At 39.0% G+C, this 57,671-nt stretch carries 53 protein-coding genes, 1 tRNA gene, 1 other RNA gene and 1 pseudogene (2 of these 56 cut by a window edge); 34 read left to right on the top strand and 22 right to left on the bottom strand.

The features are described from left to right. On the top strand, positions 1 to 1,054 hold the 3' portion of the coding sequence (locus tag EHR01_RS01425) for a TauD/TfdA family dioxygenase (RefSeq protein ID WP_135692847.1). It extends 17 nt beyond the left edge of the window; only the last 1,054 of its 1,071 coding nucleotides appear in the window; its start codon lies beyond the left edge, outside the window; its stop codon occupies positions 1,052 to 1,054. Further along, positions 1,055 to 1,963: a bile acid:sodium symporter family protein gene (locus EHR01_RS01420; protein WP_135692846.1), complete on the top strand. Its 909-nt coding sequence runs from the start codon at positions 1,055 to 1,057 to the stop codon at positions 1,961 to 1,963. Here the strand turns inward: EHR01_RS01420 and EHR01_RS01415 are convergent. Further along, positions 1,960 to 3,627: an NADPH-dependent assimilatory sulfite reductase hemoprotein subunit gene (locus tag EHR01_RS01415; protein WP_135692845.1), complete on the bottom strand. Its 1,668-nt coding sequence runs from the start codon at positions 3,625 to 3,627 to the stop codon at positions 1,960 to 1,962. The genes EHR01_RS01420 and EHR01_RS01415 overlap by 4 nt on opposite strands. Positions 3,628 to 3,634: 7 nt before the next feature. Next, positions 3,635 to 5,401, bottom strand: coding sequence for a diflavin oxidoreductase (locus EHR01_RS01410; protein WP_135692844.1), 1,767 nt, complete (start codon positions 5,399 to 5,401; stop codon positions 3,635 to 3,637). A gap of 165 nt (positions 5,402 to 5,566) precedes the next feature. Between EHR01_RS01410 and cobA the strand changes: the two genes are divergently transcribed. Together cobA and EHR01_RS01400 are read left to right on the top strand one after the other, a co-directional pair. Continuing rightward, entirely contained in the window at positions 5,567 to 6,352 is a 786-nt protein-coding gene (gene cobA / locus EHR01_RS01405; RefSeq protein WP_135692843.1) for a uroporphyrinogen-III C-methyltransferase, read from the top strand. Continuing rightward, positions 6,349 to 6,942, top strand: coding sequence for a precorrin-2 dehydrogenase/sirohydrochlorin ferrochelatase family protein (locus EHR01_RS01400; RefSeq protein WP_135692842.1), 594 nt, complete (start codon positions 6,349 to 6,351; stop codon positions 6,940 to 6,942). The genes cobA and EHR01_RS01400 overlap by 4 nt, the downstream gene beginning before the upstream one ends. Here the strand turns inward: EHR01_RS01400 and EHR01_RS01395 are convergent. Further along, a complete protein-coding gene (locus EHR01_RS01395; RefSeq protein ID WP_208721721.1) occupies positions 6,939 to 7,544 on the bottom strand; it encodes an LBF_1134 family protein in 606 nt (201 codons plus the stop codon). The genes EHR01_RS01400 and EHR01_RS01395 overlap by 4 nt on opposite strands. Before the next feature lie 43 nt (positions 7,545 to 7,587). Here EHR01_RS01395 and EHR01_RS19425 point away from each other — a divergent pair. Next, positions 7,588 to 7,929: pseudogene (locus tag EHR01_RS19425) on the top strand (nuclease-related domain-containing protein); the annotation flags it as partial. Positions 7,930 to 9,128: 1,199 nt separating this feature from the next. Here the strand turns inward: EHR01_RS19425 and rnpB are convergent. Next, positions 9,129 to 9,478: RNase P RNA component class A (gene rnpB, locus EHR01_RS01385), an RNA gene on the bottom strand. A 105-nt stretch (positions 9,479 to 9,583) separates the two neighbouring features. Here rnpB and EHR01_RS01380 point away from each other — a divergent pair. Beyond that, positions 9,584 to 10,030, top strand: coding sequence for an LEPBI_I1174 family sigma 54-regulated protein (locus EHR01_RS01380; protein ID WP_135692841.1), 447 nt, complete (start codon positions 9,584 to 9,586; stop codon positions 10,028 to 10,030). Between the two features lie 129 nt (positions 10,031 to 10,159). Here EHR01_RS01380 and msrB read toward each other — a convergent pair whose 3' ends face one another. Next, positions 10,160 to 10,540 carry a peptide-methionine (R)-S-oxide reductase MsrB gene (gene msrB, locus EHR01_RS01375; protein ID WP_135692840.1) on the bottom strand — a complete coding sequence of 127 codons (381 nt, stop codon included), beginning with the start codon at positions 10,538 to 10,540 and terminating at the stop codon, positions 10,160 to 10,162. 106 nt (positions 10,541 to 10,646) lie between these two features. On the opposite strand from msrB, the gene EHR01_RS01370 reads away from it, so the two are divergent. Genes EHR01_RS01370 through EHR01_RS01340 form a run of 7 tightly spaced genes read left to right on the top strand, consistent with a single transcriptional unit; the run spans position 10,647 to position 18,862 of the window. Then, positions 10,647 to 11,519, top strand: a complete 873-nt coding sequence (locus EHR01_RS01370; RefSeq protein ID WP_135692838.1) for a Rossmann-fold NAD(P)-binding domain-containing protein — start codon at positions 10,647 to 10,649, stop codon at positions 11,517 to 11,519. Continuing rightward, on the top strand, positions 11,494 to 13,047 hold the full coding sequence (gene hemC / locus EHR01_RS01365; RefSeq protein ID WP_244309941.1) for a hydroxymethylbilane synthase: 1,554 nt from the start codon (positions 11,494 to 11,496) through the stop codon (positions 13,045 to 13,047). The genes EHR01_RS01370 and hemC overlap by 26 nt, the downstream gene beginning before the upstream one ends. Then, positions 13,044 to 13,997, top strand: coding sequence for a porphobilinogen synthase (hemB, locus tag EHR01_RS01360; protein ID WP_135692834.1), 954 nt, complete (start codon positions 13,044 to 13,046; stop codon positions 13,995 to 13,997). The genes hemC and hemB overlap by 4 nt, the downstream gene beginning before the upstream one ends. Beyond that, complete coding sequence (hemL, locus tag EHR01_RS01355; RefSeq protein ID WP_135692832.1) at positions 13,994 to 15,277, top strand: glutamate-1-semialdehyde 2,1-aminomutase; 1,284 nt, start codon at positions 13,994 to 13,996, stop codon at positions 15,275 to 15,277. The genes hemB and hemL overlap by 4 nt, the downstream gene beginning before the upstream one ends. Further along, positions 15,274 to 16,317, top strand: a complete 1,044-nt coding sequence (locus EHR01_RS01350) for a uroporphyrinogen decarboxylase family protein (RefSeq protein ID WP_135692830.1) — start codon at positions 15,274 to 15,276, stop codon at positions 16,315 to 16,317. The genes hemL and EHR01_RS01350 overlap by 4 nt, the downstream gene beginning before the upstream one ends. Further along, the gene (gene hemN / locus EHR01_RS01345) at positions 16,314 to 17,654 is read left to right on the top strand and encodes an oxygen-independent coproporphyrinogen III oxidase (RefSeq protein ID WP_135692828.1); all 1,341 of its coding nucleotides are present in this window, start codon (positions 16,314 to 16,316) and stop codon (positions 17,652 to 17,654) included. Before EHR01_RS01350 ends, hemN begins: the two co-directional genes overlap by 4 nt. Further along, positions 17,651 to 18,862 carry an FAD-dependent oxidoreductase gene (locus tag EHR01_RS01340; protein ID WP_135692826.1) on the top strand — a complete coding sequence of 404 codons (1,212 nt, stop codon included), beginning with the start codon at positions 17,651 to 17,653 and terminating at the stop codon, positions 18,860 to 18,862. Before hemN ends, EHR01_RS01340 begins: the two co-directional genes overlap by 4 nt. Here EHR01_RS01340 and hemH read toward each other — a convergent pair. The 5 genes from hemH to EHR01_RS01315 all read right to left on the bottom strand — a co-directional run bounded on the left by hemH (position 18,836) and on the right by EHR01_RS01315 (position 24,325). Beyond that, positions 18,836 to 19,921: a ferrochelatase gene (gene hemH / locus EHR01_RS01335; protein ID WP_135692824.1), complete on the bottom strand. Its 1,086-nt coding sequence runs from the start codon at positions 19,919 to 19,921 to the stop codon at positions 18,836 to 18,838. The two genes, EHR01_RS01340 and hemH, sit on opposite strands and share 27 nt — an antisense overlap. Continuing rightward, positions 19,911 to 21,806, bottom strand: coding sequence for a type I DNA topoisomerase (gene topA / locus EHR01_RS01330; RefSeq protein WP_244309990.1), 1,896 nt, complete (start codon positions 21,804 to 21,806; stop codon positions 19,911 to 19,913). The genes hemH and topA overlap by 11 nt, the downstream gene beginning before the upstream one ends. Before the next feature lie 57 nt (positions 21,807 to 21,863). After that, positions 21,864 to 22,778, bottom strand: coding sequence for a cysteine synthase A (gene cysK / locus EHR01_RS01325; RefSeq protein WP_004788535.1), 915 nt, complete (start codon positions 22,776 to 22,778; stop codon positions 21,864 to 21,866). A 65-nt stretch (positions 22,779 to 22,843) separates the two neighbouring features. Next, entirely contained in the window at positions 22,844 to 23,731 is an 888-nt protein-coding gene (locus EHR01_RS01320; RefSeq protein ID WP_135692820.1) for a HEAT repeat domain-containing protein, read from the bottom strand. A 45-nt stretch (positions 23,732 to 23,776) separates the two neighbouring features. Then, positions 23,777 to 24,325, bottom strand: coding sequence for a polyhydroxyalkanoate synthesis regulator DNA-binding domain-containing protein (locus EHR01_RS01315; protein ID WP_004789271.1), 549 nt, complete (start codon positions 24,323 to 24,325; stop codon positions 23,777 to 23,779). 58 nt (positions 24,326 to 24,383) lie between these two features. On the opposite strand from EHR01_RS01315, the gene EHR01_RS01310 reads away from it, so the two are divergent. After that, positions 24,384 to 25,247 (top strand): hypothetical protein, encoded by an 864-nt coding sequence (locus tag EHR01_RS01310; RefSeq protein WP_135692817.1) that lies wholly within the window; start codon positions 24,384 to 24,386, stop codon positions 25,245 to 25,247. 16 nt (positions 25,248 to 25,263) lie between these two features. Here the strand turns inward: EHR01_RS01310 and EHR01_RS01305 are convergent, their stop codons facing one another. From EHR01_RS01305 to EHR01_RS01285, 5 genes are read right to left on the bottom strand one after another with little or no spacing between them, the layout of a single operon-like run. Continuing rightward, positions 25,264 to 26,037 carry a hypothetical protein gene (locus EHR01_RS01305; protein ID WP_135692815.1) on the bottom strand — a complete coding sequence of 258 codons (774 nt, stop codon included), beginning with the start codon at positions 26,035 to 26,037 and terminating at the stop codon, positions 25,264 to 25,266. A 17-nt stretch (positions 26,038 to 26,054) separates the two neighbouring features. Beyond that, entirely contained in the window at positions 26,055 to 26,564 is a 510-nt protein-coding gene (locus EHR01_RS01300; RefSeq protein WP_135692813.1) for a TlpA family protein disulfide reductase, read from the bottom strand. A gap of 5 nt (positions 26,565 to 26,569) precedes the next feature. Beyond that, positions 26,570 to 27,469, bottom strand: coding sequence for a decaprenyl-phosphate phosphoribosyltransferase (locus tag EHR01_RS01295; protein WP_135692811.1), 900 nt, complete (start codon positions 27,467 to 27,469; stop codon positions 26,570 to 26,572). Next, a complete protein-coding gene (locus tag EHR01_RS01290) occupies positions 27,466 to 28,500 on the bottom strand; it encodes a hypothetical protein (RefSeq protein ID WP_135692809.1) in 1,035 nt (344 codons plus the stop codon). The genes EHR01_RS01295 and EHR01_RS01290 overlap by 4 nt, the downstream gene beginning before the upstream one ends. 45 nt (positions 28,501 to 28,545) lie before the next feature. Then, entirely contained in the window at positions 28,546 to 30,072 is a 1,527-nt protein-coding gene (locus EHR01_RS01285; protein WP_135693868.1) for a TrkH family potassium uptake protein, read from the bottom strand. 126 nt (positions 30,073 to 30,198) lie between these two features. Between EHR01_RS01285 and fusA the strand changes: the two genes are divergently transcribed. From fusA to prmC, 7 genes are all read left to right on the top strand, one after another. Beyond that, a complete protein-coding gene (gene fusA / locus EHR01_RS01280) occupies positions 30,199 to 32,316 on the top strand; it encodes an elongation factor G (protein WP_135692807.1) in 2,118 nt (705 codons plus the stop codon). 102 nt (positions 32,317 to 32,418) lie between these two features. Next, positions 32,419 to 33,060, top strand: coding sequence for an LIC_10271 family cell wall hydrolase (locus tag EHR01_RS01275; protein ID WP_135692805.1), 642 nt, complete (start codon positions 32,419 to 32,421; stop codon positions 33,058 to 33,060). Continuing rightward, positions 33,060 to 34,289, top strand: coding sequence for an amidohydrolase family protein (locus EHR01_RS01270; RefSeq protein ID WP_135692803.1), 1,230 nt, complete (start codon positions 33,060 to 33,062; stop codon positions 34,287 to 34,289). Before EHR01_RS01275 ends, EHR01_RS01270 begins: the two co-directional genes overlap by 1 nt. 25 nt (positions 34,290 to 34,314) lie before the next feature. Then, entirely contained in the window at positions 34,315 to 35,367 is a 1,053-nt protein-coding gene (locus EHR01_RS01265; protein WP_135693867.1) for a tetratricopeptide repeat protein, read from the top strand. Between the two features lie 11 nt (positions 35,368 to 35,378). Then, entirely contained in the window at positions 35,379 to 36,011 is a 633-nt protein-coding gene (locus EHR01_RS01260) for a Crp/Fnr family transcriptional regulator (RefSeq protein ID WP_035983956.1), read from the top strand. A 2-nt stretch (positions 36,012 to 36,013) separates the two neighbouring features. Then, a tRNA-Arg gene (locus EHR01_RS01255) sits at positions 36,014 to 36,086 on the top strand. 6 nt (positions 36,087 to 36,092) lie between these two features. Beyond that, the gene (gene prmC, locus EHR01_RS01250) at positions 36,093 to 36,977 is read left to right on the top strand and encodes a peptide chain release factor N(5)-glutamine methyltransferase (protein ID WP_135692801.1); all 885 of its coding nucleotides are present in this window, start codon (positions 36,093 to 36,095) and stop codon (positions 36,975 to 36,977) included. Here the strand turns inward: prmC and EHR01_RS01245 are convergent. After that, entirely contained in the window at positions 36,974 to 37,396 is a 423-nt protein-coding gene (locus tag EHR01_RS01245) for a MarR family winged helix-turn-helix transcriptional regulator (protein WP_135692799.1), read from the bottom strand. The genes prmC and EHR01_RS01245 overlap by 4 nt on opposite strands. A 169-nt stretch (positions 37,397 to 37,565) precedes the next feature. Here EHR01_RS01245 and EHR01_RS01240 point away from each other — a divergent pair, with 169 nt between their 5' ends. Then, the gene (locus tag EHR01_RS01240) at positions 37,566 to 38,423 is read left to right on the top strand and encodes an alpha/beta hydrolase (RefSeq protein WP_135692797.1); all 858 of its coding nucleotides are present in this window, start codon (positions 37,566 to 37,568) and stop codon (positions 38,421 to 38,423) included. 97 nt (positions 38,424 to 38,520) lie between these two features. On the opposite strand, the gene EHR01_RS01235 is transcribed toward EHR01_RS01240, so the two are convergent. Continuing rightward, a complete protein-coding gene (locus EHR01_RS01235; protein ID WP_135600831.1) occupies positions 38,521 to 39,504 on the bottom strand; it encodes a malate dehydrogenase in 984 nt (327 codons plus the stop codon). A gap of 31 nt (positions 39,505 to 39,535) precedes the next feature. Continuing rightward, complete coding sequence (locus EHR01_RS01230) at positions 39,536 to 40,585, bottom strand: DsbA family protein (protein ID WP_135692795.1); 1,050 nt, start codon at positions 40,583 to 40,585, stop codon at positions 39,536 to 39,538. A 163-nt stretch (positions 40,586 to 40,748) separates the two neighbouring features. Between EHR01_RS01230 and EHR01_RS01225 the strand changes: the two genes are divergently transcribed. Then, complete coding sequence (locus tag EHR01_RS01225; RefSeq protein ID WP_135692793.1) at positions 40,749 to 41,054, top strand: hypothetical protein; 306 nt, start codon at positions 40,749 to 40,751, stop codon at positions 41,052 to 41,054. Between the two features lie 2 nt (positions 41,055 to 41,056). Beyond that, positions 41,057 to 41,695 carry a hypothetical protein gene (locus tag EHR01_RS01220; protein WP_135692791.1) on the top strand — a complete coding sequence of 213 codons (639 nt, stop codon included), beginning with the start codon at positions 41,057 to 41,059 and terminating at the stop codon, positions 41,693 to 41,695. 2 nt (positions 41,696 to 41,697) lie between these two features. On the opposite strand, the gene thrB is transcribed toward EHR01_RS01220, so the two are convergent. The 3 genes from thrB to EHR01_RS01205 are packed head-to-tail and all read right to left on the bottom strand — an operon-like array spanning position 41,698 to position 45,444. Next, a complete protein-coding gene (gene thrB, locus EHR01_RS01215; protein ID WP_135692790.1) occupies positions 41,698 to 42,651 on the bottom strand; it encodes a homoserine kinase in 954 nt (317 codons plus the stop codon). A gap of 34 nt (positions 42,652 to 42,685) precedes the next feature. Beyond that, positions 42,686 to 44,206, bottom strand: a complete 1,521-nt coding sequence (locus tag EHR01_RS01210) for a phytoene desaturase family protein (protein ID WP_135692788.1) — start codon at positions 44,204 to 44,206, stop codon at positions 42,686 to 42,688. A 53-nt stretch (positions 44,207 to 44,259) separates the two neighbouring features. Continuing rightward, entirely contained in the window at positions 44,260 to 45,444 is a 1,185-nt protein-coding gene (locus EHR01_RS01205) for an acyl-CoA dehydrogenase family protein (RefSeq protein WP_135692786.1), read from the bottom strand. A gap of 374 nt (positions 45,445 to 45,818) precedes the next feature. Between EHR01_RS01205 and EHR01_RS01200 the strand changes: the two genes are divergently transcribed. Next, positions 45,819 to 47,291, top strand: coding sequence for an HD domain-containing phosphohydrolase (locus EHR01_RS01200; RefSeq protein WP_135692783.1), 1,473 nt, complete (start codon positions 45,819 to 45,821; stop codon positions 47,289 to 47,291). On the opposite strand, the gene EHR01_RS01195 is transcribed toward EHR01_RS01200, so the two are convergent. Next, positions 47,288 to 48,637, bottom strand: coding sequence for an adenylate/guanylate cyclase domain-containing protein (locus EHR01_RS01195; RefSeq protein ID WP_135692781.1), 1,350 nt, complete (start codon positions 48,635 to 48,637; stop codon positions 47,288 to 47,290). The two genes, EHR01_RS01200 and EHR01_RS01195, sit on opposite strands and share 4 nt — an antisense overlap. 80 nt (positions 48,638 to 48,717) lie before the next feature. Here EHR01_RS01195 and EHR01_RS01190 point away from each other — a divergent pair, with 80 nt between their 5' ends. The 9 genes from EHR01_RS01190 to rsmA form a co-directional block, all read left to right on the top strand. Beyond that, a complete protein-coding gene (locus EHR01_RS01190; protein ID WP_244309940.1) occupies positions 48,718 to 49,548 on the top strand; it encodes a hypothetical protein in 831 nt (276 codons plus the stop codon). Positions 49,549 to 49,564: 16 nt separating this feature from the next. Then, positions 49,565 to 49,864, top strand: a complete 300-nt coding sequence (locus EHR01_RS01185) for an LIC10362 family protein (protein WP_135692779.1) — start codon at positions 49,565 to 49,567, stop codon at positions 49,862 to 49,864. Between the two features lie 67 nt (positions 49,865 to 49,931). Continuing rightward, on the top strand, positions 49,932 to 50,693 hold the full coding sequence (locus tag EHR01_RS01180; RefSeq protein WP_002971965.1) for an electron transfer flavoprotein subunit beta/FixA family protein: 762 nt from the start codon (positions 49,932 to 49,934) through the stop codon (positions 50,691 to 50,693). A 10-nt stretch (positions 50,694 to 50,703) separates the two neighbouring features. After that, entirely contained in the window at positions 50,704 to 51,663 is a 960-nt protein-coding gene (locus EHR01_RS01175) for an electron transfer flavoprotein subunit alpha/FixB family protein (protein ID WP_100720042.1), read from the top strand. Between the two features lie 22 nt (positions 51,664 to 51,685). Beyond that, positions 51,686 to 52,267, top strand: a complete 582-nt coding sequence (locus EHR01_RS01170) for a LolA family protein (protein WP_004788865.1) — start codon at positions 51,686 to 51,688, stop codon at positions 52,265 to 52,267. Positions 52,268 to 52,269: 2 nt separating this feature from the next. Next, positions 52,270 to 54,240, top strand: a complete 1,971-nt coding sequence (locus EHR01_RS01165; protein WP_135692777.1) for a hypothetical protein — start codon at positions 52,270 to 52,272, stop codon at positions 54,238 to 54,240. Then, entirely contained in the window at positions 54,237 to 55,205 is a 969-nt protein-coding gene (gene trpS / locus EHR01_RS01160; protein WP_135692775.1) for a tryptophan--tRNA ligase, read from the top strand. Before EHR01_RS01165 ends, trpS begins: the two co-directional genes overlap by 4 nt. A 41-nt stretch (positions 55,206 to 55,246) precedes the next feature. Next, positions 55,247 to 57,079 carry a ComEC/Rec2 family competence protein gene (locus tag EHR01_RS01155; protein ID WP_135692773.1) on the top strand — a complete coding sequence of 611 codons (1,833 nt, stop codon included), beginning with the start codon at positions 55,247 to 55,249 and terminating at the stop codon, positions 57,077 to 57,079. Then, positions 57,033 to 57,671 carry the 5' portion of a 16S rRNA (adenine(1518)-N(6)/adenine(1519)-N(6))-dimethyltransferase RsmA gene (gene rsmA, locus EHR01_RS01150; RefSeq protein ID WP_135692771.1) on the top strand. Its footprint extends 237 nt past the window's final position, so only the first 639 of its 876 coding nucleotides appear in the window; the start codon lies at positions 57,033 to 57,035; its stop codon lies beyond the right edge, outside the window. The genes EHR01_RS01155 and rsmA overlap by 47 nt, the downstream gene beginning before the upstream one ends.

The raw sequence follows: 57,671 nt of genomic DNA, 5'->3' as shown, positions 1-57,671 counted from the left end.
TACCCAAACAAAATGGATCCGTAAATCTTTTATCGGGGAGACCAAACTTCCCCTTGTCTACGAGCCCTCTGAAGAAAAGGAATTAGTAGACCTTACAAAGTGGATCCAGAAAAACCAAAAAGAATGGAGAGAGGATTTAGAGACCCACGGGGCCATTCTCTTTCGTGGTTTTCCTGTTCATGAAGCAACTGACTTCCAATCCATCCTCTTTGCGACAGAGGAAAAAAAGTTGGGTGAGTTTTATTTAGGAACATCGCCCAGGGACCAGGTCGTCAAACATGTGTTTACTGCAAGTGAACTCCCACCCCACTACCCAATCATGCAACATGCCGAGATGAGTTTTCTCGACAACCCACCGAAACTATTATTTTTTTATGCAGAAAAAGCCTCAGAAACAGGTGGTGAAACTCCTCTCACCGATCTTAGAGATATTTATAAGGATATAAACCCAAAGATCAAAGAAAAAATAGAAAACCACGGAATTCGTTACAGAAGGCGCTATGATGGTCCATCCCAAAAAGCAAGGTTCTCTTTATGGAAAACAAAACGTTGGGACGAAATGTTTGGAACGACAAACCTAGAAGAAGTAAAAAAGATCTCAAAACAAAATCGATTTCAATTAGATTGGTTTGGAAAGGATTCCTTAACCATTACCAACGAACAATCGGGATTTCGAGTTCATCCAGAAGCAAAGACAATCGCTTGGCACAATCATTCCCAAACGTTTCATTACCAAGCAGCTGTGAGTGAAGTGTGGAAAATTTTTAAAAAACAAAAAACAATTCGTTCTCTTGGTGTAGCACTTTTACTCACTCTTCTAACAACCATCAAACGAATTGCCGGATCAGAGTCGCATGATGTACATGTTACCTATGGAAATGGAGAAGAAATTTCGGCAAATGAAATGAAATCCATCTCTGATGTTTTTTGGAAACATTTAGTCGCCATTCCTTGGCAAACAGGAGATGTCCTCATCATTGACAATTTATCTGTTTCTCATGGAAGGCTTCCCTTTACTGGTCCCCGCCGAATTCTCGTAGGATGGTCTGATTAAATGGATATCAATTCAGTTCGTCTCAATTTTAACAAAGACTCGGTGTATTTAATCAATGCACTGGTTGGATTTATTATGTTTGGTATTGCTCTAGAATTAAAACTCCAAGATTTCAAACATCTTTTGCGTTATCCCAAACCAGCGTTTGTTGGTCTTTTTAGCCAATATATATTGTTACCAGTGGCAACCCTTCTCATCATTTGGGTGGTGAACCCACACCCAGGTCTTGCTTTAGGAATGGTGCTTGTGGCAGCATGTCCTGGTGGAAATATGTCCAACTTTTTTACCCATTTGGCAAAAGGGAATTTAGCACTCTCAGTGAGTCTCACAACCTTTTCTTCTGCCTTTGCCTTTCTCTTAACTCCTATTGGATTTTTCTTTTGGGGGAATTTACTTCCTCTCACTCGTGAATATCTCAAATCCATTTCGGTAAGTCCTTATGAGATATTGGTTTCCATCACTGTCCTACTCGTTGTTCCACTGATACTCGGAATTCTCTTCCAAAAACTATTCCCTAAACTGACTCATACTGTGAAACGAGCAGTGCAAAGGATCTCCATTTTATTACTCGCTTTCTTTATTGTGGGAGCACTTGTTACCAATTGGAAATTCTTTAAAGAATACATCCACCTTCTCTTTGGTCTTGTTTTTATCATGAACTTGGCTGGGCTTTCTCTTGGGTATTATTTTGGGAAACTTTTCAGATTGCCACTTAGTGATAGAAAGACAATCGCCATTGAAACGGGAATTCAAAATTCAAGCCTCGGCCTTGCGATCGTTTTTAGTTTCTTTGATGGACTCGGTGGGATGGCAATGATTTGTGCTTGGTGGGGAATCTGGCACCTGTTAGCCGGTGCCGCAATTGCTACTTATTGGAATAAAACTGCCCCGAAGGGATTGGAATCTTAGTTTAAGATTCCAATCCGATTGATATAATCTCCAAAAGATTCTTTTGTATTTCTTTCTTTTGCAAACTTTCCAAAGAGTCCATCCAATTCGGATAGAATTGCCGCCTCATCTAAATCTTCTTTGTATTTACGATTGAGTCGGTATCCTTCGGCATCTGCACCTAAGTGTAAATTGTATTTTCCATACGAAGTTCCCACAAGACCAATCTCGGAAATATAAGGCCTTGCACATCCATTCGGACAACCTGTCATTCGGATGGACACTGGTTCCTCTGCCAATCCATGTTTTCCAAGGATGGGCTCAATTTTATCAATCAGGCTTGGTAGGTATCGTTGTCCTTCCGCTAGAGCCAAAGAACAAGTGTTTAATGCCACACAAGCAATGGAGTTTTTACGTATTGGTGAAATTTCACTTGTTTTTCTGTGTACACCGAACTTTACAAGAATGGATTCAATGAGGTCCTTATCTTTTGGAAAAATATCAGAAAGAATTAGGTTTTGGTTACAAGTAAATCGGAATGTGGCACGTCTTGTTTTAGAAACTTCCAAAAGTGCTGTTTTTAAATTATAACCATGTTCATCACAAACACGACCATTCTCTACAAAAACCGTATAATGCCAGTTACCTGCCACGTCTTGTTTCCAACCAAAATCATCAGATCTTTGAGTGAATTGATAATCTTTTGCTGGTTCAAAACTAATCCCCACACGTTTTTCCACTTCTCGTTTATAGAACTCAACACCTAAGCGGTCCAAAGTATATTTTAAACGAGAAAGTTTTCGATCTTCTCTATTTCCAAAATCCCTTTGAACGGTAACGATTTCATAAACAACTTTTAGGATATCTTTTTTAGGTATAAATCCAAATACAGTTCCCACTCTTGGGTATGTGTCTGGATTTCCATGAGTGGTTCCAAGCCCGCCACCCACTGCTACGTTAAAACCGATGAGTTGTCCATTTTCAATGATAGCGATGAGACCAATATCATTTGTGAAAAGATCCACATCGTTGTAAGGAGGGATTGCAATCGCAATTTTAAACTTACGAGGAAGGTATACATCTTTATATAAAGGATCTTCTGGTTCTTCTTTTTCTGCTAAAAGGTTTTCATCGAGCCAAATCTCGTAATAGGCTCTTGTTTTTGGTAATAAAGATCTGCTGATTTCGCCTGCATATCCGAAGACTTCTTTGTGTAAGGGGCTAGTAGCTGGATTTGATGTACAAGTTACGTTACGATTCACATCCCCACATGCCGCAATGGAATCCAAAAATACAGAATCAAATGCTTTGATGGTTGGTTTGATTTTTGATTTTAAAATTCCATGGAGTTGGACTGTTTGGCGAGTTGTGATTTTGATTGTGCCAGTAGAGTTTTCTCCTGCCACATTGTGTAAAGCTTCCCAATGCACTGGCCCAATCATCCCACCTGGAATTCGCAGCCGAATCATAAAGGAATAGAGACGTTCTAATTTTTTCGCCGCACGTTCTTCTCTACGATCCCTGTCATCTTGTTGGTACATTCCATGAAACTTAAGTAAGAGTTGGTCATCAGAACGTAAAGAGCCCGTATGTTCATCTTTCAAACTCAAAGAAAGAGTTCCTCTTAAACCCCGACTCAGACGTTTTACTTTTTCTGCTATTGTTTCTTTTTTTTGTTCTGTCATGGTTCCCTCAGTAAACGTCCTTAATGTAGCGACCAGCTTCTTCTAATTCTTTTAAATAATCGGAAGCATCTTTTCCTGTATCAAATGTTCTTTCTTTTAAAATTTCAATGAGTTTGCTGTCGACATCCTTACTCATTGGATCTTTTGAACCACAAAGATAAATCACTGCACCATTTTCAATCCACTTCAAAAGTTCTGATGCATTTTCACTCATTCGGTCCTGCACATAAACTTTTTGTTTTGTATCACGAGAGAAAGCAGTATTTAACTTATGTAATACGCCAGTGTCCATAAGTTCTAAAAGTTCTGTTTGGTAATAAAAATCGGAGACAAAATTTCTTTCTCCAAATATTAACCAATTTTTTCCGTTCCCCGAATTTTGTTCTCTTTCAAATAAAAAACTTCGAAAGGGAGCAATTCCTGTTCCAGGTCCTATCATAATGATATCTGTATCAGGACTTGGCAATCGGAAGGAATTATTTCTTTGGATAAAGAAAGGAACCACATCCCCTTCTTTTAATTCTGACAAATATCCAGAACAAAAACCAGTTTTGATTCCTGTAAAGGTTTCAATTTCAACTTCTGCTACCGTGAGGTGAACTTCATCTTCTCCATGAGCCGAAGGACTGGAAGCGATCGAATAGTATCTGGGAACAATCGGTTCCAAAATATCTACTAAAGATTGGAGTTCGAGTTTTTTTTCAGAAGGATTTAAGGTTAATAAAACATCCAAATCCAATTTACCAGAAGGGATTTCTTTTCCGATTAGTCCTGCATATTTTTGAATGACTCTGTCGGGCAAAAATCGAACTGAAACTTTTTTACGAAATAAATCGTATGCCATCCATGTTTCGCCTTTATACGTAACACGAGTTTCACGATCTGTTTTTAATAAAGATAGAATACGATTTACTTCATCATCACGATTGTAAGCAAGAAATCCTGCACTGTCTCCAGGAAGATAGTCAATTGGTACTGTGGTTTTAATTTCTATATGTCTTGTGGATTTAGTAGCACCAATATCATTTAGAACAATATTCGTAATTACAGAACCCTCATACACAATCTTTCCACCAGACGTTGGTTTTGCCACCTGGCTTTGTGATTGTTTTGGGCTTTGGGTCGTGGCAGTTTTGGAATGAGCATTCAGTTTTGCAATGAGTTCACTCATCCATGGTTTTGCTACCAAATCAAAATCCACATCACATTTACCTAATGGTTGGATGCGTTCTGCACCTAATTTTGCAAGCATTGAATCTACATCTTCGCCAGTTTGACAAAAAAGAGGATAACTTGTATCACCTAACCCAAGCACTGCGAACTTTACCTTAGATAAGGATTCTTTAGTATCTGTCAAAATTTGAATGAAAGGTTTTGCTGCTTGTGGTGGTTCCCCATCACCGTGAGTGGATACTACGACAAATAAATATTCTTCTTCTTTTAGGTCTTTGGCTTTATAAGTATCTGTGCTTTTTAATTTAGCAGAAACACCTAGTTCTTTTAATTTTTTAACAAGTTCTGTTCCTAATTTCTTAGAGTTCCCTGTTTCTGTACCGTAAACCACGCTGCATTGGATCGGCTGAGCTTTTAAATTTCCGTGTAAAGGGTCTCCACCTGAATCAATGCTCACGGGAGGGGTGAGAGAAACATCGACGCTCCCGCCAATGCTTGCCTGCGTCAGGGCAGACAAATACCCAGACATCCACACCCATTCGTCTTTTGTGGATTCCTTCAGTAACTGTAAAAATCGATTGCGTTTCTCATCGGATAGCATAAAAACCTATTTTTGATTTGGATTCCAGTAAAACATCCAAAAAGTCTGATAAATTGAATCTTTCCCCAGAGATACACCCCAAGTAAACCAAAAAAATGGAGATTTTGTAGAAATAATTAGCCAATCACTTGACTATTTCTAGCAATATCGCAAGATATAACAGATATGTCCTCCAATAAGACAGAACAGGGATTTGTTAGTTTTGTGAGCGGTGGCCCGGGCCCCGTTGATCTTTTGACCCTCCGTGGCCGTCGCCGCATCGAATCCGCCGATGTCATCCTCTACGATGCACTCCTCGATCCCGAATTCTTAGACTTATTTCCTGAAGAAGCCCAAATCCTTTATGTAGGAAAAAGGGCGAGTGAACATGCTCGCACCCAAACGGAAATCAATTCGCTACTAGTGGAATTTGCTAGCGCAGGAAAACAAGTGGTTCGCCTGAAAGGGGGTGATGCTTCCATTTTTGGTAGACTCGCAGAAGAAATTCAAAGTTTAGAAGAAGCAGAGATACCATTTGAAGTGATCCCTGGAGTCAGTTCTGTGACAACGGGTGTGGCTGAATTAGGTGTGTCACTTACCGTAAGAGGTGTCTCAAGGCAGATCATCATTTTGGATGGTCACACCATTTTAGAAGATGAACGCAGTTGGATGGGAATGGAGAATTTCCTCGGAACCATTGCCATTCTCATGGGAAGTAAAAAGACAAAGGAACTGGCAGAACGATTGATCCAAAAAGGAATCGCAGGTAAGACCCCGATTGTTCTTGCCGAAAATGTAGGAAGAGGAAATCCAATCTATAATATATCGACTCTCGCAGAAACTGCGTTAGATGGAATTCCAAAAAAATCCAATGGTCCAGGAATTCTTTATGTAGGTGAAGCCATACGACCTTTACTCAATCGAAAAGAAAAATTAAATTCCCATACACTTCTGAGTTTGTTTGCAGAATGAAATTTAAAAAATACCCTATTTTTTTAAATTTAGAAAACAAAAACATCCTAATTGTTGGAGGTGGTAATGCTTGTCTTGAAAAACTATATGGCCTTGAGCATACAGGTGCCAAAATTCAAGTTATCTCCATTGAGTTGAGTGATGAAGTAAGATCCTTTTTAAGAAAATACCCCGAAATCAAAACAGAAGAACGACCAGTTAAAGAAGAAGACTTAAACCATAGTGATATTATTTTTTTAGGAACAAGTGATCCAGAAACTAACCAAAAGTTTAGAGCCCTAGCCAAAGAAAAAGGCACCTGGGTAAACTCTGTCGACGATCCCAAAAATTGTGATTTTTATTCTTCTTCAACTGTATCTGTTGGCCCTATCCAATTTGCAATTTCTACCGATGGAAAATTTGCAGGAATATCTTCTACGCTGCGAAAACTTTTTGAAGAAGTTCTTCCAGAAGAGGATCATGAACTAATGGAAACTCTTTTTGAAATGAGAAGGAAACTAAAGGAAATCCTTCCTGACCATCAGGAAAGAAGACTTGCCTTAAAAGAAATCATTCAAAATTTAAACTCGAAATACTTTCACAAATCTTAGTTGGACTCGGGATAAATCTGAATCGTAGTAAGAGGATGTTCGTTAGACCAAACAGAATGTAAGGGAATATTTACAATCATCTTTTCACTGCTATCAAGTCTTGCTGTCCACTCGCCCGGAGTTCTTGGTTCTGAAAACTTTACTTTTTTAATTGGGAAAGGAAACTGAATTTCGATCTGTATAAATTCAACCAGTGTATTGAAACGAAGTAAATCATCTCGGAGTTTAGCTTCGTTCAAAATAGAATTAATTTCATCTCGATTGATTTCTAGTGCAGACAAAAGAGGAGAAGTTTTACTCGTATCAACAACAAGTTGGATTTCATGGATTTGTTCTTCCGTAAACTCAATCAATCGAAATCCCGGTGGAAGGATATGTGTATAATCTTTAAAACGATAAGCCCTTTCTTTGATACTAATCTCAAGTTCTCCTGTTGCCACAAGCCCAGTTCCGAAAGGCAATCCAGAAGTTTTTTTTGTGATTTTTTTCTGATACAAAACCAAGTCACCCGAACGATCGGGTTTGATCTTTATTTTGATATTCCCACCGGCGCAGGCACAAAACAATAGGCAGAATAATAAGGTTGGTGGTATCAGTTTCATATCACCAATGGAAACACTGGCACTCAGTTTACAGAACTAAAAAATGATCTATCCAAAACAGTTTCACGGAAAAGCAAAAGATATTTCGCTAGAATCCCACTATTATAACCGTTTTTCCAAAGAAATTCGATTAAATTGTAATATTTATTATTCCATTACCCTCATCACTCCAGATATTCCAATGCGGGAAATCGACTTCCTTGTGGTCTCTCCTTACGGAGTGATTACGGTCGAACTCAAAAATGGAAAGTGGAGACAAAAAAAAGGTGAATGGGAATTTTATAACGTAAGAGAGAGAGATTGGAAACCGGTTGAAGGGAAGTCATACTCAAATCCAATTGAACAAGTCCAAACCCAAAGGGATCTAATCCGCGAATTTTTTAAAAACCACAACCAACTTACCGATTTATTTCCAGTAGATTATTATGATAGTGCCATATTCTTTTTAAAAAACGAAAGAAAAGAATTTCATTTACCAAACGATATGCACCTGTATGTGTTTGGTGGAAAAGAAGTAGAGGATGACATTGATTTAAATTCTATTTTAGAATCCATCCTCTTTCGATACAACAGAGAACCTCTACCGGAATCGGTTTTAGTGAAAGCTCATGAAATTATTAAAAAAAACCTAAACTTCTTTCAAACCTTCCGATCTCAAAAAGAAAAAGAAGAGGAAAATTTATTATTTTTTACTAAGGAACAGTTTCAACTTGTTGAAGGGATCAACAATTATTCTCATAATATAGTTTTTGGTAGCACTGGTTCAGGAAAATCAATTCTTGCTGGTGAATTGGCATTACAAAACGCACGGGCAGGGAAAAAAGTTTTATTATGGCAAGGTGCAAAAGCACTCTACGAAATTTGGAAAGATGAGTTAGCCAATATTCCAGAACAAAACAATATTGAACTTATAACAAATATTAACGAAATCAATCACAACAATATTGATCTTTTGATTGCGGATGGAATTGAAGATATTTTAGATCAGAAACCAGAAACAGAAGTTTTATTATTTTTATCAAAATATTTTTGGGAACATAAAAATTGGATCCTTTTTATATCCCGTCAATTTAAGTATATGACTTCGCCAATGTTAGATTACTGGAATTCCCTTCCTGTTCATATATGGGATATCAAACGAAACATCAGGAATTCACCAGAAATTGTCAACTTTGCCAATGCCTTACTCAATGATTTTTCTGAATCTCCAATTCAAAACCATCTTTCAGATATCCAATTTATAAAAAATGACGAGGATCTCTCTGACCAAATTAGATGGTGCTTTGGATATGCAAAAAAAGTTTTAGAAGTAGAAAACGATGAAATCGTAGTCATCTACAAATCAGAAGAATACATTAAAGAGACCGGATTAAAACAATTCCTAAATGAAAATGGTATGCGTCATTATTCTGCAAAGGAATTTGTTGGAATGGAAGAAACCTGTGGGATTTTCATCGGTTTTGAAAATTGGAACCAAACAGAAACAAGAACAACTCTAGCAGAAACCATTTTGAAAATCAGAAGTTTAGTTTGTGTATTTTATCCACCTAACGAAGAAGAAGTGATACAATCCATTTTAAAAAAAGGTGACTCTGGCCCATAAGCCGGATTCTGTTCTATGCGATCATTTATCTGATGCTCTCTACCCACAACCTGGCGGGACATGCTCGTAGCGGTTGATTACTTGAGATTGCACATCGGAGGGTTTACCCGCCTCTATTTTCACAAATAGAGCGGTGGGCTCTTACCCCACCGTTTCACCCTTACCTACCAAAGATAGGCGGTTTACTTTCTGTTGCACTTTCCGTCCCTTGGATTCCATTTCTAGAACCCAAAAGCCCAAGTGTTACTCGGTCCGATTGTCCCCTAGTGTCCGGACTTTCCTCCCCTTTCCTTCCGGCAGGAAGGAAAAAGGCGATCGCTCGGCCAGAGTCAGTTTCATTGGAAACTCAGGTTCGATATCGTCTATGAGTATTTATTCCAATTGGCACAAATTATGCACATTAGAGTTTGAAGGGAGTCAGTGAGGCACCAATTGTATGATCAAATACCAAATTGCTATACTATTCATCATTTCTTTTGGTTTGCATGCAAATCCCCTCCTCGATGAATCTCCAGAAGACATCCTCCGCAGTGCGAGGCTTTCTCGCATCCCATCTCTCATCCTGAGTCTGGAAGAAAGAGCGATTGTCAAAATGGAAAGTAACGACCTACTTTCTGCCAGAGAAGACCTAAAAAAAGCCATTCAACTCAAACATGCGATTGGAATGAAAGAGTCAGAAGGAAACGCAAGCCTACTCTTGCAGATATCCAAGTTGGAATCCCGTTTAGGGAATCGATGTGAGGCCAACCAATACTCTCATTTAGCGAAACGAATTGCCCTCCGTATCGGCGTAAACCTTGGAGCAGTTGCTTTTGACCGAGCCGTTATACCCGAGAACAGAAAACCTGATGGTTGTGTCGAAGTATCCTGGTTAAAAGAGTAAGTGACTTACCAAAGAAAGCAAGTATCCAAAGATACCGACTTTCTTTAGTAACACAATTTCGATAGTTACCAACTTTCTAAGGAAAATCCATAACCTAAAAAAAATCAAATCGATCCACTTTACCTTTACCTATTCTTTTTGGAATTTTAAAGAAGCGGAGTTTACACAATATCGCAAACCAGTTGGCTTTGGCCCATCGGGGAAAACATGCCCAAGATGCGCGCCACAGTTTTGACAATGGATCTCGGTTCGCACCATCCCATGGCTTTGGTCTGACTCGGTTGCCACTGCTTCCTTGCGAACTGGTTCATAGTAACTAGGCCAGCCACTACCAGAATCATATTTTGCATTCGAAGAAAACAACGCTTCACCACAACAAACACAAAGATAAGTACCTTGTTCTTTATGTTCATAGTATTCACCAGTAAACGGGCGTTCGGTGCCTTTTTCTCTAGTGACTTGGTATTGTAAGGGAGTGAGTTTTTCTTTCCAATTTTCTTCGTTCTTCATAAACCAATCCTTATTAATTGAGACTAAGTTTCAATATCATATTTTATTTTTTTAGAGACTGACAATCTTGTGACAGTTGGAACTTTGTATTTGATAGAATAAAATTATGTGGTCGAACCTGATTCTATTACATTCAAATGATCCAGTAGGCAACCCTTTAGACGATGATGGTTTAGAGGTTTGGCAAACATGCCAAAGAAATATTGCATTCGGCGATCGTCGTCTATTTCCCATTGCTGAATCCGAACGTTTTTACAAAGGTTACGAAGTTTTTCATGGATTTGAAGCTTACCGATTTTTACTCGAAGTGGTTTCCGGCTTACGATCGAAATTATTCGGAGAATCAGAAATCCAAGCACAGTTTCGCGATCGTTTTCGGGAAGAAAAAGTAACTGAGTCTACATTTGCACTTTCTCTCTTACGGTTACGAGACCAAATTTTAGAACACACAAAACAAATTCGTTCCAAATACCTTACGGGACTTGGAAGACAAACTTATGGAAGTGTAGCTGAGTCATATATACAAAAACACAAATCCGTTACCTTACTTGGGACTGGAAAACTTGCGACATCCATTCTTCCTTATCTCATTTCAAAAGACAAAGAAGTGAGACTCATTGGTCGAGACCAAACAAAATTAAACGAGTTACAAAAAGAATTTCCAATCACTACTCATCACTGGGAAGATTACCAGCCGGGAGAAGAAGCTATTGTCATCGCTTCAAGTTTTTTACCGTTTAACTGGGATTTCATGATAGAAAGTTCCTCTTTCATTTTAGATTTTAGAGAGACAGCAATCAAAAACCATAATTATAAAAACTACATTCCTCTATCACAAATTTTAAGTGATCTCCAAGAAACGGACGAACAAATCCAATCAGTTAAAATGGATTTACAGTTTTTTCTAACGGAACTCACAAGGGAACGGGAGGAAGAACAAATACATATTATGAATGGATGGGAAGATTTACTTGTCTGATATCATCAAAATAGGAGGAAGGTCCTCCCTTCTTTCTCGAATTCAAATTTTTTCCGTAACCAAAGCACTCCGACAAAAAAACAAAACAAAAGAATTCCAAACTGTTTTTAGAGAATCTGCAGGCGATAAAGATCTCAAAACTCCTCTTTGGCAATTTGCCGGACAGGGAATTTTCACAAAAGACCTCCAAGAAGATTTACTAAATCATAAAATTGATATCGTCATTCACTCTTGGAAGGATATGGATTTAAGAGAACGTAAAGACACTCTTTTAGTGCCCATCTTACCAAGAGAAGACGTTCGGGATGTTTTGTTATTCAAAAGAAACAAATGGATCTCAGCACCAACAGAAATCACAATCCTTACTTCTTCGCCGCGGAGAGAACATCACATCCGTGATTTTGTAAAATCTTACTTCCCAACTCCGATTAATACTTTCCAAGTCAAAATCGAATCTGTCAGAGGAAATATCCAAACAAGACTTCGAAAATACATGGAACATGAAAATGGAGGGATCCTCGTTGCGAAAGCTGCTTTAGATAGAATCCTTAGTTTCAATGATGAAGATAACCAAATTCCTGAACTTAGCGATGTAAAACAACTAGTTAGAGAAACAATCAACCTCTCACTATTTATGGTGATGCCATCTTCTATTTTCCCTAGTGCGCCTGCTCAAGGTGCGCTTTGTGCAGAAATTAGAAAAGAAGATAAACATTTGGAAGCGATCCTAAGAGAAATTTCAAATGCCGACGCCGAATTAACTGCAAACGAAGAAAGAAAAATTTTATCACAGTATGGTGGTGGATGCCATCAAAAAATTGGAGTTTCTGTTTTAACGAGAGATTACGGAAAAATTACTTTTGTTAGAGGAGAAACTGAAGATGGTAAAACATTACTCACAAAAGAATTGTCAGGTAGCCCTGATCTAAGTTATCACCGACATGAAGTTTGGCCTCCGAATGCAAAGATGGCTGCAAGACAAAGGGAACGCTTAACATATTCCATTCCGAAAGATGTAGATGTGTTTGTATCTCGAGGTTATGCATTCCCACTCGACTTGTCAGTCAACCCAACAAATCAAATCCTTTGGTCTGCTGGTCTTTCAACCTGGAAAGACTTAGCTCTTAGGGGATTTTGGGTAAATGGGACCTGTGATGGATTAGGTGAAAGTGAACCACCAAACATTGATTTTCTTTTGGGTAGAAGTCCAAAATTTGTAAAACTGACTCATGTTGACTCGGACAAACATAATAGCATTTATCCGGTTGTCCCTACCTACTTTGTTTCAGCACCAGAAATTCCTGTTCCTTTTGATATTTCCAAAATCAAAGCAGCTTACTGGCGGAGTGGTTCGGAATTTGATATTATAACAAAAAGATTTCCCGAATTATTAAATGTCATTCATTTTGTAGGTCCAGGATCAACGTTTAAAAAAATCAAACAGACAATAGGTGAAACCGCAGCATCGACTAGAGTTTTTGTATCTTTATCATTTGATTCTTGGGTAGAAAGGTATATAAAGCCATGAAAAAACAAACACTTCGTTTACGTTCCAGCCAATACTTAAGAAACTTAGGTGAAACAGGTTCATTAAATGTAAACAAAATGATCCAACCTCTTTTCCTTGCGGAAGGTCTATCCGAAAAGGAACCGATCAAAGGATTACCAGGTGTTTATCGTGATACGAACCAAACCATCTTAACACAAATTGAATCCGATTTAAAAGCAGGAGTATCTCAATTTTTATTATTTATGGTGCCAAAAGATAAATCGGACACCAGTTTTCCAAAAGACTTTTATCATTCCAATATCAGTCTCATTAAAAAAACTTTTCCAAATATGTTTCTCTGGTTGGACACTTGTATCTGTTCTGTGACAACCACAGGACATTGTTGCCACTTCCACAAATCAGGAACTATCGATCTCGATTTAACATTAAAACGCTTATCCGATCTTGCATTGATTTATGCTGATGCAGGAGCAGATGGAATTGCACCGAGTGATATGATGGACGGTCGAGTGGGATCACATAGAAAAATATTGGATGCTAATGGACATACGATGGTGCCGATCATGAGTTACTCTACAAAATTCAAAAGTAACTTTTACGGACCATTCCGTGGTGCTGCAGATTCTTCTCCACAATTTGGAGATCGAAGCGGATACCAACTGGATGTTCGTGATCGTGATACGGCGATCCATACTTCCATTCGCGATAAAGAAGAAGGTGCGGATTTACTTATGGTGAAACCTGGAATGACCGCCATTGATCTCATTGGACCAATCAAAGAAAAAACAGGCCTTCCTACAGGTGCTTATCAAGTCAGTGGCGAATATGCAAGTTTAGTATATTTAGCCAATGAAGGATTTTTAAATTTTGAAGATGGATTAAAAGAAACTTGGGATGTCTTTAGAAGAGCCGGGTCTTCATATTTAATTACATATGGTGCAAGAATTGCACAAAGGTTGTATTCATGAATTCAGAAGAACTATTTCTTCGTTCCAAAAATGTTGTTCCCGGTGGTGTACATAGCCCTGTTCGTTCCTTTGCCTCAGTTGGAGGCACTCCTATTTTTTTCAGTGAAGCAAATGGCACCTATTTAAAGTCAGTCGAAGGAAAACAATACATAGACTATTGTTTGAGTTTTGGTCCACTACTCTTCGGACATAGACATCCAGAAATCCAAGAAGTGGTGGAAGATACAGTAAAAAAAGCTTGGTCATTTGGTGCCTGCGAACCTTATTCCTTAGAACTAGCTGAGTTCATGACAAGCCGTATCCCTTGGGCAGAAAAAATTCGTTTCGTCAACTCAGGAACGGAAGCGGTGATGAGTGCACTCCGAGTGGCAAGGGCAGCCACCGGTAGAAGTAAAATATTAAAATTTGACGGATGTTATCATGGCCACCTCGACCAATTACTTGTAAAGGCAGGTTCCGGTCTTGCCGGCCTAAGTTCCAGTGATAGCAAAGGAATCGGTCCTGAAATCATTCAAAACACCCTTGTACTACCGTTAGATGATGAAAATGCATTAGAAAAACTCTTTCAAGAACAGGGAAAAGAAATTGCATGTCTCGCGATTGAACCTATTCCAGCTAACTATGGACTTCTTCCTCAAAGAACAGAATTCTTAAAAAAATGTAGAGAACTTACAAGCAAATATGGCACATTACTTTTGTTTGACGAAGTGATCTCAGGGTTTCGAGTTTCATTTCAAGGTATGGCCGGTCTAACAGGAATTGTTCCTGACTTAGTTTGTTACGGTAAAATCATCGGCGGAGGTTTTCCTGTTGGTGCGTATGCAGGTAAAAAAGATCTCATGGACTTAGTCGCACCCAGCGGTCCGGTTTACCAAGCAGGAACCTTATCGGCAAATCCTATTGGTATGCGAGCTGGTCTCAAAACTTTAACAAAAGCTTGGAATGAAAATCCTTACCCTGAATTAGAATCAAAAACAAAAAAACTCACTTCTGGTATTTTGAAATTATTAGAAGAGTCAGGGGAAAAAGACTGGGAAGCAGTTACATTTGGAAGCCTATTCTGGTTAAAAGGAAAAACAAAAGATCCTGTTAGAACCATATCCAACATCCCTAACGACCATAAAACAAAGTTCGCAGTTTTTTTTCATAAACTTCTAAATGCTGGTGTATATCTTGCGCCAAGTGGATATGAAGTAGGATTTTTATCTACAGTTCACAGTGACGAAGTAATAGAAGAAACATTAAACAAAACCAAACAGGCACTACAGGAAAAAAAATGATAACTACTTCATTCAGAAATGAAAAATTTGGAAATGCTTTAAACTTAATTCCTCAAACTGTCCCACCGATATGGTTTATGCGCCAGGCAGGTAGATACCACTCACATTACCGCAAACTCAAAGAAACTTATAGTTTTATGGATTTATGCAAACAACCTGAACTCGCTGCAGAGGTAGCACTTGGACCGGTAAAAGAATTTGGTTTTGATGTCAGTATTCTTTTTTCTGATCTTCTTTTCCCTCTAGAAGCACTCGGCATGGGTTTAACGTATGACCCAGGCCCTAAACTTTCATTTTCTCTCACATCGGAAAATGATTTAAAACGTTTAAAATCTCCAGAAGAAGCAATCGAAGGATTAAGATTTCAAAAAGAAGCAGTCATTCGAACAAGAGAAGTTTTACCAAAAGACGTTTCTCTTATTGGATTTGTTGGTGGACCCTTCACTCTAATGACATATGCAAGTATAGGCAAACACGATGGAAACCTATCCTTTATCAAAACAAACCAAAACTTTGTAGATAAATTTTATGCTACACTTCTTCCTCTCTTAAAAAAAAATATCGAATTACAATTGCAAGGTGGAGCCGAAGTTGTAATGATTTTCGATACCGCCGCAGGAATGTTAGATCCTTATAACTTTAATCGTTACGTTACAGAACCTATTTCTGAGTTTGCAAAAATGTTTCCAAAACAAATTGGTTATTATGCAAAAAGCTCTACAGAAGAACAAGTAAGACAAATTCATGAAATCAATAACTTAGCAGGTTTTGGTGTGGACCATCGTTTTTCGATCCAACAGACTTTAAAAACTTTTGGAGGGAAAGGATTTATCCAAGGGAACTTCGACCAAGAACTTCTTTTTGCCGATCCAACCACTCTCAAACAAAAAATTAGAGAGTATCTTCTACCCATCAAAGATCTAGATCCAGAAGAAAGAAAAGGATGGGTGGCAGGCCTTGGCCATGGGGTTTTACAATTTACACCCGAAACTTCTGTCCATCTCCTCATTGACGAAACAAGAAAGGTATTTAGCAAATGAAACACCTACTCGAAAAATATGATACACCTGCACCAAGATACACGAGTTATCCGACAGTTCCTTATTGGACGGATTCTCCGACTCTAGATGAATGCATCCAATCATTGGATACATATTTATCTCCCAAAGATTCAAAATTAGCAATTTACCTCCACATTCCGTTTTGCGAAACATTATGCACTTTTTGTGGATGTAATACTTCAATCACAAAAAATCATACGGTTGAAGAACCCTATGTCACTGCATTAAAAAACGAATTACAACTTTATACTGATAGAGTTTCAAGTTTAAACGGAAAGAACCTAAGCGAACTTCATTTAGGTGGAGGAAGTCCAACCTATCTTTCCGATTACAACTTAAAATCTACAATCGAATTTATATTAACTAAATTAAATCCAGCAGAAGATCCACAATATTCCATTGAAGTAGATCCAAGAAGAACAAGGATTTCCCAACTCAAACTTCTGCAACAGTTGGGATTCCGAAGAATTAGTTTGGGTGTTCAGGATTTTGATCCAGAAGTCCAAAGATTAGTTAACAGAATTCAACCCTTTGAACTCACAGAGAACATCACCCTAGAAGCTAGAGCCCTTGGATTTGATTCTATCAACTTTGACCTAATTTATGGTTTACCAAAACAAACGCTGAGTTCCATGCAATATTCAATAGAAAAAACATTGGAACTAAAACCCGACAGAATCGCTTTTTATTCCTATGCACATGTTCCTTGGATAAAAGCCTCACAAAGATTATTCACAGAAAAAGATCTTCCTGAACCTACATTAAAACGCGATCTATATGAAATGGGAAGATCGTTATTAGAAAAAGAAGGTTACAGAGAAATCGGAATGGACCACTTTGCTTTGCCTCACGATAAATTATGGAAAGCATTCAACACAAACAAACTCCATAGAAATTTTATGGGTTATAGCGATTCAAAAACAGATGTTATGTTAGGATTAGGTTCATCTTCAATTTCTGAAACTCCAAATCTTTTTTTCCAAAACCAGAAATTAGAAATGAAGTATCGTAAATCAATTTTAGATGGAATCATCCCCATCCTTCGTGGACATAAATTAACCCAGTCGGATCAAACCAGGAAACAGTTAATTTTAGATTTAATGACCTCATGGCAAGTGAAAGTTCCGAACGAAATGAAATCCCACGTGTTCCACTTTTTACAAGAAATGGAATCAGACCATTTAGTCCATTGGCAAGGAGAAACACTTACAGTTACCGAGCAGGGCAAACCATTTTTACGAATTGTTGCTATGGCTTTTGATGAAAAATTGCAACTGAGCCAACCGACAAAACCTGTGTTCTCAAAAGCAATATGAATGAAAAAATTCACATCATAGGTGGAGGAATTACAGGACTATTTCTTGCTTACCATCATACAAAACGTGGCGACTCAGTAACCTTATATGAACAGTCAGAAAAGTTAGGCGGAGTGATCGGAACAAAAACTGTTGAAGAAGGTTTAGTTGAACTTGCTGCCAATGGAGTTTTACTCACGGATCAAATTAAACTCATGTTAGATGAAATTGGTCTCACTCCGCTTTTCCCTAACAAAGCTGCGAAAAGAAGATACTTCTGGGTAGGAGGAAAACTTTCTCGGTTACCTATTTCAATTTTAGCTGGTCTTAAACTACTTTATGCCATCGGATTCAAAAAGATAAAGTTTAACCAAACACAAAACTTCGAATCATGGGCCAGTCAAATGTTCGGAATTTCAGTGACAAAGAACATCATTGAACCAGCTATTGGTGGAGTTTATGGAACAAGACTGGATGCACTGCAGGCAGAATCAATTTTTTCCCATTGGGATGGTTCGGGAAAGAATACAATCTTACAGGAAATCAAAAAGAAAAAAGGAAAATCTCACGGAACTGTATCCTTTCCCCAAGGGATGGGAGATCTTGTTTCTCATTTGGTCCGATACTTAGAACCTAAAATCGAAATCAAAACCTATTACCAAATGCAGACTTTGGATGAAATTTTAAAATGGAAAGGTAAAATTCGATTTTGTATTTCATTAAAAAGTTTAATCTCCGTATTAGGAGATCGAATCCAAAAGAACGAGCGCCCAAACTTACTTTCCATTACAACCATTACTAGGTTTGGAACTTCTCACCTAACAAAGAAATCTTGTTTTGGGGTTTTATTTGCAAAAAACGAAGGAATCCGTGCACTCGGTGTTTTATCAAATTCTGATATTTTTCCGGGTCGAGCCAAAGATGGACTCCACTCAGAAACATGGATATATCCAGAATCGGCAAAACAATCGGAAAATGAAACTTGGGAATCCATTCTCGAAAAAGACCGAGAACATATAACAAATAAAGCAGATTCACCAAAAGCAGTTTATGTTACTTCATGGAACGGTGTATTTCCCGCCTATGATAGAAAACTATATGAATTTAACCGATTTATGGATCTTTTGGAAACCGATTGGATTTCGAAATCAATCGACATTCGTTTTTTCGGAAACTATAGAAAAGGGATAGGACTTAGATCACTATTTGAATCGACAATTAGCGAGTGACTCTCCTCCCATTTTTTTACATAAACATTCATTGACCGAACCATCGGCTAACAATACTTTTTCTGCAAGGTATTCCATAAACGGACGGTATGTACCAAATGCCGGAATACGAATAAAAGATTTTGCACCTGTTTCCAAAGCTAGATCTTTAAACTGTTCTCCAATCTCTTCCAAGGTTTCTAAGTGATCACTGACAAAACTAATTGGAAACACAGCGATAAATTTTCCATCTTTGGCAAGAGACTCAATCAAACTTAAAGAACTTGGGGTGGTCCATTCTGCAGGTCCTACTTTACTTTGAAAAGAAATATGTGATCTTCCTTTGAATCCATAGGATTTTAATGCTTCTGTGATCCCTTGAACAGAAGATTCAATTTCTTGCATATATTGATCTCCTTTCCGAATCAATCGCATCGGAACACCATGTGCCGAAAAAACCAAATCTAAATTCGTCCAATCGGTAGTTAATTTGTCTTTTGGAAAATGCAGGAATTCCGTCTCATTTAAAGTGCCAGAAAAAAAATCAAAAATAAACCTAGCGGATATTTGATGGTATTTAGAATCGCGAGCAAACGTTGGAACATATCCCCCAGTTCCAACAGGACATTCATGAAACTTTTTTTCTAAATGACTTAACGTAGAAAGTACGGTGGAACGGGAATACTGAGGATATAACGGAAGATAGATGGTATTTGGGTTTGGTCTTTCAAATTCAGGATCTCTAATATGAGGATACCCACATGTCATTGCCACTTTGACAGTCCAATCGATTGTTGTTTTTTCGTTTAAGATATTTTCCAAAACCTTGGCTTGTTTTTCTGTTTCCGAAACCAAAGGAGAACCACCGCCAAATCCCATGGATTCATATGTTCTTTTCACTTTAGGAGTTCTTTTTTTGGCAATAAAACGTGCCAGTGGCAATCGCAAAAATTCAGGCAAAGGTAAATCGAAAACAAATGGATCAGTGAATAAATCCGTCAAAAAAACTTCAATTTCATCAGATGTCCGTGGGCCACCCAAATTCACAAGAATGAGTGTTTTCTTTAGTTTATGATTCATAGGTAATGTAGTCACAATGCGGGTAACGCGAGCAGAAATAAATGGTTTTTCCTTTTTTACCAAGTTTGGATTTTACCACTCCTTGTTTGCAGACCGGACAAGGTTTTGCATTCGTATGTTCTTTGGGGATGGAAATTCTCGTTTTAGAGGCTTTTATCTTCGCTGAACGATTTGGGTTGGGTTTTGCGTAAGAACCAGGAAGAGTTTCTTCTTTATTTTTGGGATATATTCTTTCCGTACTCGTATATTTTTTTCTCGGTGTACGCAACAATCCAACCAAACTATCGTAAAAATTTTGGATCAGATTGATACGTGATGATTTATCTTCTGTAATTTGGTCTAACTTGTTTTCCAAGTCTTTGGTGAATGATTCTCCAATCATCTCTTGAAAATTAAGAAAAAGATAATCATCCACTATCATTCCAAGGGATGTTGGTCCAATGGACTTATGATATTCTACGATGTATTTTCTTGTTCTTAAGGTTTCAATGATACTGCCATATGTGGATGGCCTCCCCACTCCTGTATCCTCCATCTTTTGTACAAGTTTGCCTTGTGTGTACCGAACGGGAGGTTCCGTTTGTTTTTCTTCGATAGAGTGGGACTCATAAAAAAACCGCTCTCCTATCTTCCATTCAAACTTCTTCGAGTTTTTTTTCTGATCCCTTTTTCCAAAAGCCTTAAATCCAGAATCTGTAATGAACTCATTTTTATAGATAAAAACATGATTGTTTTTATGGAATTCATATATAGTTTCTTCACCTAATTCTGGATTCATGAGTGAAACCAGAAATCGTTCCCAAATCAAAGTATAAAGTTTCACTTCATCACTCGATAAATACGATCGAATGGAATCTGGGTCATAACTCGGACGAATTGGGACCACTGCTTCATGAGCGTCTTGTGAATATTTTTTTTGTTTTTTTAAAGTTGGTGTTCCTGAAAAAACAAGTCCAGGGTATTCTTTTTTTAAATAATCTTCGCCTAATTTTCGTTTTTCATCAGAAACTCTCGTACTATCCGTACGCATATACGTAATCAAGCCAATCCTTTCTCCAGAACCAATTCGTTTTCCTTCAAACAAGGTTTGGGCTAATTTCATTGTTTTTTTGGAATCAAATCCTAAAACACGAAAACTCATTTCAAGTAAACTTGCTGTAGAAAATGCCGGTGGTGGATTTCTTTTGATATTTTTCTTTTTGATTTGGGTTAAGGTAATATCTTTTAACTGAGAGGGTTCCGGAAGAATTTCCAAATCATTAAGAATTTTTTGTACGGAATCAAAATTTAACTTATCTTTAGTTTGGTGGTCTAAAACCACTGATTCATCGGATAAAGTACCTTGGAGTTTTAATTGAAAATAAACCTCTTTAGAGAAGTTTTGAATTTCTTTTTCTCTTTCGCAGATCCAATGTAAGACGGTAGATTGTACGCGGCCGGCGGATAAAGAGGAAATTTTTAATTGTTTCCATAAATCGGGAGATACCTCGAATCCAAAAATACGATCGACAATTCTTCTTGCAATTTGTGATTCAATTTCTGCCAAATCCAGGCCAAGTTTAAATTGGATCTGGCGTTCCACTTCCGTTTTAGAAATTTCTTTTAATCGAAGGCGAAACATTGGTTTTTTGAGTTTCGCCAATTCATCATAACAATGTTTTGCGATGATTTCCCCTTCTCGATCGGGGTCACTGGCAATATAAATGATAGATGCTAGTTTCGCCTGTGTTTTGATTGCGGAAAAAATTGTTTTTTTTCCTTTTAACCACTCGTATTCCGGTTCAAACGAATTTTGAAAATCAATCCCATAGGATTTGGCAGGTAGGTCTTTGATATGACCTTTGGTTGCAACAACAACCCAATCCTTGTCTAAATAGGATGCGATTGTTGTTGCTTTTGTCGGCGATTCGACTATTAAAAGTTTGGTGATAGTTAGAACCTATTAAACAAACAATCCTTCAACAGATAAGTATCTTTCTCCTGTATCATAACAGAAGGTAAGAACTTTTGAACCTGCAGGAATTTCTTTTAATTTTTTGGAAACTGCCGCAAGGCTTGCACCAGAAGAGGTTCCAATAAAAATTCCTTCTTTTTTGGCCGCAAGAACTGCCATCGTAAAGGCTTCATCTTTACCAACGGTAATGATTCCATCCAAAAGTTCTGTTTTACAGTTTTTAGGAATGAATCCAGCACCAATCCCTTGGAGAGGGTGTGGACCAGGTTTACCACCACTGAGAACAGGAGAACCTTCTGGTTCCACAGCAAATACCTTGAGTTTAGGAAATCTCTTTTTTAAATTTTCAGCACATCCAGTGATATGACCACCAGTACCCACACCGGTAATGATATAATCCAAACCGTCTGGGAAATCTTTAGCAATTTCTTCTGCTGTTTTTTCTCTGTGAACTTGGATATTGGCTTCGTTTTCAAACTGTTGTGGCATCCAAGCATTTGGATTGGCAGCAACAATTTCTTGCGCCTTTGCAATCGCACCAGGCATCCCTTTTTCCCGAGGTGTCAGCTCAAACTTTGCACCATAAGCTGCCATAATTCTTCTTCGTTCCACTGACATATGTTCCGGCATTACGAGAGTGATCGCATAACCTTTAACAGCTGCTACCATCGCAAGACCGATACCAGTGTTTCCAGAAGTAGGTTCCACAATAAAAGAATCTTTTTTTAATTTTCCGGATTTCTCTGCTTCTTCGATCATAGCGAGAGCAATTCGATCTTTGATCGATCCACCTGGATTTTGTCTTTCGAGTTTCATATAAACTTCATGGTCGGTTCCAAAAAGTCGTGACAATCTTACGTGAGGTGTATTTCCGATGGCTTCTAGAATGCTATTTAATTTCATAATTTCTCCGCTCTGTCACATTTTAAGAGAAAAAGCGGATTTGTCCACAATGAAAATTAGAAAACTTAAGGAGCGCGAAAGGAAACGAGAAATTTGTAATCAGATTTCATTTGTTTTAAAACCTTGGAGTTATTCTCGGTTTGGATCACCTTTTCTAAGTAAGGTGCTGACGTTCGAAAATCCAATCGCTTCAGTGCATCTGATGCTTTTCCTCGGACTTCTGGATCTTTGTCTGTCAGAGATTCTAAAACGGATTTATAATTTTGGTTTGGTAATCGTTCCAAACCAACCACTGCAGAAAGAATCGAAATTTTGGCATATGGGACGGACTCTTTTCCCAATGCATTTTCTAGGTCAGACAAAGATTCTTTTTTACCAGAAAGATACATTGCATCGGCGGCTGAACTACGAAGATAAAAATTAGGACTCGTGAGAGCGGATTTGATTGTCGATTCTGACTCGGGAGTCAGAGGCAACGAACCTAAAGCCCGTAAAATTTCACCACAAGCCAATGTGATGGGAATATCACCATCCTCGTAAAAATAAGGACTGGATGGAGATTGACCATCCGCAACACCATCTTTTAATGTTCTTCGTTTCGGTGGGTTATGTTCTGGAATATTCGCAGATTCTTTTTGGTAAGTTTTGATTAAATACGAAACAGCGATTTTGTCCCCTTTTTTACCGAGTGCTTGTGCTGCATAAAATTTAACTGCAGGAGCATTTCCAGGGCTTGAAGGAAAATGGGGAGAACCTTCCATCGCAGAAATAATATCTCGAATCCCTTGGCCTGATTTAACAAAGGTAAGTTTGTCAATGGCATCACGAATTTCAAATACATCGGAAGAAGAAAGTCTGGCACGTTGGATTTCAAAAAAACGTTCGTCTGTATCTGCCAATAAACTGACAGATACAAAGAGAAAACAAAGTAACAAAAAAACCTTTCGAATCATTCTAAACCGCCTCTAAGTAGGGACGGAAATTCTTATCGTTTTTCGTTAATTTTCCTTCAATTTTTCTGCCACTTCCTTTAATTTTTCGGAAAGATCGCCAAGTGTAGCTTTGTCTTCTTCCAAAATGGATTGGCTGAATTTTTCCAGATCCCTTTGGATTTGTTCCTTCTTTTCGCTGGCCCGAGATGCCATTTTGCGCAAAAGATCTTCTCGGTAGTGGCTAAAGTCTGCTTCTTTGAGTTCGCCAAGTTCAACCATGGAATTTACAATTTTTTCCAGACGTTCCGAAGTGAGGTAGTTAGCTCCAATGCCCCCAAGGATCAATCGCTCAAAGAGACCTGAAACATCTCGTCCCGTTTCCCGGATGAGAGAGGTCAACATAAAGTTGGAAAAGTCTTCGTTCCTTTGTCCGAGACTCACCTTCAGAAAGGTTTGTCCCAAAATTTTGGGAGTGATGTCCTCTCCTGTCATATTGTCTTGGACTTTGATTTCTTCTCCTCCGATGATCATCTTCGCCACATCCTCAAGTGTGATGGTGGAGCTAGTTTCTGGATCATAAAGTCTTCGGTTTGCGTATCGCTTAAGGAGCTTCATCGGAGATGCTTTTTAAAATGACTTTCAAGCCTAGGGGGTCAACTAAAATACAATCGTAATGGACAATCTATTCGGTGCTGTTTTGACACAACTTCCCGACGCAGAAAAAAACCTAATCGTAACATGGTTACAAGTACAAGGGTTCGTCATAAAAGAATGTACACAGAAAACTTGGAAAGACCATCCAGACTCCATTCGCCTTTTTTCAAAACCAAGTCCTGAAATTGCAAAAGAATTATTGGATTGGAGCATCGAACCAATCTTATGCGGTAGTTTTACAAAAGAAGAAAAAGAAAATTATAAAAACAACGGAGTTTCTTTGTTATGGGAAAAACCATTCACAGAAATCCATACTTTGCCATGTAAAACCTTACCTATGTCAAAATTGACTTGGGTCATTTACACAAAGGACCAAAATCTAGACAAACATCTGTCAGTATTTTTAAAAACCTTGGGACATACAGTTTATGCAGAGGGAAATTTAGAATTTCTTCTCAAAAGGATCCAAACAGGGCCTTGCCATTTTTTAATTTTGGATTGGGATGTAATTGATCCACACATTACGGTACCAGGTCTTACAAAACTAAAAAGAGAAAAACAGTTTTTATCCATCGGGATCAAAGACTTTATGAAGGAACATCTTTATAGGGATCTAAAAACTGGAATAGGAAATATCTCAGAAGTATTAGTTTCCAAACAAGATTTTTGGAATGTCCTGATCCATAGTTTTCCTTTGGAAGAAGAGGCTAAAACCCAAACCAAATGGAAAGAAAAAACAAAATCAGTTTCGAAGTTAAGTTTTACGTTCCAAGAAAAAAAAATTCCCATTACCATGCAACTCACAGAAACCAACATCATCAAAAATGAAGTTTCATCCCCAGAAGCCGAGAATCTTTTGGATTTATTTCATTGGTTTTTATAACGAAGTTTAAAACTCATCATTCAAAAAGTAACATATCGTCACTGGAAAGTTCACCCGCACCACGGTTCGGAAAGGCCTGTTCAAAAAAAAGAGCAGCAAGTAAATCGAAGTCTTCATCTTCTTCACGATTTTCCAATTCCCAAAGTTCATTCCTACGTTTGATGAGTAGAGATACAGTGGCATCTTCCAAAGCAAACTCTATCTTCAATCGATTCAGAGTGCGAATGAAAAAATTTAAATTATAAATTACATAGTCTCTGAAATAGGTAAGACCTGCGATGGTAGGTTCATATTTCAAAAGTGCTTCCGTTAAATAACAGGCAGTTTTTAAATCTTCAGTAGCTCCTGTTTCTTTATAGGCCTTAAAGATATGATGTACTGATTCATGCATAGAAATTGTAGAGTGATAAGAATCTTCGATAAGCCTTATGGCTTCCGGATGAGATTCCATATAAGCAAATACATCCACAATTTCGCGATTGGCAGTTGCCCGTTTTCTTTCTGCATCACAAGGGTCATCTGTGATTTTTGGATCTACAAGAAGGATGAATAGGTATTTGGTTTCAAAAGCAAATCTAGATTCCTTTGGAATGTAGTATTCGATCCATATGGGTTCTTTGTAGTAATCGAGTGATTCTTGGAAGCTGAGCTCAGGAGTGACCTTGAGTGATTTGAGTTTTTTTACGTCATCAGTGATGACCTTTTTTCCTTCTACCCTAGTTTTACTGCGTTTGATTTGTCGGAGTTCCGACTTATTCAAAAGCGGTTTGGGTTTGAAGGAAGAGTCCATGTTATATCATCGACAAATTAGAAAAAGCGCAAAAGAAAAGAACGGAGCCAAAATCCAATTGGGCTTAAGATTCCTGTATCTGAAAACACAACCTGCCCATCTTCATTCAAAAAAACAGTCGTAGGATAAGCAGAAATCCTCCATTCCTTTAACATTCTGTAGTCGGCAGCATAAATGGGATGTTTGGCATCAGGAGTGAGTTTTGTCATGATGTCTTTGGTTTCTTCGGAATCCTCTGCTTCTAAAACAGAGAGGAAGATTGTGGATTTTGGTAAAAACTTCAAATTGGCTTCTAAAAGGGGGGCGTAGGCTTTGCAGATGGTGCACCAAGTCGCCCAAAAATACACTACCTTGGGATGCCCCTTCCAGGAATTGGCTTCTGTGGGAGTGGTGGCAAGGATTTCGATGGGCACACCGGGACGTGTGTCCCTTCCCTTAAAGTATGCAAAACAAAGGGTGGTCGAAAAAAAGAAAACAAAGGCGGAGACCACCTTCCATCCATACGGTAACTGCTTCCAAATTTTCATAGTCTCTATTGTAAGACTGGGGTTTGGCCCGATATGTTCCCAAACATTAAAAATAAGATGAGGAGTAACCAAATAAACCCAGAAACAAGAACACTGACATCTGTGAGGATGGCTTTGGTTGGGTTATGACCCATGTTCTTTATATAAATGATATAGAGGGAACGAAAGATTGCATACACAACAATAGGAACTGTATACACCATATAAGGGGTTCCTAAACTTTTGGCAGTTTCGGGACTCACCGTATACATCACATAACTCACAAGAGTTAAGGTGGCAACCACAGCCATCATCAAATCCAAAAACTCAATGGAATACTCTTCCAAAATTTTTCTATGTTTCCCTGCATCAGTTTTTAGGATATTGATCTCACCTCTACGTTTGGAAAATCCCCAGAAGAGTGCCAACATAAAAGTACAAAGTAACAACCAATGAGAAAACTCGACTCCAATGACAACCGCACCCGCAATGGCACGTAACACAAATCCAATGGAGATACTCATCACATCCAAAATCACAATGTGTTTCAAAACCTTACTGTATAACATATTAAAGAATAAGTAGAAGATTGTGAGATAAAAGAAAACAGGAGAAAGTTTATAAGCACCAATGAGAGCTACTGGTAAAATGACTCCTGTAATTGCTAATGCAATGCCAGAGTCCAATTCTCCGCTGGCAAGTGGTCTATGTTTTTTCTCTGGATGTTTTGCATCCTCTTTTTGATCTAAAAAATCATTAAAAACGTATTGGCAACTTGCCACCAGTGAAAAACAAAAAAAGGCCAAACAAACTTTTGTGAATGAAGGGAGTTCAAAGATTTTTTTAGAAAAAATCAATCCGGCAAATAGGATAATATTTTTTACCCACTGAGGGACACGCATCAATTTGAGGTATAGGTAGATCATTTTTTCTTCACTTTATGGGCTTCAATGTATTTCATTTTTAATTTGATAGTTTTTGCATCCGAAAGAATTGGAAAAACCAAATGAATTTGTGGATCCCTTCCGGTGGTGATCATCTCCACTAATTCGCCTGGTGTCTGTTTTCCTGCAGTTTTGATATCAGAGATCTGTAAAAAATCTTGGTAATCTTGCGGTAACAAACTATCGCTTACAACAAATTTTTTATGATACAGTTCTTTGCCTTTCGAATCCAAAATGGAAACTTGGTCGAAAGAAAATCGAATTCCTCTTTGTTCCAAAGGATCAATGCGAAGGCCACCAAACGTAGACATTGAATCAGGTAAGGTCCATTCATAATCTACCCAATTCCCAACGTCTTTTTTCAAAACAGGTTGTGATACCATCAATGACTCAGAAGTTTCTGGTTTATCTTTACTGATGAAACTATATAACTTGATGGATTGGTCTTTCATCTGGGGGTATTTGTATTGGTAGTAAACCAATACAAATATAGAAAAAGAAAGAACAACACTCAGTAAAAAAAATCGAATCTGTTTGATGAATCGAAACTGATCCAAAACAGTTTGGTATCGTGTTTTAAATTCCTTTTTGGATTCATACAAAAGGTATTCATAGGTATCAACAGCTGAGGACAAAACCTCATCCATCTCCTTTTCATTGAAACGATGGACTTGGTCCAAAGATTTGATGAATCCAAACGGTTTTAGTTTTCTATCGGTTTCAGGGAAAACAAAACTACTTAAGTTTCCGCCGGTTGGGATTTGCGTTTGGTTGGTTCTTTGTAATTGAAAGTTTATTAAATCGAATGCCAAAACCTGAAACAGAAGTTTTGCATCTTCTAATTTTTCATTAGTCAAAAGAAGCTCAACCGATTCCAAACGAGACTCTAGTTTGGCCAAAACTTCCTTTTGTGATTCCTTTTGTTTCTCCAACGTTTGTTCCTGGGGCCCCAAAACAGGAGCCTTCCAAGGAGAAAATAAAAGATCTCGAATGCTTAATTTCACAAATACCAAGTCTTCCCCATCCTCAAAATACTAAAACTGATTTTTATGTCCATTCTAACCGACTTGGATTTTCACGCCGTCATCAACTGTTCCCATTTTAGGAACTCCGGAGTGTCCAGTGGCAGCAATGAGGACGGTAAAAATGCCCACTCGACCCACATACATGACGGCTGCATAAAATAACTTTTCGATGTCCCCGAGTTGGGATGTTAAGTTCAAACTAAAACCAACTGTGGAAAAAGAAGAGATAAGTTCGAAAAAAATGACATGGAGTGAGTGTTGGTTTTGGTCCAAAATTCCAAGAAAAATAAAGACAAATGCGAGAGCAATGGTGGCAAGAAAGTAAACACGAATGGCAACTGCCACAGAGTTTTTGGAAACGGTCTCCCCAAACAACATCACCGGTTTGGAAGGTTGGATTACATTTTTCAAATAGGCAAGTAACAGAACAAAGGTGGTAATTTTAATACCACCGGCGGTTCCTTGGGGTCCACCACCAATAAACATAAGAACTGTAATGATGATCACTGTGGCATCATTTAAATGACCAAGATCCATTGTCGAAAAACCAGCCGTACGGGAACAGACAGACATAAAAAAAGCATTGGAGATTTTATCCACAAGTGCTAACCCATGGAAGGTATGTGGGTTTGATTTTTCTAAAAAATAAATCCCAACAAAACCAAACAAGAGTAAAGTGAAAGATCCATACACCAAAAGTTTGGATTGGATTCTTGTGGTTTCACCCCGTAAATGTTTGTTATAGTCTTCAATCCTGTTTTCTAAAAATGCAGAGAACTGAGCTGGAAGTAACAAAAACCTAGGAACATTTCCTGTTTTTAATGCCTTCTCCATCATCAGAGTTTCTGCCATCACTTCAATGCGATATACAATCCGCACAAACACAGTGAGAAGGAATTTTTCCAAAAGAATGATCACTGGAAATCCAATCCCTCCAAAAATCACAAGGCCTGAAACAATGTACAATGAAAATGGATCCAGGCGCAAAGCACTCAGATCATCTGTAATCGAAAAACCAGCGTTATTGAAGGAAGAGATAGCCGTGAACAAAGAAAAAAACCAACGAGTGTTTCCTCCCTCCACTCCATCTGGCATATGCAAATAAAGTCCAATGGCTCCTAAAATTTCTAAGGAAAAAGAAATATTGATGATGGAGAGTAACATCCGATTGACTTCATTTGTGGCAAGGGATTCCGTTTCGGCTTGGGTGTCGATGGCCGCTCCGACAAAGGCATTAAAACGGGCATTCCTAGAAATTCCTTGGGTGATGAGAAACCCAACTATCACTGTAAAACTAATGATCCCAAGTCCTCCCAACTGGATGAGAAAGAGCATAATCCAATGGGTAGAATGTTCTAATCCGGAAAGTGGGACGGGAGAAAGTCCAGTCACACAAATGGAAGATGCCGAAAGATAAAAACTGTCTACGTAGGAAAGTTCCCCAAGTTCCGAAATATAAAGGGCAAAGGAACCAAGGAGGATGGCGGCAAAAAACCCCAAACAAACCACTCGGGCAAAGGACAGTGTTCGAAAAAATCGATTGAAGTGCGCTAGTGGCATATACCCTGAATCTCTAATTTCTCCAGGATTTTCCCTTTGACCAAAAATCCCAAGTACTTTACAAACGCAGTCCATTTCAGATTTTGGTAGAATCAATTCAACTCTAACCTTATTTTTGAGGAAAATATGACCTCTGCGACAGAAACAAAACGCGACCCTAAATTGGAAAGAATCCGTAACATCGGAATTTCCGCGCACATTGACTCGGGTAAAACAACCCTTACTGAACGTATTTTATTTTATACGAACAAAATCCACGCCATCCACGAAGTACGTGGTAAAGACGGTGTGGGTGCTACTATGGACAGTATGGACCTCGAAAGAGAAAGAGGGATCACAATCCAATCAGCGGCAACTTATGCCACTTGGAAAGACATTACCATCAACATCATCGACACTCCGGGCCACGTTGACTTTACCATCGAAGTAGAACGTTCCCTTCGTGTACTTGACTCTGCGATTATGGTTCTTTGTGGGGTTGCTGGTGTTCAGTCACAATCCATCACTGTTGACCGTCAGATGAAACGTTATAGCGTTCCGCGTGTTGCTTTTATCAACAAACTTGATAGAACTGGTGCAAACCCTTGGCGCGTGATCGAACAACTTCGTGAAAAACTCCATCTCAATGCACACGCTGTACAACTTCCGATCGGTTTGGAAAACGACCTGAAAGGGATTGTTGACTTAGTCGAGATGAAAGCGTATTATTTCGAAGGTCCAAACGGACAAGATATCAAAATCACTGATATCCCTGACGAGTTAAAAGACCAAGCAAACGAAAAACGCGAGGCTCTTCTTGATGCAGTTTCTCTTTTCAGTGATGAACTCACAGAAGAGATGTTAGAAGGTGCGCCAACAGAAGCACGAATCAGAGAAGCGATTCGTCGTGGGGTTCTTGCACTTAAATTTGTTCCTGTATTTATGGGTTCTGCCTTTAAAAACAAAGGGGTTCAAAGACTTCTTGATGGAGTTGCTGATTACCTTGCATCTCCTTACGATGTTGAGAACAAAGCAAAAGAAATCGGAAACGAAGAAAACGAATTCAACTTAGAATCAGATCCAGAAAAACCATTAGTTTGTCTCGCATTCAAACTAGAAGATGGTCGTTATGGTCAGTTAACTTACGTTCGTGTTTACCAAGGTAGACTCGAAAAAGGGATGACTATTTATAACTCATCTAACAACAAACGCCACAACATTGGACGTCTTGTTCGTATGCACTCCAACGATATGGAAGATATCACAAAAGCAGAAGCTGGGGATATCGTTGCTCTATTCGGTATTGATTGTGCCTCTGGGGATACCTTCACTGATGGAAAAGCAAAAGTGACTATGGAGTCCATGTTTGTTCCGAACCCGGTAATTTCTCTTACCATTGAATGTAAAGAGTCTAAACAACTTCCAAACCTTGCGAAGGCACTCAACCGATTCACTAAGGAAGATCCTACCTTCCAAACAGAAATCGATAAAGAGTCTGGACAAACCATCATCAAAGGAATGGGAGAACTCCACCTCGAAGTTTATATCGAACGTATGAAACGTGAATACGGAGTGGATCTAGTCACAGGAGCACCACAGGTTGCTTACCGTGAAACCATCACTAAGTCTGCGGATTTTGATTACACTCATAAAAAACAAACGGGTGGTCAAGGTCAGTTCTCTCGTGTGGCTGGTTTTATCGAACCAATCCCACAAGAAGAAGGAAAGGACTACGAATTCGTAGATAAAATCGTGGGTGGTTCCATCCCTCGTGAATACATCGGATCTTGTGACAAAGGTTTCCGTTCTTGTTTAGAAAGAGGATCCCTCATTGGATTCCCTATCATCGGAGTTCGTTGTGTGATCAATGACGGTGCTTACCATGATGTGGATTCATCAGATATGGCATTCCAAATTGGTGCTCGTTACGGGTTCCGCCAAGGATTTGGAAAAGCAGCCCCTATCATCCTCGAACCAATCATGAGAGTGGAAGTAGAAGGCCCAACTGAATTCCAAGGAGCGATCCTTGCTTCGGTAAACCAAAGACGTGGTATGATCTTAAACACAACCGAAGAAAACGGTTATGCTAAGATCGAAGCGGAAGTTCCTCTTGCAGACATGTTTGGTTACTCCACAGTGCTTCGTTCCTCTACTCAAGGAAAGGCTGAGTTTGCTATGGAATTTTCCAAGTATGCTCCCGTTCCAAGAAACGTAGCGGACGAGCTTATGAAAAAATACAAGGTCAACAACAAAGAAGAAGAATAAACCCTTCTCCCTTTGGTTTGATTTTGGAAAAGGCGGGTTCTTCCCGCCTTTTTTATTGCCCTCTCGATTAAGACCTGTCGATACATTTAGAAGGGTAACCGGATGCGAAATCTTCGATACTTTCTATTTTTTTTGGGCATCGTTTTTGTATCCCCCACTTCCTCCAAACAAAGTCCAAAACCAGAGCTCACTTCCAATTACCGTGTGGTCAAAGGGGATTCATGGTTTGGAATCGCTCGAAAATTCAAAGTTTCAGCGGAAACCTTAGCCAAGTTAAATGGTCGTACCACAAGTGAAAATCTTTATGAAAGAGAACTGCTAAGGATTCCGAATGGAAACGAAAAGATTTCTGTTTCCTCCCCCGAATCACTCATCAAAGAAAAACCCTCTTATCCTCTGGACAGGAAGGAAAGAGTCGTCAAAAAATTTTCTGAACTCACTTATGACCCTCACAAAGGAATCCAATTTCAAAGAGGCAACTCTTCTCTTGTTCGGGCGAGTTTACCCGGGAAAGTAGTCCATGTCGATTATATGGACGGGTATGAAAACTTTGTCATCCTAGAACACCAAAATGGACTCTATTCCGTTTACGGAAACTTGGAACGAATCCAGGTAACTGAAGGCCAACAAGTGAAATCAAAAGACAGGTTGGGAATCTTAGCAAAAGACAAAGGCCTGTATTTCCAAATGAACAAACAAAAACAAAGTTTAAATCCTGAACGAATTTTGGAGGTAGGAATTTAATGACATACTCGATTCTCTTCCAATCAGGTTCTGTTCATCGGAATGGAAAATTAGAAACGAATGATCTCCTTGTAGAGGGAGAAAAAATTTCGAGAATTGAAACCAACCTTTCACCAAACAATGGTTCTTTCACCATTTCACTCAAAGGAAAAAAAGTTTATCCAGGTTTTGTCAATTCCCATGACCATCTACTTGCCAGTTATCTCCCCAAAGTAGGTGGAAACGAAAAACACAAATCTTGGTTGTCCTATGATAATTTGTATAAAAGCTCCGGTGTCTTTGCAGAACGACAACAAATAGATCCTGAAATTTTATATTATCTTGGTGCTTATAAAAATCTTTTTGCCGGTGTCACAACTGTTTTTGATCACATCCCCCATTACATTCAAAATCCATTTCGGGGCATTTTACCTGTTAAACTCATCTCCGATTACACTTTGGCTCATTCTATTGGAAATTATAGTTTGGGTTGGGGAGAGGGTCCGGCTCTCGAATACAGAATGGCAGAACATGCAGGACTTCCTTTTGTCACCCATCTTGCAGAAGGATTAGATGATGATTCCAAACAATCCCTTCGTCTTTTAGAAAAAATGGATGCCCTTGGCGGACATTCTGTACTCGTACATTGTTTGCCTTTTGGACCAAAAGAAGTGGAAAAAATTCTAGAAAAAGGTGCCTCTGTTGTTTGGTGTCCCACTTCGAACCTTCATATCTTTGGTAAAACAACCAATATCAAACTCTTTTTGGATATGGGAGTTAACGTTTGTTTGGGGACAGATTATTCACCAAGTGGGGCAGTAAATCTTTTAGAAGAATTAAAAACAGCAAAATCGATTTATTTCGGGTTGTATGGAGAAGAATTACCCGAAACTACATTACTAAAAATGGTCACAGAAAACCCAAGGAAAGCGTTTCGATTAGGAAATCCTGATGCACTCATGCCTGGTCTATCTGCCGATTTACTCATAATAAACGATGATAAAAAAGCAACTGAGGTCAATCTGTCCGATCTTTCTTTCCAACAAATCGATTTAGTTGTGGTTGATGGATATCCAATTTATGGTTCAGAAGAATACCGATCTCTCTTTTTACATTTTGGTTTAGAAACGGAAGAATTATCATTTAGTGGTAAAAAGAAATTGGTTGCAGGTTCACCAAAAAAACTCTTGAAACAAGTTTCTGACAGTGTCGGTTATAAAAAGAGTTTGGCTTTTTTACCTAATTTTTGAAAATGAAGCGCAAGCGAGGCATGAGTTGTCAGGTCCCATAGTACGTAATTACAAAGGAGGTTCCATCGTCTACTTCGAGAAAGACAAGGCGGAGGATATCTTTGTACTACAAAAAGGTCGTGTTGTACTAACTTACACGAATATCAACGGTGTGGAACTGAAAGAGGATGTAAAACTCGGTGAGTTTTTCGGAGTGAAGAGTGCCATCGGTCGTTATCCTAGAGAAGAGACGGCACAAGTCATAGGAGCCGCTACAGTTCTTGTCTTCAAAGTCCCCGAATTCGAGAAATTTGTCTCAGACAAAACCCATCTCATCATCAAAATGCTCAAAGTGTTCTCAAGCCAACTCCGCCAGGTCCACCGCCAGGTTAGGGAAATCCTCGGACAAGGAGAAGCCAAGAACCCCGCTTTTGAACTGATGAACGTTGCAGAAGTTTTTTATAAAAATGGAAACTTTGAACACGCAGCTTACGCTTTCGAAAAATACTTACAACATTATCCAGACGGAATGTACACTGACCGAGCTCGCCAACTTGTTGATTTGGCTCGTAAAAAAACGCCTTTCCCCCTCACCATACAAGAGTTAGTTTATAAGCCGGAACCTGGAGCCCAAGCAGGGAAACTTCAGGAAATGTTAAAAACGATGGCTGTCCCATCCCAAAACTCTGGATCCAACATCGACCCCAATTCCATTCTTTCCCAATATGATAAGGCCTCAACTCTTATGAATGCAGGAAAGTATGCGGAGTCCATCGATCTATTCAAAACGGTATCAGAGAGAACAGATTCTGTTACCCAAGAAGAAGAACAGTTTGTCGAAAACTCTTTATTTTATATGGGTAAGTCTAGTTTCAAAGCCAAGGACTATCCTGGAGCGATTTCCCATTTTTCTAGTTTTATTAAAAAATACCCCAAAGGTCTTTTACTAAAAGAAAACCTTTACCACCTAGCACTTGCTACAGAGGCTTCGGGGGAAAAAGAAAAAGCCAAACAGTTATTCCAAAAGGTAACGCAAATGCCACCTTTGGATGATAGTATCTCAGAAGATGCTAAATCCAAACTCAAAGGAGGCAAATAGTGAACGACCAAATGTTAGAAGCCATGTTTGGAAAGTTTGGAAAGGTATTTCAACCGAACGAAGTATTGTTTTGTGAATACGAACCTGGAAATGACTTTTATTTAATCAAAGAAGGAAAAGTCAAAATCACAAAAACCATTGGAACCAGTATCAAAACCTTGGATGTTTTGGAAGCTGGGGATATTTTGGGAGAGATGGCCATTTTGGAAGAACAACCTCGTTCTGCCACTGCCATTGCTGTGACTGAAGTGAAAGCCCTGAACTTCAACCGTGCGAATTTCGAAATGTTAATGACGAAAAACCCGGCCCTTGCCATGAAACTCCTTCATATTTTTTCCTTTCGGATTTATGACCAAAAACGCCGCCTCATGATCCTACTTATGGATGATATCATTGGAAAGGTATGCGACGTCTTTGTGATGTTATACGAAAAGCAGTATAACAATGATGTATATAACGAAATCATCCTTTCTGCCACTGTGGATGACATTGCCAATTGGTGTGCCCAACCTGTAGGCGAAGTCCAAAAGGTCCTCATGCAATATGTAAAAACAGGCAAACTAGATCTCTATCCGGATAAAATTGTTATTCACAATATCTCCGATTTCCAAAGGATAGTGAATCAGAAACGTAAACCTACGTAAAAGCTCCCATAGCTCAGGTGGATAGAGCACTAGTTTCCTAAACTGGGGACACAGGTTCGAATCCTGTTGGGGGCAAAAGATATGGCGGAACAACCAGGAACCCTACTTTATTATTTAAAACGATCTGCAGAATTTCTGGAAAAAAAGGAAATTCCAAATCCCCGTGTGGACGCCGAATGGATCCTTTCCGATCTTTTAAATCTCCCACGTATCAAACTCTATTCCCAGTTTGAAATGCCGCTTGGCCAAAAAGAAATCGACATTTACCGCGAACGAATTGTAGAACGAAGCAAAAGAAAACCTGTCGCTTACATCACTGGTAAAAAAGGATTTCATAAATTTGAATACTTGGTAACAGAAGATGTCCTCATCCCAAGGCCCGAAACAGAAGAACTTGTGGACTACCTTTGGAAAAAAAAAGAAGAGCTATCCTTCACTGAACCAAGTCCTTTACAAATTTGGGATCTATGTTCGGGGAGTGGTTGTATTGGCCTTAGTCTCACACAACTTCTACCAACGAGTGTTGTGACTCTCTCCGACCTTTCGGAAAAAGCAATTGGTGTCAGTCGTCGCAATTCTGAAAAATACAACTTAGACGAGAGAACTAATTTTTATGTTTCTGATTTGGACGCAGAGATCCCCAAAGAATTATTATTTGATTTGATAGTCTCCAATCCCCCTTATATTCCAGAATCAGAAAAACCAGAAATTATGCCGGATGTCCTCGATTATGAACCGCATCTGGCACTCTTTGTATCTGATTTTAAAGAATTCCACAAACGATTGTTATCTGTAGTATTTAGTCGATTAAATCCAGGTGGGAAACTCATGATGGAAACCCATCCTTTGTACATAGAAGAACTAGAAGAGATGGCAAAAGGGTTGGGTTTTATCGGGACTAAAAAAATCTTAGACAGCTCTAAGAAAGAACGTTTCCTCTTCGCCGAAGCCCCGCATTCATCCTAGTGGTTGGATCTCTCTTTGCCAAAAAGTTGGACTGAGGATTGGATTTTAAAAAGTAATAAATAAAGCTCTTTTTCGTCTGTTTCTGTTAGGTCCTTTCGAAAAACAAAATCTGCCGATGCGATGATGGGAAGACCCTTTTCCCAAACATCTTTTCCCTTTTTGGTAAATCGTAGATTGTATTGGCGTTTGTCGGTTTCTGAGATTTCACGTTTCACCCAATTTTTTTTGACCCAACCATCCACGAGTCTCGAAATCGTGGTTTTGTCTTTTACCAGCCTTTCACTCAATTCCTTTTGGTTTAAACTTTCCGATTCTGACAAAGGAAGAAGTGACATCCATTCTTCAAACCGCATCCCAATTCTTTTTTTGATAAATTCTTCCGAAAGAAACCGGCGCATTAAAAGCAAAGTTTCGCTCATATAAATCCCGAGATAACTTGATGTGTTTTCCAGTTTCACGATTCCAGTCCAAAGATTTTAGAAATATTGACAAGCTTTTTTAGTTGCAACCTGCAACCATATAGTTGTATAGTGCAACTATATTCAAAACACAAAAATAGAGAATATACGAAACCTTTGAGGAAATGTTATGGAATGGAAATACCAAACAATCGAAAGAGAGGGATTTGCCCTCCAAGTGGCAAAAACTAAAAATGGAGGCCCACCCCTATTTTGGATAGGAAGTGCCTTGTACTATCCAAGAGTCATCCCAAGTGTGATGGCCGAAAAATTCGAAATCACTGTGGTGGACCAGAGAGGGTTTGCCAAACGATCCAGTTCCTCAAAAGAAACAAAAGAGGATTATTCTTTAGAGAAACTACTCGAAGATTTTAGTTTCCTACAAAAAGAGCTAAAAATCCCGGCCTGTCCTATCATTGGCCATTCCGGGCATGGGTATATGGCATTGGCTTATGCAGCAAAATACCCAGACCAAGTCAAAAACCTTGTGATGGTCTCCACAGGCCCAAGCCACGGAAGTCCTATGTTCGAAGCAGAAGTTTATTTCCAGAAACATGCCTCTGATCTTCGTAAAGAGGCACATTTGGAAAACCAAATCCAGTTTCAAAAAAATATAGAAAGAACACCCGAAGATTTTTTTATCCATTATTGTGTGAGTTTGGAAGCCAAAGGGTTTTACCAAGTTCCCTTTCCATCTAGAAAGTTTTGGGAAGGAATCCATACAAACAAACTTGCCTTTGATTTTTTGTTTGGTGAAGTGTTTCGAGACATTGAAGTATCTGATTTCTTCCAAAAACTTTCTAAACCGATTTGGATTTGTATGGGGAAAGAAGACTATCAGGTGGCACCATACTACACTTGGGATCCTATCTTAAAAGAGTTTCCAGAAATCAAAATGACTGTGGTGGATAAGTCTAGCCATTTGCCTTTTTTGGAAAGGCCGGAGGAATTCCTAAACGAATTTCAAAACGCCCTGCTTGGCAGGTAGACAATAAAAAAGCCCGTCACCTTTCAGGGTGCCGAGCTTTTCAGAAATCAAAAACACTAGTCCTAACAGAATGACTTCCCTAAAGACTAAAAATGTTTTAACCTAACATGTCTTTTACTTCGTTTCTTTCTTCTTTCAACTCGTTGTGAGTGATGTCAAATTTTTCCTTACCGAATGCATTGATTTCAAGGCCGGTAACGATCTCTACTTTTTTGCCATCTGATTTGAGCGGGTATCCAAAGATAAGACCTTTGTCCACACCATACTCACCATTGGAGTGGCAAGCAGCACTGAACCAATCACCAGCTTTTGTAGGAGTGACAATGTTATGCACTGTATCCACTACTGCGTTTGCTGCAGAAGCCGCAGAAGAAGCTCCGCGCGCCGCAATGATCGCTGCTCCTCTTTTTTGAACAGTAGAGATAAAATCACCTTTTAACCATTCTGTGTCTGAAATCAAATCAGTGGCTGGTTTTCCTTTGATTTTTGCATTGTAGAAGTCAGGGTATTGAGTTGCCGAGTGGTTTCCCCAAATCGCAACGTTCGATACGTCTTTCACGAGAACTCCTGCTTTCTGAGCAAGTTGTGTTTTCGCACGGTTTTCATCAAGACCTGTCATCGCAAACCATCTGTCAGATGGCACACCTTTTGCGTTGTTCATTGCAATGAGTGCATTTGTATTACAAGGGTTACCAACCACAAGAACTCTTACGTCACTAGCTGCATTCTTTTCGATTGCCTTTCCTTGTGTTGTAAAAATTCCACCGTTGATTTTAAGAAGGTCTCCCCTTTCCATTCCTGCTTTTCTTGGAACAGAACCAACAAGAAGTGCCCAGTTGATGTCACGGAACGCCTCATCAATGTTAGAAGATACTGACACTTTTTCGAGTAACGGGAAAGCACAGTCATCCAATTCCATAATGACACCTTTAGCGGCTGGAAGGGCTTGTTCCAATTCCAATAATTGGAGTTCCACTGCAGTGTCAGGTCCAAACATTTGTCCTGAAGCGATACGAAATAGGAGTGCGTATCCGATTTGTCCGGCAGCACCTGTAACAGCAACTTTTACTTTTTTGCTCATATAAATTTTCCTTTAATTTTATAATTTATGATTATTGTTTTAATTCTTTTTGGATGATCTCATCGAAATTTTCGAAAGGAAGAGCTCCCGAAACAAAGATTCCATTGATAAAAAACGCTGGAGTTCCACTCACACCCACTTTTTGTCCATCTTGGATATCTGCATCGATTTCTGCTTTCAAATTAGATGCATCTTTCATACAAGATTGGTATTTGTCTTTCGAGACACCAGCTTTCACTACCAACGCATCTACATTAGCTTTCCCTAAGTTTCCACTGTTTTCAAAAAACAAGTTGAACACATCCCAATACTTTCCTTCCGAAACAGAACAGTTAGCGGCCATATGTGCATACATTGCATCTTGGTGGAAAGGTAGAGGAAAATCACGGAAGACCCATCGGATTTGACCTTTGTATTTTTCACGAAGTTTTTGGTTCACGTCTTGGCTTCTTTTGCAGAATGGACATTCAAAGTCAGAAAATTCGATGACCGTAATTTTTGCATCTTTCGGTCCGATGGAAGGGTTATTTTTTTCTTCTACAGTCACTCTTACCGCAGCTGGTTCTTTGATCAAAAACTCAACTGGATATTTGGTTACGATATCTCGATAAACAGCACGGCTATGTTCTTGTTCTTGTTGGCTTTTAAGGAAACCAACAATTTTGTCTTTTGTTTCGTTCAAAGACTTTCCACCTAACTGAGCTTTGTTTGACATATAAACATTTAGGATATCTTCTTCAGATGGTTCTGTTGGAGTGAAACCTTGGTTTAACACTTCAGAAGGTTTGATGTTTTTATCTTTTGCAACAAGTTCGAATAATTTATCCTGTGCAAACTCACCAAGGGTGTTTTTGATCAGGCTTTTGTATTCCGATTGGAATTTGGAATAAGCAATCGGAGACGTTTCTTTCACATCACTCAGGTCATATTTTTTTCCGCCGATACTGACTGCATCTTGGGTAATGTATTCCCGAACAAAGGAAGGAACACTGACGATAAAGAGAAGGGCGAAAACGAAGTTGGTAGCTAGGACGATTTTGGAGATGGGATTTTCCATCCACTTTTTAAAAATATTTTCCATCCCTGCCAGCTTCCCGCCCATAAAGCGGACAATCAAACGGAAAAAAGCTAAAAAAATCTTCGATTTTCGCTAAAGCCAACTAGCAAATGTCCGAAAATCTGAGGGAGGGAAAAGGATAGTTTTTTCTCAAAGTGCAGATCCTGAACACGGAGGTTTGGGAAAAATGAATACAATTAACATTCAAGGAAACTCACACATTCCCCCCACGATTCCCACCCAAACAGGGAAACAATCGGAGGAAGGAAAAGAATCTTTCCCAGAGAAGGCTCCCAAGGCTCGGACGGTGACGAAGGTCGAGGCAAATCCGGAAATCAAACCAGAGGATTTAGTTTTAAAACCAACTCCTGCCTCTTTAGAAGAGAAACTAAACCAAATCATCTCGCCGGAAGAAGTGAAAGACTTACTTTCTTTAGTCACACGTACCCCACTACCGTCCCCAAAAAATCATAAGGTAGATACAAAAAGGTAAGTTTGTTTCTTAGTATTGCCATTCTCGACAGTTTCATCCTGGTCCTTAGCGGAGTGTTGACCGTTGCCGTTTTGGGACTAGGACTTGTTGTTTACAACCAATTCATCCATCCCGTCATTTCCAGAAAAGAATCGGACCGATTCATTCCCGTACAAACCGGAGACAAATACGATCTTGTGGTCGACGAACTCAGTCGATTTGCCAGTTTTCATATCGGAAGTAAAACCGGAAACCTCGCCACCCGTTGTAATGCGATCTCAGAAGACCATCTCATCTTTCAGTTCAAAAAAAGTCGTGATAGCGAAGATTATACCATTACCGTATTAAAAAATGGACCAACTTTCTACAAACCACCACGGATGGAACATTATGGAAAAATGGAATCCAAAGAAAGTTTTGAATCTTATGAAATCATTGGCCACCCAGTCGAATTTCGAATCTCAGATAAAATTGCCAAAGAGCGGATGGTAAACTTTATTGAAATCTCCCTGACCTCTTCTTTTTATTTCAACAGATCCGGAAAAGAAAGAATGAAGTTTACCTTTGAAGTGGGAAAAATCCAACCAGGGATCAACCGAAAAGTTAGGTTTCGTGGAGATGTTTACGGATTTGGAAAAGAAGAAGGAGCCGACGAAGACTAAAACTATTTGAATTGGATTCGAACACCGAGTCCATCCGGTTTCACTCGTTTGAATGAATAAGGAATCTTTGCCTCACCCATCACTGTAGAAATTGTTTTTTCTAATTCAGCCTGTTTGGTTTTCACTGACTTTCGTTCTAAAAATACAAGTAAACTTGGTCCGGATCCAGACAAACAATATCCAATCCCTGCCTGTGTTAAGGTGTCTGCCAAAGGAAATAAGGGAGAAGATTTAGGAATTCGGTATGGTGTATGCATCTTATCTTCTAAACCAACGAGAAGGTCACCAAACTTTCGTTTGTCTAAAAAATGCATCCAAGCGCCAATCCGAGACAAATTAAAAATCACATCAGCTGTGGCATAAGATTTGGGAAGTGTTTTCCTAGATTCTTCAGTGGAAACATGGTACTCTGGTGTTAAAACAAAAATGACAACCGAAGAAGGAAATTTTTTACGAAAGTATCTAAGCTTTTCACCAAACGTTGAATAGGCGAAAACAAACCCACCCAAATAAGCGGGTAATGTATTATCAGGATGACCTTCAAATTCAGCCAAATATTGAGTAAATGCAGGTTCCGTGGGAACAGACGTAGCTTCCAATCGTTTGTGAACTTCCCTGGCCAAGGATAAACCAGCAACAATGGCCGAAGCACTAGAACCAAGTCCACCTTTTAAGGGCAAAGATAGACTCATCTTACAATGATAAGGTGGAGGTGTTACATTCGGTAAAAATTTTTTAAAATAGGAAAGATAGGACTGATAAACCAAATCTTCTTTTTCTGAGAACGGCAAGGGTTTGCCGTTTTTTAATTCTGTTTTGGACTCAGTAATATCTTTTGAAAAACTAAATTCAAATTGGTTATGAAGATCCAAAGCAAGACCCATAAGGTCAAAACCAGGTCCCAAGTTGGCGGAAGTTCCCGGCACTTGGATCAGAATCTTAGGAAGGCGAATCATCGTTTCGCCCAGGCTCTAAGACCTGATTCGAAAATCAACCTCTCTTTCTTGCGAGGAATTGTTCTACAACATGAAGACCACCAAGGACTACCGCCGGAATTCCTTGGCCTGGATAGACAGTGTCTCCAGTAAGAAGTAAGTTTGGATCTTCCGAGCGGTTACTCAACATACGGAATGGATTCGAAAAATAGGAACCAGGAATCCCTCCCACTCTCCCAAATTTCCGACCTGTCCATGTTTTCCATGTAACAGGTGTTGCAGAATGTAAAAATATAATTTTGTCTTTTTGAAACCAAGAAAAACTTTCCTCTAAGGTTTGAATGATAATCGATTCGATTCTTTTCTTTTTTTCTTGGTAGGAAGGATCGCGAATCCAAGATTGTGGATTTTCGATATGGGTTGAAATCGACAGGATACGAATTCCTTTTGGGGAACGAATGGGATCCTCAGGATGGGAAAGAGAAAGAAAAATGGAATTCCCTCCTCCATATGGTAAAACATCCTTCAAATGGATCTGGTGGTGAAGGCATTCCGTTTTTGCCCATTCTTCAGATGGATTGGTTTCTATGGCCATCCCCATGGAAAAAGCACCCCAAATTCCTTTTTCAAATTTCATAGTTTTCTTTTTTAGTTTTGGCAAGTCCTCTGTGATCTCTGTTAGGTTCCAGATAGGAAGATTCGAAACCACCAAAGGTGCTTGAAACAAATTGTGTTCTCTATTTTTTGTATGTAATTCCCAAATCATTTTTGGATTTGTTTTGGTGAATCCGATTTTTTTCAGATGGATCACTTCTTGTTTATAGAGAATTTTTCCGCCATTTGATTCTATTTTTTGCAGGATCGATTCGGAAAGACTCACCATCCCTCCTTTGACAACATAGTTTTGTAATTGCGGATAAGTAAGCCCGATAGACGCAAATGACATGGAAATTTTTGTCGATGTTGTTTGGCTTGTGATTAAAAGTTGTTCTTCTAAAAATCGAATCCATTGTTTGTTTTTAGTAAGACCCAAACATTTTAAAACGAAACGTAAGGAGATAAAGGAAAAAAACAAAACAAGTAAGTCGCGGAGCCGAAACGCACCCATGGATTTCCAAATATCGGTAAGATTTTGGAAAGGGAAAAATTTATATCTTCCCGACAAACTCCAAAGAGAATCAGAAATCAAATAACAAAGTTTCCAAAATACCTCCATCTGCATATCGCCACCAAACACTCGTTTTGCTTCCGTAATCCATTCCTTGCGGTCTTGGAAACGTTCAATGGTTTTTCCATCCATATGGACTACCATCGATCGTTTTAATGGGAAAAGAGGAAATTGAATTTGAAAATCTGTGGAAAGTTTATGAAAGGGAAGACCAGGTTCCAATCCCACAAGGGTTGTAGCACCTGATTCAAAGACAAAACCATTCTTTTGGAAACTAGAAGCACAACCACCAGGAGCTGTGCCTTTTTCTAAAACCAAAACTCTTTGGCCTTTTTCTGAAAGTGACAAAGCAGCACTAAGTCCGCCAAGTCCAGAACCGATGACCACTACATCCCAAAATGTATCCATCCCTCTGTAGACCATCCTACAGAGAAAGATGGAGATAAATTAAAAAGTTTTGTTTATTCGGACCAAAGTTTTTTTAAATCGCTTGCTATGTTTTTTTGCATGGCTTCGTTTGTTCCCCCACCGATGCTCAGTAAAATCGCATCCCGATGCAATCGTTCCACAGGATATTCACGGCAGTACCCATAGCCACCTAATACTTGTATAGCGTTACGTGAAACACGTTCTGCCATTTGAGTGGCAACCAGTTTTGCGGAAGCCGCCCCAAGTGAATTGCGAACATCTGGTCCAAGTTCACTTGCCACATGATACACAAGGGCACGAGCTGCTTGGTAGTCCGCATAAGACTCGGCGACCATCCTTTGGATTTGACCAAACTCCATTAATTTTTTACCAAAGGCCTCTCTATGGCGAATGGTATAATCACACATGATATCAATACATCTGCGAGCAATTCCAAGTGACTGTGCCGCAAGTGTCACTCTTTCAATTTCTAAATTGCGCATCATATGAGTGACTGCCCCATTTTCTATGCCGAGTAAATTTTCTTCGGGGACTTCCATATCTTCGAACACAAGTTGTGTTGTTGGGGATGAACGCATTCCCATTTTCTCTTCTTTTTTTCCAACCGAAAAACCTTTGTAAGACGACTCGATCACAAAGGATGTCATTTTTTTGGAAGATTTTTCTAACTTGGTATAAAGAAGAAAAATCTGACCAATGGATCCGTTCGTAATGTATTGTTTGACCCCATTGATGATATAACGATCCCCCTTTTTCACTGCATTTGTGGTCATTCCAAGAACGTCGGTTCCGGCTCCAGGTTCTGTCATCCCCATCCCACCAATCCATTCTCCGGTGATGACCTTACTCAAATAACGGCTCCTTTGAGAAGGGTTAGAACTATAGAAAAAATTATTCACAAACAGTACTTCGTGAGCCAGATAAGAAAGAGTAAATCCTGGATCAAACCGAGACATCTCTTCATGGATGATGACAGCAGCAAGAGGATCGAGTCCATGCCCACCATCTGCTTCCGGCACTGTGATTCCAAAAATTCCCAGTTCAGAACCAAGGCGTTTGAAAAGCATGGTATTGAATGTTTCATTTTCATCGTTTTCCTTTGCTTGTTCGTCCATTTCACGTTCTGCAAAGGATGCCACTGATTCTCGCAGTGCCAGGTGGTCTTCTGTAGGATTAAATAAATCAAGAGGTGATTTTTTTGTCGAAAGCGTACTCATGGAGATAATTTTTTCGTACTTTTCCTGAGCCTGTAAACGAAAAAACCAAAGGGAATTGCCTAAGTAAGATTGAATTCGCTACAAAAACGAACAGTTTTTTAGGGAATCAAAACAGAAAATCAAAGTATAAATCTCATTTCCGCTAACAAAAGTTATTTTGTCGTGAGAACATTGACACAACTTGTGTTAAGTTAATACAGAAACTACATCGGGTAATAGTATCACTACTAAGAACTAGTAAATGCCCTAATAGAAAATTCTTATAAATCAAAAAGTAATATTAAATTCTAAGGAATGATTTACTTTTTATCGATTCTATTAAAACATCACCATAACATCTGGAAATAACTTTCGTCATATAAGCAAAAATTACAATGAGCACTAACGATACAAACATAGTACCTAGAGAGAAGCTCGCCAAATTTGAGTTAACCGAAGAATCTTTAAATAGTTTTCGTAAAAACAATAACATCCCTCTCGATCTTTACAATAAAGACGGACAAATCCTCATTCATAAAAAAAGAAATCCCACTGAAGCAGATTTCGGAAAACTCCTAAAGTTTGAAATGCAAGGGGTTTATTTCCTCATTTCCGAACTTAAAAAAACCAAACAACAAATGAATGGGGGCCATTTTTTAGAACCAGGCCGAACCACTAAATTATTCGACCAAGAAAAAACAGCCAGGTTTGCCAAACAATCCCAAGCCCTCATTGAAGACCTTCGAAAAACATCCTTTTCCTCAGAACAAGCCGTGTTCGTACAAAACTCGGTCAATGAACTTCTGACCGACTTCACAAGTAATCCCGACTATGAACTTGGAATTTTTAATATTTTAGAAATCCTTGGGGTAGCTGGAGTTTCTGTTGAATCAGAACTGATGACCAAACGCACCGTAGTGGCTATGGGGATGAAAGTTCGCACAAAAAAGATTGTCAACGAAGGCAAAGAAGAATCCAACAAAAAAGACCATTTGAGTCTTATGATGGCAAGTTACTTAGCGGATGTAGGATATTCCCGATTGGATATCAAAAACAATCCCAAACTGACCAAAGAAGAATACACGGTTGTCCAACAACATCCTATCATCAGTTATCTAATGACTCTTCCTGCGCCAGAAATTGAATCCCATGTTCGTACTTTAATTTTAAATCACCACAGACCCTACCGTGGCAATGGGGTGAATAATAATTTTCCCGATCCAAGATCACTTTTCACCAAACTCATGTCAGTTCGTGACAAATATAACAAAGAAGTTGGGAAAGAAAGAATCATCCAGGACATAGAACTCCAACTTCACTTACAAGAGAACAATGTAACTTCTGCAAGTTTCGAAGAAGACATAGCCATCCTTTCTTTGGCAAGTGAATATGCTTCTCTTACTTCCAACCAACCTTGGAGACCAGCATTCAAATCATCTACAGCTCTTAAGATGATTTTAAATGATTCTTTTTTCTCTTATAGCAATAAAAACATCAGACATCTTTTGGATTATGTGGGAAGTTCTCTCACCAACAACGAAAACATTGTGAACTTTGGTGACTTTGTCATCACCGCTTCCGTGGATTCTGAAAGAAGAGCTCATTTTGATATTTGTCTTGTTTTGGATGTGGGTCGTTACCAAACAAGACCCAAACTCCAAAGAATTTGTAGCATCAATCCAGTGTTTCAGAAAGGAAACAAATTCAAAATTGCTGATTTTGATTTGCATAGCATTAAAATCGATCGTAGAAAAGCCATTATGGATTTGGCCTTACAAGCAGGGACATCTCGTGTGATTTATATCATCGATCCAGAACTCAATCCCGCTCTTCACGAAGCCGTTTATAAAATCAACATGGCCTCCTAAGATCCACTTGGTGCATAAAGATGAATTTTTTGTTCTCTTCCAGAAAGAGTCACAAGTTCCTTTTTGTCCCAACCGGCTGGAGAACCAATCTCCAACCAAACTGCTTCTGAAATTAAAAAGTTAACTCCCAAATCTTTACAGGTCGACTCAATCCGAGAGGCTGTGTTCACCGTATCTCCAATCACAGTGTATTCCATCCTCTCTTCTGATCCAATACTTCCGCAAAAAACTTCGCCTGTATGAATTCCAATTCCAATCTTAACCTCCGATTCCCCTGCCCTGGTTCGTTCTTGGTTCCATTGATTTAATTCATCTAACATAAACTTGGCGGCAAGGACTGCATTTTCTGAATCCTCTCCTGGTTTTTCTGATGGAGAGGGTGTGCCAAAGGTTGCCATCACAGCATCTCCAATGAATTTATCCAAACTCCCGCTATGTTTAAAAATGGCTCTTACCATCCTACGACGAAATTCTGTTAAAAAAACAGAAAGGGCTTCTGGATCCATTGGTTCTGAAAATTGAGTGAACCCTCGGATATCGCTAAAAAGAATTGTTACTTTTTGGCGCCTGCCTTTGGCGATCACTTCTGGTTCGGATACAATTTCCGAAACTAGGTCAGGGGAAAAATAACGAGATAAGGTTGTTTTTTGTGACTCGGCCGCAGCAAATTTTAATAACATACGAAGGCTTCGAAAGATTGCATAGGAAATGGCAAAGACCAAAATCAAATAAACAGTGGGTTTGGTTACGGAAGCATCGGATAAAATGATTTGGTCTCCGAGAACATAATTATGCCAATCATAACTACTGACCGAATTTTTATCCACAAGTGCATAAACCAAAAATCCGTAGTAACTGAATAAAAAACAAATGAAAGAAAAGTTTACGAGAGAAAATCGGTATTGGAATAAACTCAAAGAAAGTGGTAAAAGATAAAATACAACCAAAGGAGTTTTGACAAGGAAGTTTGGATTTCCTTCTCCTTTTAAAATGTACCAATTAAAAATGGTAACCGTAATCAGTAAGTTATCAATAAACAAACTAATATAATCATACTTTGTTTTCCAATGCCCACGACTCTTTTTTAGAATTTGAGCATGAACGAATGTATTAATAAAATAAAATGCAATTGCTACATAATTGACCAAATATCCATATACAGAATCGGTATTACTAAGATTGGCAACTGCACTGGCAACGAGAGCCACTCCGATCACATACCGAAACCGAACCGCAAACAAAGCCCCCATTTGTTCCTCTTGGAAAAGAAGCTCCGACATATATTTGGGAAATTGATCTCGGATGCAGTACACAGAACGAATGGCTTTGATTAGGGAGGGGAACATAGGCAGACATTCCATCACTGAAAGTTTTCATGGCAAGGGAATTTTCTCTTTGCCAAATTAGAATCTGTTCGTATCAATGAATGATGTTCCAAAACGAATTCATCATTCGAACGGGAAAACTCTCCTCCTTTCTTGCTTGGGACATCCTAATCTCCCTAATGGCCAACCTTTCTTTTTTCTCTTTGTATCGAAACCAAAACCTAACCCCCACCCTACTCTTGTTTTATCTATGTTCTGTTTGGACTTTGTATTTGGCCGATCATTTATGGGATTCTCGACGAGAAACGGAACCTCTTTCAGAAAGAGGAACTTTCTACAAAAAACACCAACGAACAATCGTTATTGTCATTTTCCTTCTTATTTTGGTTTCCCTATTTGCTGGTATCCTTTATGAATTTACCTTTCTTTGGGAACACCTTCCCCTCCTCCTTTCCTTTTTATTTTGTCTTGGTTTGGTTGTAAAAGCTGTGTCACCAGTCCCTAAAGAAATTTTGGTTTCTGGGTTTTATACACTCGGGGTGCTCGCTCCATTTGAAACATTTGGTAACATGGATGGACTGGCCTTTGTATTTTTTCTCCATGTCTTAGCCAATGTCCTCCTTACCTACAATCTGGACCGAAACTTTGACCAAAGGCAAAATACCTTTACCCTCATCCAAAACCTGGAGCCCCAAAAAGTAAGGATGGTTGTACTTTGTCTTTTGGGAACGGGAGTTTTTTTCCTCCTTTTTTTGTGGACGAAGGGCCAAGTCAAAGACCCTTTTTTTTTCGGGATGGGACTAACCTATCTTTGGCTTTGTGTTTGTGCATTTCTGAAAATGGAGAGAGTTCCCTTTAAGTCCCTTTGTGAACTTTCCTACCTTCCCCTCTTCCTTCCCCAAATCTTTTTTTTCTTCTCCCTACTTCCTTAAAATTTAGGGTGGGTTTATGTGGTTACTTTGCATCCATTCGCTTGCACTTTTGGTTTTTGTCCTTCTTTACTCTTTCCGATTTCGAAAATTGGTGCCAAATCCCGAACAAAGTATCCTGGAACAAATCCAAGTGGCCACAAAAGACTGGAAATCCACTCCGAATTTGGTCCTTCTCATCGCCTTCTCTCTATTCTTACTGTTTCCACTCACCTTAGGATTTTCCTTTTACCTCAAAAGTGATGCCAACGTCCTTGTTGTCATTCTCTGGATCATTTGGGCCTACAATTGGAGTAAATACAGTTTCTTCCGAGAATAAATTACTTCCCTTATGACTTCGCTCCCGTTTTCTGGTCTAAGGTAATCCACGAAAACGGGGTTAAGGAATGAAAATTGTTGTTCTAGTAAAACAGGTTCCGGACACGGAAACCAATATCAAAGTCGGCGACAAATCGATCAACGAAGCTGGCGTAAAATGGATCATCTCTCCTTATGATGAATTTGCTATCGAAGAGGGAATTAGAATTCGTGAAAAAAGCGGTGGAGAAGTCATCGCAGTGTCCCTCGGCCCAGACCGTGCCGTAGAAGCACTTCGTACTGCCTACGCAATGGGTGTAGACAGAGCTGTTCATGTAAAAGTGGATGACTACGTAACTTTTGACTCTACATACACTTCCGAACTTCTTGCAAACCTCATCAAAGCTGAAAACGCAGATGTAGTGATTGGTGGTCGTCAATCCATCGATACTGATAGTTCACAAGTTGTGGTTCAAATTGCAGAGAGATTGAATGTTCCTCACGTTGCTATGGCCCTCAAACTTGAGTTTGACGGAAACAAAGTGACTGCAACTAGAGAAATCGAAGGTGGAACTGAAGTAGTAGAAACAACTGCTCCTTTAGCTGTCACTGCGCAAAAAGGTTTGAACGAACCAAGATACCCTAGTTTGAAAGGAATCATGTCTGCGAAGAAAAAACCGGTAGATGTTAAAAAACCGGAAGAACTCGGAGCAACAGGATCTAAACTCGAAGTTGTATCTCTCGAACCACCTCCTCCACGTATCGCTGGTCGAAAACTGGAAGCAGCAGATGCACAAGGTTTTGCATCTCAACTTGTAAAAGCTCTTCGCGAAGAAGCGAAGGTCATCTAAGGAGACGAACATGGCTGATGTTTTAGTAGTTGGTGAATTAAAAAACGGCGAACTTAAAAAAATCTCAAAAGAACTCACTTCTGCAGCTCGAAAAATTGCGGACTCCATTGGTGGTAAAGTTCATACAGTAGTCATTACTGAAAACGTTGATGCGTTTGCAGGTGATTTGAAAGCGGTTGGTGCTGATACAGTAATCGGTGCAAACCTTGGTGAATTTTCTCCTGAAGGTTATGCAAATGGAATTTTTGCAATCATCCAAGAGAAAAAACCAGCAGTGGTTTTAATTCCACACTCTGCTCAAGGAAAAGAATACTCTGCAAGAGTAGCGATCAAAGCAAATGCTGGAATCGTTGCGGATGCGGTTGGTCTTTCTGTTGACGGTGGTAAAGTGGTTGCTAAGAAACCAATTTACTCTGGAAAAGCGTATGCAAATTTCAAAGTCACTTCTGACATTCAAATCTTTACAGTACGTGCTAACTCACAAGAAGTAACTCCTAAAGACGGAGCAGGTGCAGTAGAAAAATCTGGTGCAGCAGCTGGTGAAGTAAGAACTAAGTCTATCTCTAAAGATCTTTCTGGTGGAAACAAAGTGCAACTTGCTGATGCTTCTATCATCGTATCTGGCGGACGCGGAATCAAAGGACCAGAAAACTGGCCAATCATCCAAGACTTGGCTGACACTCTTGGTGCAGCTCTTGGTGCTTCCCGTGCGACTGTAGACGCAGGATGGATTTCTCACTCCCACCAAGTAGGACAAACAGGAAAAACTGTCTCCCCTAACTGTTACATCGCTTGCGGTATCTCCGGAGCCATCCAACACTTAGCGGGTATGGGATCTTCTAAATACATCGTTGCCATCAACAAAGATGGAGATGCTCCTATTTTCAAAGTAGCAACTTACGGTGTTGTTGCAGACCTTTTCGAAGTAGTGCCTGCACTTACTTCTGAGTTCAAAAAAGTATTGGGTTAATCCCAATACGAACCATCAAACTTTGAGGAATTTCCTTCCCAAATTTTCGATTGTTCTCCTTTTCTCTGTCCAAACGGGTATCCTTTGGGCAGAGGATGGAAGGGATCGTTTGAATGCCGTCATCGGCAAAATGAATTCCCTAGAAAGTTTTCGCGCCTCTGTCACTGTCAATGGTGGCCTCACTGGTGTCGTTTCCTACAAAAGCCCAAACCAACTCCATGTCAGATTTAGTGATGGAAGGATCATTTCCTCCAATGGACGAATTTTATGGTTTTATAATCCAGATTCATCGATTGCAGGCAAACAAGACCTGAAAGGTGTTTCGGGTGGCCTTGGTGGACTTCTTTCCGGTTATGAAAATGTGTCAGTTAGTGGAAGAACTTTTCGTCTAACTTCCAATACCAAACGGTATAATGAAATTATCCTGGTTGTTTCTGATAACGACCTCCCCCGTGTACTCAAAATGAAACGTTCCGACGAAGAAATTACTGAAGTGGCTTTCTCTGGGATTGCTACAAACATTGGTCTTGGAACGGGACTATTCAACTTTCAACCACCCACAAGCTCACAAATTGTTGAGAACCCTCTCAACCAAAAGGAGTAATTGTGACTCCGGTTTCCCGTACAGAAGCACACCGCGTTTTTGCCGATTTATATCGTAAAACTCGTACGCCAGAACACCAACAACTCATCGATGAAGCCATTTTAAAATCCAATGATGTTTTCATTCGGATTGATCTCATTCGCAAAGTGGATGAGGACTATGAAAATAAAAACAAACCCAAAAAAGACGATGGTCGCGACCGCGGACTTCCCGAAAAAGAACAACCAAGAAGAGAAGTCCTCTCTCGCACTAGTACACCCGAACCAAAACCAAAACGTTCTAGCGATTTAGTCACAATCGATAGTGCCAAACAAAAACAAAACCCAGCAAAAAAACGAGTCATCGAACAAAGACAAGGTGGTGGTCTCCTTGCAGGTTTGTTTGGTGGTGGTGCCGGCAGTGTAAACAATTCCATCAGCAAATTTGGAAAAGATACAGGAACCATCGACATTGGACTTTTTGGTAGAAACCCAACCATTTCCAATAATGTAGAAAAACTATTTCGAGGAATGAAAGAAGATGTTCTGATTCCAACCATCCAAGCCCTTCGTGTTTCCGAACAACAAGGTTGGAGGATTTGGACTCCCCTAGTTTACAATATCATCAATAACTTTAATAAATTCTATAATGCTTTTGCCTCATTGGATGCATTGATTTTAGATAAAATTTCCGCTGATATATTTTTAGAGCGTTCTCTTAAAATGCAGATGTTCTATGTCCGTTTTTTGCAGAGAAGCGATGCTAACGATATTATTTTATCCAATCTTCCAGACATTGTAAAAATGGATGATAAACTCACACCAAAACTCAGTAAAATCATGGAAGGTGTGAATTATGCGATCAACTTAGAAAACACAAAACCAAAGTTATCCGATGCTATTACTGCGTTTTATATTGTAGCAAAAAAGAAAATGTTCACTTGGCCGGAGATTGTTTCTGACCTACGTGTCCCAGCCATCCAAGAACATAAATTCCAAGCAGCCAGAGAAATCCAAAAAGAAGTGGAGATCACAGTTGCTAAAATTTCTGACGATATCAATACAAGAACTTTCAAAAAAGAAGAACTAACGAATTTGCGTTCTCGTTATTTTTCTATAGATGATAAAGGGAAAATCAGTTTTGATTTTTTAAATGTGGTTGTGGACGATTTTATGGCCCACCATATGCCTGAATCAGCCAAAAGCCAAACAGTCAAAAATAGTTACAAATCGCAACCACATAGACTCGTTTATCTTTTGTTACGCGATTTACAAACCGTTTATATCAACTTAATCGAAGGATATGTTCGCCTTGGTGACAAAAACCAAAACCAAGAACTCCTTCTCATCCAACCGGGACTTTTCAGAAACGAAATTGACCAACTCAATTCACTTGTTCGAACCATTGACAATTTTAATAAAAAATTCCCAAGTTTTCAATATAGTTTCCAACAATACGGAATGGATTATAGCACTGGAAATGCGGCAAACGATCAAATTGCAGGAACGATTGTGCAAGCTTTACAAGAAGCTTCTGAATTTTTCGGAAGTTTTGCAGGAAAACTCAATATCATTGTAGAAAACCATTTGATGGCAAAAGCCACTGAATCCAAAGGAAAAGTGAACGATAAAATCGTTTCTACAAAAGATAAGGTCATCGAAGAAGTAAAAATTGCACAAAGGTTTATTCCGCATTTTGACAAAATGGTTGTAGCAAAAGAAAGAATTAACGGACTGAAGGTGGAAGATGTATTCATCCAATTCACCAAATATCTCTATAACTATGCAGTCATCTTCAAAGATCCAGCAACCACTTCCAAACTCACTGCACACCGAAAAATCGAACAAGAACTGATCAAATTGAATAAAGAATACGAAAGACTCACCTATTCCACTTTCAACAAAGAAGCCGGAAATACCGTGAATTCTGAGTCTTCCGAAAACCAAGCTGATTCCGATACAATGAATGTCTCTGAATCGGAAGGAGAATCATGAGAGTCCTTACTGGATTACAACCCTCTGGCAAACTTCATTTAGGAAATTACTTTTCTGCGATTAAAAAAATCTTAGACTATCAATCCAAAGAAGAATTATTTCTTTTTATCGCAAATTTACATGCACTCACAACATTCCGATCCAAAGAAGAATTAAAAACTTTCACTCTGGAATGCGCAATCGACTTACTTGCATTAGGTGTTGATCCACAAAAAACTGTTTTTTGGGTCCAAAGTGATGTTCCCGAAGTCACAGAACTCACTTGGTATTTATCTCAATCCATTACCGTTTCGCAATTGCAATTGGCTCATTCTTTTAAAGACAAAGTGGCAAAAGGATTTGTCGCGGGCGCTGGACTCTTTACTTATCCGGTACTAATGGCAAGTGACATCTTACTTTTTTCTGCAGAAAAAGTCCCCGTTGGCAAAGACCAAAAACAACATTTGGAATTTGCACGTGATATTGCCGAAAGATTCAATACACAGTTTGGACAGGTTTTAACGATCCCTGAACCTGATATTGATGAAAATACGGCAACAGTCCCTGGTGTCGATGGGGCGAAGATGTCGAAATCTTATAAAAACACGATCGACTTCTTTGGAACAGAAAAAGAAATCAAAAAGAAAGTAATGTCAATTGTGAGTGATTCGAAGGCAGTTGAAGAACCAAAGGATCCAGAAACTTCCGTGATCTTTCAAATCCATTCACTTTTTCTTTCCCCTTCAGAGAAAGAATCACAAATTCAAAAATACAAACATGGTGGATCGGGTTACGGTGATCTCAAAAAAGATCTGCTCGATTCGATTTTAGCTCACTTTGCACCTTACCGGGCCAAACGAGAAGAACTGGCACAAAACTTAGATTATGTGCACCAGGTCCTAAAAGAAGGAAAGGAAAAAGCGCAAACAGTGGCAGAGAGAAAATTAACCGACGTTCGTAAAACTCTCGGCATCTATCCTTTTTAATTCCAATAGGACCAAAATAGTTTTTTTTTACCCCTCCGGATATGAAGCCGGAGACTTACCTACTCCCCAGAGCTGATTTTGGTTGGTTCTCATTGGGAATCTGCGGAACTGCCTTCTTAATGAAATTGGGTGCAAAAACTCCTGGATTTCATTCTCTACTTGTCCTGACTTTTTTCACCCTCTTCCTATTTTATTCAGTCCTTCCAAGATTTACCTCTTACAAAAATGACAAAAGAATTTACCTTTGTTTCTTTGCCTCTTTTCTCTTTTTGTTTGTGGCTGATGTTCAAGGACAGGCCTACAAAAGAACTACCAATCCCCACTTTCGTTCCTATTTAGAAACGCAGATCAAACACTCCCCACTCAGTAAGTTTGAATCACGTATTGTTATGGGTTTTGTGACAGGTTCTACAAAAGAAATACCGGGAGATTTTAAAGACCTTGCAAAAGAGTCTGGGATCTTACACTTGTTTGCTGCTTCAGGCCTTCATTTGGGAATTTTTATTGGTTCCATACAGTTTTTGGGAAACCTCTGTTTTTCAAAACGAAAATGGATTTCTTTATTTCTATCTTTAAGTCTTGGATTTATTTACTTGGCTGCGCTCGATTTTCCAGTTTCATTTTTACGAGCCTATTTATTTGTTTTTCTTACTCTGACGGCTTCCTTGTTTTATCGAAAAATTGGACCTTCGGATTTACTTCTTTTCTCCTCTGCTTGTATTGCATTTTTTCTATTTTACGATTTTCTTAGCATTGGATTTTTGTTATCCTTTGGAGCAGTCTTTGGAATTTTTTTTCTTAAACCAATTCTAGATAAACTTGTTTTCCCTGATTCAAAATCCTTTCTAAAAGAAAATCTTCATCTAACAATTGCATGTTCTCTTTGTAGTTTTCCCATCCTTGTCTATTACTTTCGCTCTTTTTCCTTTGGTGGGATAGGCATCAATTTTCTATTGGTTCCGATGGCGGGAATACTTTTGCCAACACTTTATATAACTTTATTTTTACAAAGCCTTGTTCCCACTTTTTTATTAGAACCACTTGCCTCTTGGATTTGGGTTCCTGCTTCATTTGAACTTTCTATTTTTTTGAAACTATTCCATTGGTTTTCAGATTTGGGCAGGGGATATAAAACTTGGATGAACGTTCCCCGGGAACTTTGTTTCATTTCCGTCTTTCTTATTTTTTGTATTCCCTTTTATCCCAAAATTCGTTTTTTAAACCTACCCCTTTTTCGATTTTGTTTTTATCTACTCCCCAGTTTGTTTTTGGGATTTTCTTATTTTTTCTCAACACAAACCCTCCTCCCAAAATTCATCACAAAACTTGGAAAGGGAAATCTTTCCATTCGTTTCGGTGACCACTTGTATTTGTTTGGAACATGTTATTCTAAAAAAATGGCAGAACCTTTGCCTGGATTTCCACCACCAAATTCAATTTCCTTTGAATCAGAGTCTTGTTTGCCTGGTGTACTTTCTCAAATCAAAAAACACAAAATAACAGATGTTTACTGGCACGGAACCAAGCATTCTGAAAATTGGATCGGTAAATTCTCTCTTCCCATCCAACTAAAAAACCAAATGATCCTGGGAGCGGAGATGAATCCAGTTTTTTCCATCATTCGTTTTGATGGAAATCCAAAGGGTGTTGAACAGTTTTTAAAACAAACGAAAGAAGCGGACCAATCCAAAATCACCCCAAACTGGAAAGGAGTTCTGCTTTTGGACTTTCCTCCTTGGAAAAAAAAGGAAGCCAAAGAATGGATCCAATACCAAAAACTACTTGGGATTTCCACTGCCTGGAAAATGATACTCGTTGAGGATACTTTTGAAATCCCCTTACGCGACTATCTCCAACATCCAGACCTTTTTTGAGTCCAAAGGAATTCGCGCCCAAAAGAAATTTGGGCAAAACTTCCTCATTGACCAAAACATAGTCGATTTTATTTTCAAATCCGCAGAACCTTTGTTAACTGACAATATTTCCATAGCGGAGATTGGAATTGGTCTCGGGACTCTCACTTATCCAGTTCTCTGTTTGGACAAAAAAACCTATCTATTCGAAATTGATCATGCTTATATCCAATTGGCTAAGGATGAAATTTTACCGAAGTTTCCAAAAGCTTTGTTATTTGAGGGAGATGCATTAAAAAATCTGTTCCATATCTACCAAGAAGAGGTTTTTGTATTTGGAAATTTGCCTTACCACCTAACAACAGAAATCATCAATACCCTAGTCATCCACTGTCGAAATTTCCAAGGGGGAATTTTTATGGTGCAAAAGGAATTTGCCGAACGCCTTGTCAAAGAAACATCTTCCTTATCTGTTTTCCTTTCTGCTTTTTGTGATGTGAAGTATCTAAAGACTGTTCACAAAAATTGTTTTTTTCCCATTCCCAAAATCCATTCTGCCCTGATCCTTCTAAAACCCAAAGTCCAAACAAAACCAAATGGGTGGCGACTGACT

This window comes from Leptospira mtsangambouensis, from assembly GCF_004770475.1.
Lineage (GTDB): Bacteria > Spirochaetota > Leptospiria > Leptospirales > Leptospiraceae > Leptospira_A > Leptospira_A mtsangambouensis.
Note: the sequence above shows the minus strand (reverse complement) of the source record. Positions and strands in the feature narration are given on the sequence as shown.

Excerpts from the sequence above, each read along its gene's own strand:
- EHR01_RS01420 (WP_135692846.1), top strand. The coding sequence starts at position 1,055 with ATGGATATCAATTCAGTTCGTCTCAATTTTAACAAAGACTCGGTGTAT.
- EHR01_RS01415 (WP_135692845.1), bottom strand. The coding sequence starts at position 3,627 with ATGACAGAACAAAAAAAAGAAACAATAGCAGAAAAAGTAAAACGTCTG.
- EHR01_RS01410 (WP_135692844.1), bottom strand. The coding sequence starts at position 5,401 with ATGCTATCCGATGAGAAACGCAATCGATTTTTACAGTTACTGAAGGAA.
- cobA (WP_135692843.1), top strand. The coding sequence starts at position 5,567 with ATGTCCTCCAATAAGACAGAACAGGGATTTGTTAGTTTTGTGAGCGGT.
- EHR01_RS01400 (WP_135692842.1), top strand. The coding sequence starts at position 6,349 with ATGAAATTTAAAAAATACCCTATTTTTTTAAATTTAGAAAACAAAAAC.
- EHR01_RS01395 (WP_208721721.1), bottom strand. The coding sequence starts at position 7,544 with ATGAAACTGATACCACCAACCTTATTATTCTGCCTATTGTTTTGTGCC.
- EHR01_RS01380 (WP_135692841.1), top strand. The coding sequence starts at position 9,584 with ATGATCAAATACCAAATTGCTATACTATTCATCATTTCTTTTGGTTTG.
- msrB (WP_135692840.1), bottom strand. The coding sequence starts at position 10,540 with ATGAAGAACGAAGAAAATTGGAAAGAAAAACTCACTCCCTTACAATAC.
- EHR01_RS01370 (WP_135692838.1), top strand. The coding sequence starts at position 10,647 with ATGTGGTCGAACCTGATTCTATTACATTCAAATGATCCAGTAGGCAAC.
- hemC (WP_244309941.1), top strand. The coding sequence starts at position 11,494 with ATGGATGGGAAGATTTACTTGTCTGATATCATCAAAATAGGAGGAAGG.
- hemB (WP_135692834.1), top strand. The coding sequence starts at position 13,044 with ATGAAAAAACAAACACTTCGTTTACGTTCCAGCCAATACTTAAGAAAC.
- hemL (WP_135692832.1), top strand. The coding sequence starts at position 13,994 with ATGAATTCAGAAGAACTATTTCTTCGTTCCAAAAATGTTGTTCCCGGT.
- EHR01_RS01350 (WP_135692830.1), top strand. The coding sequence starts at position 15,274 with ATGATAACTACTTCATTCAGAAATGAAAAATTTGGAAATGCTTTAAAC.
- hemN (WP_135692828.1), top strand. The coding sequence starts at position 16,314 with ATGAAACACCTACTCGAAAAATATGATACACCTGCACCAAGATACACG.
- EHR01_RS01340 (WP_135692826.1), top strand. The coding sequence starts at position 17,651 with ATGAATGAAAAAATTCACATCATAGGTGGAGGAATTACAGGACTATTT.
- hemH (WP_135692824.1), bottom strand. The coding sequence starts at position 19,921 with ATGAATCATAAACTAAAGAAAACACTCATTCTTGTGAATTTGGGTGGC.
- cysK (WP_004788535.1), bottom strand. The coding sequence starts at position 22,778 with ATGAAATTAAATAGCATTCTAGAAGCCATCGGAAATACACCTCACGTA.
- EHR01_RS01320 (WP_135692820.1), bottom strand. The coding sequence starts at position 23,731 with ATGATTCGAAAGGTTTTTTTGTTACTTTGTTTTCTCTTTGTATCTGTC.
- EHR01_RS01315 (WP_004789271.1), bottom strand. The coding sequence starts at position 24,325 with ATGAAGCTCCTTAAGCGATACGCAAACCGAAGACTTTATGATCCAGAA.
- EHR01_RS01310 (WP_135692817.1), top strand. The coding sequence starts at position 24,384 with ATGGACAATCTATTCGGTGCTGTTTTGACACAACTTCCCGACGCAGAA.
- EHR01_RS01305 (WP_135692815.1), bottom strand. The coding sequence starts at position 26,037 with ATGGACTCTTCCTTCAAACCCAAACCGCTTTTGAATAAGTCGGAACTC.
- EHR01_RS01300 (WP_135692813.1), bottom strand. The coding sequence starts at position 26,564 with ATGAAAATTTGGAAGCAGTTACCGTATGGATGGAAGGTGGTCTCCGCC.
- EHR01_RS01295 (WP_135692811.1), bottom strand. The coding sequence starts at position 27,469 with ATGATCTACCTATACCTCAAATTGATGCGTGTCCCTCAGTGGGTAAAA.
- EHR01_RS01285 (WP_135693868.1), bottom strand. The coding sequence starts at position 30,072 with ATGCCACTAGCGCACTTCAATCGATTTTTTCGAACACTGTCCTTTGCC.
- fusA (WP_135692807.1), top strand. The coding sequence starts at position 30,199 with ATGACCTCTGCGACAGAAACAAAACGCGACCCTAAATTGGAAAGAATC.
- EHR01_RS01275 (WP_135692805.1), top strand. The coding sequence starts at position 32,419 with ATGCGAAATCTTCGATACTTTCTATTTTTTTTGGGCATCGTTTTTGTA.
- EHR01_RS01270 (WP_135692803.1), top strand. The coding sequence starts at position 33,060 with ATGACATACTCGATTCTCTTCCAATCAGGTTCTGTTCATCGGAATGGA.
- EHR01_RS01260 (WP_035983956.1), top strand. The coding sequence starts at position 35,379 with ATGTTAGAAGCCATGTTTGGAAAGTTTGGAAAGGTATTTCAACCGAAC.
- prmC (WP_135692801.1), top strand. The coding sequence starts at position 36,093 with ATGGCGGAACAACCAGGAACCCTACTTTATTATTTAAAACGATCTGCA.
- EHR01_RS01245 (WP_135692799.1), bottom strand. The coding sequence starts at position 37,396 with ATGAGCGAAACTTTGCTTTTAATGCGCCGGTTTCTTTCGGAAGAATTT.
- EHR01_RS01240 (WP_135692797.1), top strand. The coding sequence starts at position 37,566 with ATGGAATGGAAATACCAAACAATCGAAAGAGAGGGATTTGCCCTCCAA.
- EHR01_RS01235 (WP_135600831.1), bottom strand. The coding sequence starts at position 39,504 with ATGAGCAAAAAAGTAAAAGTTGCTGTTACAGGTGCTGCCGGACAAATC.
- EHR01_RS01230 (WP_135692795.1), bottom strand. The coding sequence starts at position 40,585 with ATGGAAAATATTTTTAAAAAGTGGATGGAAAATCCCATCTCCAAAATC.
- EHR01_RS01225 (WP_135692793.1), top strand. The coding sequence starts at position 40,749 with ATGAATACAATTAACATTCAAGGAAACTCACACATTCCCCCCACGATT.
- thrB (WP_135692790.1), bottom strand. The coding sequence starts at position 42,651 with ATGATTCGCCTTCCTAAGATTCTGATCCAAGTGCCGGGAACTTCCGCC.
- EHR01_RS01210 (WP_135692788.1), bottom strand. The coding sequence starts at position 44,206 with ATGGATACATTTTGGGATGTAGTGGTCATCGGTTCTGGACTTGGCGGA.
- EHR01_RS01205 (WP_135692786.1), bottom strand. The coding sequence starts at position 45,444 with ATGAGTACGCTTTCGACAAAAAAATCACCTCTTGATTTATTTAATCCT.
- EHR01_RS01200 (WP_135692783.1), top strand. The coding sequence starts at position 45,819 with ATGAGCACTAACGATACAAACATAGTACCTAGAGAGAAGCTCGCCAAA.
- EHR01_RS01195 (WP_135692781.1), bottom strand. The coding sequence starts at position 48,637 with ATGTTCCCCTCCCTAATCAAAGCCATTCGTTCTGTGTACTGCATCCGA.
- EHR01_RS01190 (WP_244309940.1), top strand. The coding sequence starts at position 48,718 with ATGATGTTCCAAAACGAATTCATCATTCGAACGGGAAAACTCTCCTCC.
- EHR01_RS01185 (WP_135692779.1), top strand. The coding sequence starts at position 49,565 with ATGTGGTTACTTTGCATCCATTCGCTTGCACTTTTGGTTTTTGTCCTT.
- EHR01_RS01180 (WP_002971965.1), top strand. The coding sequence starts at position 49,932 with ATGAAAATTGTTGTTCTAGTAAAACAGGTTCCGGACACGGAAACCAAT.
- EHR01_RS01175 (WP_100720042.1), top strand. The coding sequence starts at position 50,704 with ATGGCTGATGTTTTAGTAGTTGGTGAATTAAAAAACGGCGAACTTAAA.
- trpS (WP_135692775.1), top strand. The coding sequence starts at position 54,237 with ATGAGAGTCCTTACTGGATTACAACCCTCTGGCAAACTTCATTTAGGA.
- EHR01_RS01155 (WP_135692773.1), top strand. The coding sequence starts at position 55,247 with ATGAAGCCGGAGACTTACCTACTCCCCAGAGCTGATTTTGGTTGGTTC.